The sequence below is a fragment of the Amycolatopsis iheyensis genome, assembly GCF_024703995.1.
GTDB classification, from domain to species: domain Bacteria; phylum Actinomycetota; class Actinomycetes; order Mycobacteriales; family Pseudonocardiaceae; genus Amycolatopsis; species Amycolatopsis iheyensis.
Genome location: NZ_JAMXQV010000020.1, coordinates 1 through 56,391 on the forward strand (window position 1 = coordinate 1; position 56,391 = coordinate 56,391).

Annotated in this window: 54 protein-coding genes (1 of these 54 only partly in view); 27 read left to right on the forward strand and 27 right to left on the reverse strand. The window is 73.1% G+C overall.

Going from position 1 to position 56,391, the window contains the following annotated elements:
• Window positions 1-113: 113 nt before the first annotated feature.
• The 9 genes from M8542_RS32490 to M8542_RS32530 all read right to left on the reverse strand — a co-directional run bounded on the left by M8542_RS32490 (window position 114) and on the right by M8542_RS32530 (window position 8,400).
• Window positions 114-1,175 (reverse strand): branched-chain amino acid ABC transporter permease, encoded by a 1,062-nt coding sequence (locus M8542_RS32490; protein WP_257924118.1) that lies wholly within the window; start codon window positions 1,173-1,175, stop codon window positions 114-116.
• Entirely contained in the window at window positions 1,172-2,023 is an 852-nt protein-coding gene (locus M8542_RS32495) for a branched-chain amino acid ABC transporter permease (protein ID WP_257924119.1), read from the reverse strand. The genes M8542_RS32490 and M8542_RS32495 overlap by 4 nt, the downstream gene beginning before the upstream one ends.
• 47 nt (window positions 2,024-2,070) lie before the next feature.
• Entirely contained in the window at window positions 2,071-2,778 is a 708-nt protein-coding gene (locus M8542_RS32500; protein WP_257924120.1) for an ABC transporter ATP-binding protein, read from the reverse strand.
• Window positions 2,771-3,577 (reverse strand): ABC transporter ATP-binding protein, encoded by an 807-nt coding sequence (locus M8542_RS32505; protein WP_257924121.1) that lies wholly within the window; start codon window positions 3,575-3,577, stop codon window positions 2,771-2,773. Before M8542_RS32505 ends, M8542_RS32500 begins: the two co-directional genes overlap by 8 nt.
• Before the next feature lie 222 nt (window positions 3,578-3,799).
• Window positions 3,800-4,774 (reverse strand): ABC transporter substrate-binding protein, encoded by a 975-nt coding sequence (locus tag M8542_RS32510; RefSeq protein WP_257924122.1) that lies wholly within the window; start codon window positions 4,772-4,774, stop codon window positions 3,800-3,802.
• Window positions 4,775-5,399: 625 nt separating this feature from the next.
• On the reverse strand, window positions 5,400-5,660 hold the full coding sequence (locus M8542_RS32515) for an SH3 domain-containing protein (RefSeq protein ID WP_257924123.1): 261 nt from the start codon (window positions 5,658-5,660) through the stop codon (window positions 5,400-5,402).
• Window positions 5,661-5,668: 8 nt separating this feature from the next.
• Window positions 5,669-6,004, reverse strand: a complete 336-nt coding sequence (locus M8542_RS32520) for a hypothetical protein (RefSeq protein WP_257924124.1) — start codon at window positions 6,002-6,004, stop codon at window positions 5,669-5,671.
• Window positions 6,005-6,128: 124 nt separating this feature from the next.
• A complete protein-coding gene (locus M8542_RS32525) occupies window positions 6,129-7,373 on the reverse strand; it encodes an MFS transporter (protein ID WP_257924125.1) in 1,245 nt (414 codons plus the stop codon).
• A gap of 40 nt (window positions 7,374-7,413) precedes the next feature.
• A complete protein-coding gene (locus tag M8542_RS32530) occupies window positions 7,414-8,400 on the reverse strand; it encodes a methyltransferase (protein ID WP_308210307.1) in 987 nt (328 codons plus the stop codon).
• A gap of 145 nt (window positions 8,401-8,545) precedes the next feature.
• Between M8542_RS32530 and M8542_RS32535 the strand changes: the two genes are divergently transcribed.
• A complete protein-coding gene (locus tag M8542_RS32535) occupies window positions 8,546-8,977 on the forward strand; it encodes a hypothetical protein (RefSeq protein ID WP_257924126.1) in 432 nt (143 codons plus the stop codon).
• Here the strand turns inward: M8542_RS32535 and M8542_RS32540 are convergent.
• Window positions 8,914-9,537, reverse strand: coding sequence for a thioesterase II family protein (locus tag M8542_RS32540; protein WP_257924127.1), 624 nt, complete (start codon window positions 9,535-9,537; stop codon window positions 8,914-8,916). The genes M8542_RS32535 and M8542_RS32540 overlap by 64 nt on opposite strands.
• Before the next feature lie 85 nt (window positions 9,538-9,622).
• Between M8542_RS32540 and M8542_RS32545 the strand changes: the two genes are divergently transcribed.
• The 3 genes from M8542_RS32545 (at window position 9,623) to M8542_RS32555 (ending at window position 14,697) form a co-directional block, all read left to right on the forward strand.
• Window positions 9,623-12,700, forward strand: a complete 3,078-nt coding sequence (locus tag M8542_RS32545) for an AfsR/SARP family transcriptional regulator (RefSeq protein WP_257924128.1) — start codon at window positions 9,623-9,625, stop codon at window positions 12,698-12,700.
• 449 nt (window positions 12,701-13,149) lie between these two features.
• Window positions 13,150-13,917 carry a GntR family transcriptional regulator gene (locus M8542_RS32550; RefSeq protein ID WP_257924129.1) on the forward strand — a complete coding sequence of 256 codons (768 nt, stop codon included), beginning with the start codon at window positions 13,150-13,152 and terminating at the stop codon, window positions 13,915-13,917.
• 57 nt (window positions 13,918-13,974) lie between these two features.
• Complete coding sequence (locus M8542_RS32555; protein ID WP_257924130.1) at window positions 13,975-14,697, forward strand: hypothetical protein; 723 nt, start codon at window positions 13,975-13,977, stop codon at window positions 14,695-14,697.
• Here M8542_RS32555 and M8542_RS32560 read toward each other — a convergent pair.
• From M8542_RS32560 to M8542_RS32575, 4 genes are read right to left on the reverse strand one after another with little or no spacing between them, the layout of a single operon-like run.
• Entirely contained in the window at window positions 14,673-15,986 is a 1,314-nt protein-coding gene (locus M8542_RS32560) for a hypothetical protein (protein ID WP_257924131.1), read from the reverse strand. The genes M8542_RS32555 and M8542_RS32560 overlap by 25 nt on opposite strands.
• Entirely contained in the window at window positions 15,983-16,381 is a 399-nt protein-coding gene (locus tag M8542_RS32565) for a PTS sugar transporter subunit IIA (protein ID WP_257924132.1), read from the reverse strand. Before M8542_RS32565 ends, M8542_RS32560 begins: the two co-directional genes overlap by 4 nt.
• A 13-nt stretch (window positions 16,382-16,394) precedes the next feature.
• Window positions 16,395-18,014, reverse strand: coding sequence for a PTS system mannose/fructose/sorbose family transporter subunit IID (locus M8542_RS32570; protein WP_257924133.1), 1,620 nt, complete (start codon window positions 18,012-18,014; stop codon window positions 16,395-16,397).
• An 8-nt stretch (window positions 18,015-18,022) separates the two neighbouring features.
• Window positions 18,023-18,499, reverse strand: coding sequence for a PTS sugar transporter subunit IIB (locus M8542_RS32575; protein WP_257924134.1), 477 nt, complete (start codon window positions 18,497-18,499; stop codon window positions 18,023-18,025).
• 408 nt (window positions 18,500-18,907) lie between these two features.
• Here M8542_RS32575 and M8542_RS32580 point away from each other — a divergent pair, with 408 nt between their 5' ends.
• Together M8542_RS32580 and M8542_RS32585 are read left to right on the forward strand one after the other, a co-directional pair.
• Entirely contained in the window at window positions 18,908-20,170 is a 1,263-nt protein-coding gene (locus M8542_RS32580) for an RICIN domain-containing protein (RefSeq protein ID WP_257924135.1), read from the forward strand.
• Between the two features lie 60 nt (window positions 20,171-20,230).
• Window positions 20,231-21,175, forward strand: a complete 945-nt coding sequence (locus M8542_RS32585; RefSeq protein ID WP_257924136.1) for an MBL fold metallo-hydrolase — start codon at window positions 20,231-20,233, stop codon at window positions 21,173-21,175.
• Here the strand turns inward: M8542_RS32585 and M8542_RS32590 are convergent.
• On the reverse strand, window positions 21,172-21,351 hold the full coding sequence (locus tag M8542_RS32590) for a hypothetical protein (RefSeq protein ID WP_257924137.1): 180 nt from the start codon (window positions 21,349-21,351) through the stop codon (window positions 21,172-21,174). The genes M8542_RS32585 and M8542_RS32590 overlap by 4 nt on opposite strands.
• Before the next feature lie 186 nt (window positions 21,352-21,537).
• Here M8542_RS32590 and M8542_RS32595 point away from each other — a divergent pair, with 186 nt between their 5' ends.
• Both M8542_RS32595 and M8542_RS32600 read left to right on the forward strand, forming a co-directional pair.
• Complete coding sequence (locus M8542_RS32595) at window positions 21,538-22,080, forward strand: RNA polymerase sigma factor (protein ID WP_257924138.1); 543 nt, start codon at window positions 21,538-21,540, stop codon at window positions 22,078-22,080.
• Window positions 22,077-22,520: a hypothetical protein gene (locus M8542_RS32600; RefSeq protein ID WP_257924139.1), complete on the forward strand. Its 444-nt coding sequence runs from the start codon at window positions 22,077-22,079 to the stop codon at window positions 22,518-22,520. The genes M8542_RS32595 and M8542_RS32600 overlap by 4 nt, the downstream gene beginning before the upstream one ends.
• Here the strand turns inward: M8542_RS32600 and M8542_RS32605 are convergent.
• Entirely contained in the window at window positions 22,517-23,632 is a 1,116-nt protein-coding gene (locus M8542_RS32605) for a S8 family peptidase (RefSeq protein ID WP_257924140.1), read from the reverse strand. The two genes, M8542_RS32600 and M8542_RS32605, sit on opposite strands and share 4 nt — an antisense overlap.
• Window positions 23,633-23,731: 99 nt before the next feature.
• On the opposite strand from M8542_RS32605, the gene M8542_RS32610 reads away from it, so the two are divergent.
• Together M8542_RS32610 and M8542_RS32615 are read left to right on the forward strand one after the other, a co-directional pair.
• Window positions 23,732-26,302 carry a CHAT domain-containing protein gene (locus M8542_RS32610; RefSeq protein ID WP_257924141.1) on the forward strand — a complete coding sequence of 857 codons (2,571 nt, stop codon included), beginning with the start codon at window positions 23,732-23,734 and terminating at the stop codon, window positions 26,300-26,302.
• Window positions 26,303-26,429: 127 nt separating this feature from the next.
• Window positions 26,430-27,233 carry an esterase/lipase family protein gene (locus M8542_RS32615; RefSeq protein ID WP_257924142.1) on the forward strand — a complete coding sequence of 268 codons (804 nt, stop codon included), beginning with the start codon at window positions 26,430-26,432 and terminating at the stop codon, window positions 27,231-27,233.
• On the opposite strand, the gene M8542_RS32620 is transcribed toward M8542_RS32615, so the two are convergent.
• The 3 genes from M8542_RS32620 to M8542_RS32630 are packed head-to-tail and all read right to left on the reverse strand — an operon-like array spanning window position 27,226 to window position 30,100.
• Window positions 27,226-28,068 carry an ABC transporter permease gene (locus tag M8542_RS32620; protein WP_257924143.1) on the reverse strand — a complete coding sequence of 281 codons (843 nt, stop codon included), beginning with the start codon at window positions 28,066-28,068 and terminating at the stop codon, window positions 27,226-27,228. The two genes, M8542_RS32615 and M8542_RS32620, sit on opposite strands and share 8 nt — an antisense overlap.
• Window positions 28,065-28,976 (reverse strand): ABC transporter ATP-binding protein, encoded by a 912-nt coding sequence (locus M8542_RS32625; protein WP_257924144.1) that lies wholly within the window; start codon window positions 28,974-28,976, stop codon window positions 28,065-28,067. The genes M8542_RS32620 and M8542_RS32625 overlap by 4 nt, the downstream gene beginning before the upstream one ends.
• Entirely contained in the window at window positions 28,973-30,100 is a 1,128-nt protein-coding gene (locus M8542_RS32630; RefSeq protein WP_257924145.1) for a hypothetical protein, read from the reverse strand. The genes M8542_RS32625 and M8542_RS32630 overlap by 4 nt, the downstream gene beginning before the upstream one ends.
• A gap of 176 nt (window positions 30,101-30,276) precedes the next feature.
• Here M8542_RS32630 and M8542_RS32635 point away from each other — a divergent pair, with 176 nt between their 5' ends.
• Window positions 30,277-31,338, forward strand: coding sequence for a methyltransferase (locus tag M8542_RS32635; protein WP_257924146.1), 1,062 nt, complete (start codon window positions 30,277-30,279; stop codon window positions 31,336-31,338).
• A 96-nt stretch (window positions 31,339-31,434) separates the two neighbouring features.
• Window positions 31,435-32,091 carry a rhomboid family intramembrane serine protease gene (locus M8542_RS32640; protein ID WP_257924147.1) on the forward strand — a complete coding sequence of 219 codons (657 nt, stop codon included), beginning with the start codon at window positions 31,435-31,437 and terminating at the stop codon, window positions 32,089-32,091.
• Here M8542_RS32640 and M8542_RS32645 read toward each other — a convergent pair.
• The gene (locus tag M8542_RS32645; RefSeq protein ID WP_257924148.1) at window positions 32,084-32,584 is read right to left on the reverse strand and encodes a YceI family protein; all 501 of its coding nucleotides are present in this window, start codon (window positions 32,582-32,584) and stop codon (window positions 32,084-32,086) included. The genes M8542_RS32640 and M8542_RS32645 overlap by 8 nt on opposite strands.
• Window positions 32,581-33,144, reverse strand: a complete 564-nt coding sequence (locus tag M8542_RS32650) for a hypothetical protein (protein WP_257924149.1) — start codon at window positions 33,142-33,144, stop codon at window positions 32,581-32,583. The genes M8542_RS32645 and M8542_RS32650 overlap by 4 nt, the downstream gene beginning before the upstream one ends.
• 120 nt (window positions 33,145-33,264) lie before the next feature.
• Between M8542_RS32650 and M8542_RS32655 the strand changes: the two genes are divergently transcribed.
• Complete coding sequence (locus tag M8542_RS32655) at window positions 33,265-35,997, forward strand: ATP-binding protein (protein ID WP_257924150.1); 2,733 nt, start codon at window positions 33,265-33,267, stop codon at window positions 35,995-35,997.
• Between the two features lie 245 nt (window positions 35,998-36,242).
• The gene (locus M8542_RS32660) at window positions 36,243-36,995 is read left to right on the forward strand and encodes a S1 family peptidase (RefSeq protein ID WP_257924151.1); all 753 of its coding nucleotides are present in this window, start codon (window positions 36,243-36,245) and stop codon (window positions 36,993-36,995) included.
• Window positions 36,996-37,054: 59 nt separating this feature from the next.
• Here M8542_RS32660 and M8542_RS32665 read toward each other — a convergent pair whose 3' ends face one another.
• Both M8542_RS32665 and M8542_RS32670 read right to left on the reverse strand, forming a co-directional pair.
• The gene (locus M8542_RS32665) at window positions 37,055-37,882 is read right to left on the reverse strand and encodes a DUF11 domain-containing protein (protein ID WP_257924152.1); all 828 of its coding nucleotides are present in this window, start codon (window positions 37,880-37,882) and stop codon (window positions 37,055-37,057) included.
• A 176-nt stretch (window positions 37,883-38,058) separates the two neighbouring features.
• Window positions 38,059-38,688, reverse strand: a complete 630-nt coding sequence (locus M8542_RS32670) for a TetR/AcrR family transcriptional regulator (RefSeq protein WP_257924153.1) — start codon at window positions 38,686-38,688, stop codon at window positions 38,059-38,061.
• Between the two features lie 87 nt (window positions 38,689-38,775).
• Between M8542_RS32670 and M8542_RS32675 the strand changes: the two genes are divergently transcribed.
• The 5 genes from M8542_RS32675 to M8542_RS32700 all read left to right on the forward strand — a co-directional run bounded on the left by M8542_RS32675 (window position 38,776) and on the right by M8542_RS32700 (window position 45,422).
• Window positions 38,776-40,473 carry a TIGR03086 family metal-binding protein gene (locus M8542_RS32675; protein ID WP_257924154.1) on the forward strand — a complete coding sequence of 566 codons (1,698 nt, stop codon included), beginning with the start codon at window positions 38,776-38,778 and terminating at the stop codon, window positions 40,471-40,473.
• Between the two features lie 1,419 nt (window positions 40,474-41,892).
• Complete coding sequence (locus M8542_RS32685; protein WP_257924155.1) at window positions 41,893-42,495, forward strand: TetR/AcrR family transcriptional regulator; 603 nt, start codon at window positions 41,893-41,895, stop codon at window positions 42,493-42,495.
• On the forward strand, window positions 42,492-43,655 hold the full coding sequence (locus tag M8542_RS32690; protein ID WP_257924156.1) for a Glu/Leu/Phe/Val dehydrogenase dimerization domain-containing protein: 1,164 nt from the start codon (window positions 42,492-42,494) through the stop codon (window positions 43,653-43,655). Before M8542_RS32685 ends, M8542_RS32690 begins: the two co-directional genes overlap by 4 nt.
• Window positions 43,656-43,776: 121 nt before the next feature.
• On the forward strand, window positions 43,777-44,148 hold the full coding sequence (locus M8542_RS32695) for an alpha/beta fold hydrolase (RefSeq protein WP_257924157.1): 372 nt from the start codon (window positions 43,777-43,779) through the stop codon (window positions 44,146-44,148).
• 245 nt (window positions 44,149-44,393) lie between these two features.
• A complete protein-coding gene (locus M8542_RS32700) occupies window positions 44,394-45,422 on the forward strand; it encodes an LLM class flavin-dependent oxidoreductase (RefSeq protein WP_276587425.1) in 1,029 nt (342 codons plus the stop codon).
• Here M8542_RS32700 and kstD read toward each other — a convergent pair.
• The gene (gene kstD / locus M8542_RS32705; RefSeq protein ID WP_257924159.1) at window positions 45,419-47,143 is read right to left on the reverse strand and encodes a 3-oxosteroid 1-dehydrogenase; all 1,725 of its coding nucleotides are present in this window, start codon (window positions 47,141-47,143) and stop codon (window positions 45,419-45,421) included. The genes M8542_RS32700 and kstD overlap by 4 nt on opposite strands.
• Before the next feature lie 179 nt (window positions 47,144-47,322).
• Between kstD and M8542_RS32710 the strand changes: the two genes are divergently transcribed.
• A complete protein-coding gene (locus M8542_RS32710; RefSeq protein WP_257924299.1) occupies window positions 47,323-48,018 on the forward strand; it encodes an SDR family NAD(P)-dependent oxidoreductase in 696 nt (231 codons plus the stop codon).
• Between the two features lie 10 nt (window positions 48,019-48,028).
• A complete protein-coding gene (locus M8542_RS32715; protein ID WP_257924160.1) occupies window positions 48,029-48,754 on the forward strand; it encodes a nucleotidyltransferase domain-containing protein in 726 nt (241 codons plus the stop codon).
• On the opposite strand, the gene M8542_RS32720 is transcribed toward M8542_RS32715, so the two are convergent.
• Both M8542_RS32720 and M8542_RS32725 read right to left on the reverse strand, forming a co-directional pair.
• Window positions 48,751-50,031, reverse strand: a complete 1,281-nt coding sequence (locus M8542_RS32720) for a 6-phospho-beta-glucosidase (protein WP_257924161.1) — start codon at window positions 50,029-50,031, stop codon at window positions 48,751-48,753. The two genes, M8542_RS32715 and M8542_RS32720, sit on opposite strands and share 4 nt — an antisense overlap.
• Window positions 50,028-50,771 carry a DeoR/GlpR family DNA-binding transcription regulator gene (locus M8542_RS32725; protein ID WP_257924162.1) on the reverse strand — a complete coding sequence of 248 codons (744 nt, stop codon included), beginning with the start codon at window positions 50,769-50,771 and terminating at the stop codon, window positions 50,028-50,030. The genes M8542_RS32720 and M8542_RS32725 overlap by 4 nt, the downstream gene beginning before the upstream one ends.
• A 113-nt stretch (window positions 50,772-50,884) precedes the next feature.
• Here M8542_RS32725 and M8542_RS32730 point away from each other — a divergent pair, with 113 nt between their 5' ends.
• The 6 genes from M8542_RS32730 to M8542_RS32755 all read left to right on the forward strand — a co-directional run bounded on the left by M8542_RS32730 (window position 50,885) and on the right by M8542_RS32755 (window position 55,109).
• The gene (locus M8542_RS32730; protein WP_257924163.1) at window positions 50,885-51,907 is read left to right on the forward strand and encodes a PfkB family carbohydrate kinase; all 1,023 of its coding nucleotides are present in this window, start codon (window positions 50,885-50,887) and stop codon (window positions 51,905-51,907) included.
• Window position 51,908: 1 nt separating this feature from the next.
• On the forward strand, window positions 51,909-52,613 hold the full coding sequence (locus tag M8542_RS32735; RefSeq protein ID WP_257924164.1) for a heavy metal-binding domain-containing protein: 705 nt from the start codon (window positions 51,909-51,911) through the stop codon (window positions 52,611-52,613).
• Window positions 52,614-52,848: 235 nt separating this feature from the next.
• Window positions 52,849-53,646: a heavy metal-binding domain-containing protein gene (locus M8542_RS32740; protein ID WP_257924165.1), complete on the forward strand. Its 798-nt coding sequence runs from the start codon at window positions 52,849-52,851 to the stop codon at window positions 53,644-53,646.
• Between the two features lie 9 nt (window positions 53,647-53,655).
• On the forward strand, window positions 53,656-54,474 hold the full coding sequence (locus M8542_RS32745) for a heavy metal-binding domain-containing protein (protein ID WP_257924166.1): 819 nt from the start codon (window positions 53,656-53,658) through the stop codon (window positions 54,472-54,474).
• A complete protein-coding gene (locus M8542_RS32750) occupies window positions 54,474-54,875 on the forward strand; it encodes a hypothetical protein (protein WP_257924167.1) in 402 nt (133 codons plus the stop codon). Before M8542_RS32745 ends, M8542_RS32750 begins: the two co-directional genes overlap by 1 nt.
• Window positions 54,876-54,899: 24 nt before the next feature.
• On the forward strand, window positions 54,900-55,109 hold the full coding sequence (locus M8542_RS32755) for a hypothetical protein (RefSeq protein ID WP_257924168.1): 210 nt from the start codon (window positions 54,900-54,902) through the stop codon (window positions 55,107-55,109).
• 439 nt (window positions 55,110-55,548) lie between these two features.
• On the opposite strand, the gene M8542_RS32760 is transcribed toward M8542_RS32755, so the two are convergent.
• On the reverse strand, window positions 55,549-56,391 hold the end of the coding sequence (locus tag M8542_RS32760) for a PQQ-dependent sugar dehydrogenase (protein ID WP_257924169.1). The gene runs 1,233 nt beyond the window's last position; the window shows 843 of its 2,076 coding nt (coding positions 1,234-2,076); the start codon falls outside the window, past its right edge; the stop codon is at window positions 55,549-55,551.

The window sequence follows — 56,391 nt, forward strand, 5'->3', positions numbered from 1 at the left end:
GCGTTGATCGCCCTGGCCCGCCGCCTGGTCGACGTCATCTGGGCACTGCTGCGCGACGGCCGTGAGTTCCATCCCTCACCACCGGTCACAGCCGCAGCTGGCGCTTGACACGATCATTGAAACTCCTTCTGTTCGGCGGGTCGACGGAGAAGCTTGCGCAGCTTTTGGACGCCGCCCTGGATCCCGCGGGGGAAGGCGAGCACGACGACGATGAGGATCACGCCGTACACCGCGAGCGGGAGGTTGTTGGCCACGTCGGTGTTCAGGTGCAGCGCGTCGGCGAGGTCTTCGGACCAGGCCTGGAAGTACACGAGCGCGACCGCACCCCACAGCGCGCCCCACAGGGAACCGAGCCCGCCGAGCACCACGGCCGCCAGCAGGCTCAGCGACAGCGCGGGTGTGAACGAGCCCGGCGCGGCGGTGCCGAGCAGGAACGCCTGCAGGCCACCGGCCAGGCCACCGCACACCGCGCTGATCAGGAACGCGAGGATCTTCGTGCGGCCGACGGCGATCCCGCTCAGCGCCGCGGCGACCTCGTCGTCGCGCACCGCGCGGAAGTTCCGGCCGAGCTTGCCGCGCACGACGTTGAGCACGAGCACCAGCGCGATGAGCACGCTGAGCCAGACGATCCAGGTCTGCCAGCGCAGCTCCGGCACGGCGATCCCGGCCGGTCTGCTGTGGACGGTGAAGCTGATCCCGTTGCTGCCGCCCAGGAAGTCGGTGAACCGGCGGGTCAGCGCGGGCAGGCCGACGGCGAGCGCGAGGGTCGCGCCGGCCAGGTACGGGCCCCGCAGCCGGGCCGCGGCGGCCCCGGCCAGCAAGCCCGCGAGCCCGCCCGCGGCCGCCGCGAGCAGCAGGTCGGCCCACAGCGGGAACGACGGGACGTGCGTCACCAGCAGCGCCACGGTGTAGGCGCCGATGAACATGAACGCGCCGTGTCCCAGGGAAACCTGGCCGGTGAGCCCGGTCAGCAGGGTCAGCCCGGCCACCGCGATCAAGTAGTAGCCGATCGTCGCGATGCGCAGGTTGGTGAACTCGTCGGTGACCAGGGTCAGGAGGACGACGAAGGCGAACGCGGCCAGCGCGAACAAGGTGTGGCGCAGCAACGGCGGCAGTGTCCGCTTCTTCGCCGTCGGCTCGACGCGGGTCTCGGGAAGGCTCGTCCGCACGGTCATACCCGCCTCACCTTCGCCCGGCCGAACAACCCGCTGGGCCGCACGATCAGCACGACCACCAGGATGGCCAGCGCGGCGATCGTCACCATCTCCGGTCCCAGGTAGCCGGACACGTAGGACAGTCCGACGCCGAGCACGAAGCCGCCGACGATGGTGCCGAGCGGGTTGTCCAGCCCGCCGAGCACGGCGGCGGTGAGGGCGTAGACGAAAACGCCGTCGAGGACGTTCGGGAAGAGGAACGGCGGAGTCGCCAGCAGCCCGGCGAGCGAGCCGACGGCCGCGGCCAGGCCCCAGCCGACGGTGAGCATCAGCCCGACCCGCACGCCGAGCGTGCGGGCCACGTCCGGGGCGAACGCGGCCGCCCGCATCCGCAGCCCCAGCGGCGTGTACTTGAACACCACCAGCACGAGCGCGGCGATGGCGAGCACGATCAGCACCACGAACAGGTCGTTGGCGGAGAACCGGCCGCGGAAGTCGAAGGCGTAGGGGAACGCCAGCGGTTCGTTGGACCAGATCATGCCCGCGATCGCCTGCAGGACGAGCAGGAGTCCCAGGGTGACGATGATCGAGCTCAGCTCGGAGCGGTGCCGCAACGGCCGGATCAGCAGCCGTTCGGTGGCGACGCCCAGCAGCGTCCCGGCGACGATCGCGACGGCGAAGCCGAGCCAGTAGCTGCCGGTCGCCTTCGTCACGGAGTACGCGAGGTACGTCGAGATCAGGGCGAGGGCGGGCTGGGCGAAGTTCACCACCCGGGTGGCCCGGTAGATGATGACCAGCGCGAGCCCCAGCGCGGCGTACACCGCGCCGGCGGAGATCCCGCCGAGGGTCAGGTCGAGGAAGTCCCGCATACCGGACCGTTCACCTCCATTTTGGACAGTCAGAAGCGGCAGAAGCGTCAGAAGCCGAGGTAGGCGTGGCGGAGGCCGTCGTCGGCCAGCAGCTCCGCCGCGGTGTCGACGGCCACGACGCTGCCGAGCGCGAGGACGTACCCGTTGTCGGCGATGGACAGCGCGCTGTGTGCGTTCTGCTCGACGAGCACCACGGTCAGCCCGGTCGAGGTCCGCAGGTCCCGCAGGATGCCCATGATCCGCGCGGTGATCAGCGGCGCGAGCCCGAGCGACGGCTCGTCGAGCAGCAGCAGGTCGGGCCGGCTCATCAGGGCGCGGCCGATGGCCAGCATCTGCCGCTCACCACCGGACAGCGTCGCGGCGGGTTTCGCCGAACGTTCTGCCAGCGGCGGGAAAAGCTCGTAAACCTCACGCTTGGCGGCCGCACGGTCGGCGCGGTCTCGTCGCCAGAGCGCGCCGAGCCGCAGGTTCTCCTCGACGGTCAGCTCGGTGATCACGCCGCCGCCCTCGGGCACGTGCGCGACCCCGCCACGGGCGATCCGGTCGGGGGCGCGGCCGGTGAGTTCCGTGCCGTCCCAGGCGATCCGGCCGCGCCGGGCCGGCTGCAGGCCACTGATGGTGCGCAGCAACGTCGTTTTCCCGGCACCGTTGGCACCGAGGACGGCGGTGATCCCACCGCGTTCGACGGTGATGCCGACACCGTCGAGCGCGCGGACGGCGCCGTAGGCCACGGACAGCTCTTCGATCTCAAGCACCGGGCGCCTCCTCGGCGGGGTCGCCGAGGTAGGCCTCGGCCACGCGGGGGTCGGCCTGGATCTCGGCGGGGCTGCCCGCCGCGATCACCTCGCCGAAGTTCAGCACCACCACCCGGTCGCAGACCTGCATGACCAGGTCCATGTGGTGCTCGACCAGCACGACCGCCATGTGCCGCCGCAGCGAGAGGATCAACGTCGAGAGCTCGACCAGCTCGGCGGCCGACAGCCCGCTCGCCGGTTCGTCGAGCAGCAGCAGGTCCGGCTCCGCCACCAGCGCCCGGGCCAGCGCCACGCGTTTCCGCACGCCGTAAGGCAGAACGCCGGGCAGCCGGTCGGCGAGGTCGGCGATCCCGAGCTCGCCCAGCGTCGCGCGGGCGCGGGTGGTCAGGTCGGACTCGTCGCGGGCCGAGCGGCCGGCGCCGACCAGCGCCGGGAGCATGCCGGTGCGGGCGTGGCGGCCCGCGCCGGCCAGCACGTTCTCCAGCACGGTCAACCCGGCGAACAGGCCGAGCCCCTGCAGGGTCCGCACGATCCCCAGCCGGGCGAGCTGTTCGGGGCGGTGGCGCACGAGCGGCTCGCCCCGCCACAGCACGCGGCCGGCCTGGGGCCGGACGAACCCGCAGATGACGTTGAACAGCGTGGTCTTCCCGGCGCCGTTGGGCCCGATGACCCCGACGACACTGCCGCCGTCGACGCTCATCCGGACGTCGTTGAGCGCGGTGAGCCCGCCGAAGCGCACGGTGAGACCGTCGACCACGAGCAGGTCTTCGCCGGGCGGGGCCTCACCGGGAAGTGTCATCGACGACTCTCCTGTCTCACCATGTGGACCTGGGCGTACCGCGCGGTCGGTATGAAGAGGGTGGGGTGCGAGGCCGGTCGTGTCAAGGTGCGAACCACCGATATCGGATCCCGCGCCGACGGTCCGAAAATTTCGGCATGCCGCCGCACCGCGGAAAGTCCTGGCACAGCAAAAGGGCGGGCGCGCCCCGCGGCGCGCCCGCCCTCCGGCGTCGATCTCCGCTCAGCCGGTGCTGGCCTGCGGCGCGATCATCGACGAGGCGTCGATCTTCGTCTGGACGACGCCCAGCTGCTGGAGCAGGTCGGGCACCCGCTGGATGCGGCGGGCGTCCAGGGTGGACCCGAAGGCGGGCATCACCATCAGGCTGGCGATGTCCTGGTCCACCTTGGCGTTGCGGACGACGAGCGGCTCGATCCGGGCGCGGTCGACCGCGGCGCGGGTGGCGTTGAGCATCGCCCGCTGGAAGGCGAGCATCGTCTTCGGGTGCCCCTGGACCCACTTCGCCGTCGCGCCGAAGCCCGTCAGCGGGAACGCCTCGGTGCTGCCGCTGGCCGCGTCGATGACCGGGAACGCGCCGGCGACCTTCGCGGACTGGGTCAGGAACGGCTCCGGCTGGTAGGCGACGTCGACGCGGCCCTGGGCCAGCGCGGTCCCCATCTCCGGCAACGGCATCGGGACCCACTTGACCTGGTCGAAGTCGACGCCGTGGTCGCGCATCACCGACCGGGTCAGCACGTCCGACGCGGCGTTCTTCGAGCTGATGGCGATCCGCTTGCCGTTCAGGTCCTGCACGGTCTTCACCGGCGAGTTCGGCACCGTGACGAGCTCGTTGCTGCGCGGGCTGGCCGACGTGGCGTCGGCGACCAGGCGTAGGTCGGACCCGTTGTTCTTGGCCAGGAAGAACAGCGTGTAGGTCGACAGCGCGAGGTCGTCCTGGCCGTTCACCATCTTGGTGAGCGCTTCCTGGCCGCTGGCGGTGACCTCGGCCTGCACGTCGAGGCCCTCGGCCTTGAAGTACCCGCCTTCCTGCGCCAGCCAGAAGGTGGCGAGGTCGACGGCGGCGAAGATGGCGACCTTGATCGACGGTTTTTCGACGGCGCCACCGGTCCCGGATCCGCTCCGCTGGCTGCACCCGGCGAGCAGGGTGAGCACCAGAGCGAGCACCGCGAGCCGGCGGGCCGAGGCGCGTGAGGGCATAGCACTCCTCGAAAAGAATCTTTCGTCCACGGAATCCGGCCTGTCCAGCCGTGATTCGCCGGACTGTAGATGACGATTTCGGCGTCCGCAAATACGTTGCCAAAAAATGATCAACGGCGGGTCCGCGCGAAAGAGTGACGGGACGGCCACTCGGGTAACCACCCACCACGGGATCCTGACCAGCGGAAACAAACCAACGAGATGGCGGCGGACGTCGTGGCGGGGTCCCATCGGCGAAATGACCATCGTCACACCACGGAATTGCGCGATCACCGACGCGCCGAAAAATGATCGTCCACAAAAGACCGGAAATTCACGGAATTGCGGCTCGGCAATACGCCGACGTGGACGAAGTCCGGCAGGGCCGGACGGGTGAAGCCGGTGCGGGCCAACCGGCCCAGCGGGCGGAAGCCGGTGGCAGGCACCTCACGAATTCGCCCCGGAATGGGAAAGGCCCCGGCGTGACAACGCGCGGCCGAATCGTCGGCGGCGGCGGCCGGCGCCCGGCCAGGACCCGGCGGCCCCACCACGGCACACCGGGTCCCGACGATCGACGGGAGCACCACCCTCTACGGCCGGCACATCACTGTGCCGGTCGTGCGCTCCCTCAAAGTGCCCCGACGGCTCAGCAGAACCAGCCGGCCTGGATCCAGCCTCTCTTGTTCACGTGCCCCATGGCGTACCCCTCCGCCCAGTCGCCGCTGGGCGAGTACCGGGACAGCTCGAAGTGGTCGCCGCGGTAGAGGGTGCCGATGATCACCCCGGCCGGCTGCGTGCGGACATACAGGTCCTGCGCGCAGATTTCGTGGACAGTGCCCGCCGAAGCGGCGGGCGCGAAGGTGAGCGTGGCGGCGACGGCGAGGGTCGCGGCGGCGATGGTCTTCATCGGGCTCCTCAGTTCAGGGCGAAGCAGTCGCGCAGCAGGAAGCCCCACTTGCTCGTGCCGTGCCAGAAGACGTCGGCCGAGTTGTGGTCGGCCGTGATGTAGCGGACGCCGATGTAGTTGCCCCGCACCAGCGTCGCGATCGGGTCGGAGTGCCCCTGCCCGGCCGTGTAGTTGCCGAAGAGCGTGGCGGTCTCGCACGTGATGTGCGCGGCCCGGGTCGGCACCCACGGGTCGCCGATCGTGCCGCTTCCACTTTGGACGGTCGCCGCGGCGGGCACGGCCGCGAGCCCGGCCGCCGTGCCGGCCAGCAGGGCCGCCACGCAAGCGCGTTTCAGGTTTCTCATCTTCGGTCCTTTCCCGACGGATTCGGTTCCGTCCCGGAAAAGAACTACCGGCCGGGTGCGCCGGAGCGGAAGAGCACGCGATGACCGTGCGTGCACACTTCGGGTCTCCCCGTGCACCCACCCGCTAGCCGGTCGCCGCCTTGGCGGGTGTCGCGAAGCGCCGCAGCCCGGGCGTTCCGACGCCGACCAGCACGACCGCCACCACGCACAGCAGCCCGCCGCTCACCAACGCGACCGTCCCGGACGCCACGCCCGCGACCAGGCCACCACGCAGGTTGCCGATGTCCGGACCGGCCTGCCCCACGATCTGCTCGGCCGCCGCCACCCGGCCCAGCAGCGCGTCCGGCGTGTTCAGCTGCACCAGCGCCCCACGCGAAACCACCGAAACCGTGTCCGCCGCACCCGCCAGCACCAGGCACCCGAGCCCCACCCACGGGTCGGGCGCCAGGCCGAACACCGTCAGCGCGCCACCCCAGACCACCGAGCCCACGAGCATCACCAGGCCCGGCCGGGACAGCCGCGTGAACGACCCGGAGAACACCGAAGCCGCGACCCCGCCGACCGCGATCGCCGACAGGAACAGGCCCAGCGTCCGCGGGTCGCCGGCGAAGCGTTCCGCGTTCACCAGCGGGAACAAGCTGACCGGCATCGACAGGACGGTCGCCGCCAGGTCGGTCAGCAGCGCGCCCCGCACCACCGGGGTCCGGACCAGGAACGCCAGCCCGTCCAGCACCCCGCGCAGCCCGGGCCGCGACGGCTCGCCGTCCGGCCGCATCGGCGGCAGACCCAGCACGCCGTAGAACGCCATGCCGAACGAAAGCGCGTCCACGAGGTAACACCCGCCGACGCCGAAGCGGCCGAGGACCAGCCCGCCCAGCGCCGGGCCGAGCAACATCGCGCCCTGGAACGCGATGCGGTTCAGCGCGAGCCCGGCCGGGAGCAGTTCCGGGGTCAGCAGCCGCGGGACGAACGTACGCGCGACCGGCCCGCCGCCCGCCACGAAGCACGACTGCGCGGCCACCAGCGCCAGCACCGCGAGCACCGGAACGCCGTCCAGAAACCCCTGCACGGCAAGGAAAACCGAGCAGACGGCCTGTCCGCTCGTCGTGACCAGCGCGAACTTCCGCCGGTCGACGCGGTCCACCAGCGATCCGGCGAACAACCCGAACACCACCACCGGCAACGCCTGGGCGAGCCCCACCGCGCCGGTCCACACGGTGCTCCCGGTCTGCTGCCAGACCTGGAACATCACGGCCACGACCGTCATCTGGGCGCCGAAACCGGAGAAGACGCGCCCCACCCACAACCGCCGGAACGCGGGGGAAACCCGCAGCGGGGTCAGGTCGGCCAGAGCACGGGTCAGCACCACCGCAAAATTGTAACAGTGCTTATATAGTTGCGGCGGAGGCTTATCCGTCTGCCCGGCGGAACTCCAGCAGGGACCGCTGCCCGGTCACGTCGGTCACCGCCTCGAGCACCAGCCCGTGTGCCGCCGCCAGGTCCTCGAACTCCCCGACCCGCCGCTCCCGCCCGCCGAAGATCACGAGCATGGCCAGGTCGATCTCGGTGCTCGCCCACCGATCGCCGACCGGCTCGACGACCAGCAGCCGCCCGTGCGCGGGCAGCGCCTCGACGCACCGGGCCAGGACGAGGTGGGCGTGCTCGTCGTCCCAGTCGTGCAGGATGTCGCACAGCACGTACGCGTCCGCGCCGGCCGGGAGCGGGTCGAAGAAGCTGCCCGCGACGACTTCGGCGCGGGCACCGAAACCACTCAACACGCGCGCGGCCTCGGCCGCCGTCGGCTCGAGGTCGACGAGCCACCCGCGCACGCCGGGCTGCGCGGTGAGGATCCCGGCGAGCAGCTCCCCCTGCCCGCCCCCGACGTCGACGACACTCGCGAACCGGCCCCAGTCGAAGCCGCCGACGAGCTGCGCGACCTCCCCGCGGAACCGCAGCGCCATCTGCCGGTCGAACGACTCTCGCAGCGGCGGCCGCTCGGCGAGGTCGGTCCAGAAGTCCTGCCCGTACCGGCGGGCGTAGCCGCCCTCACCGGTGGTGACACTGTGCAGGAGCTCGACGAACGCCAGCTCCGCGCGCCCGCCCGCGGCGTTCAGGTCGAGCAGGACACCGGTCAGGCCCGCGCGGATCTTGGCGCCGAACGCGGTGGTCCGGTAGCCGGCCGCCGTGCGCTCGAAGCACCCGAGCGTCGTGAGGTGGCTCAGCAGCAGCTCGAGCGCGACCGGCGAGACGCCGAGCTCGGCCGCGAGCGGTCCGGTGGCGCCGCCCTCGCCGTCGAGGTGGCCCGGCAGGTCCAGCGTGGCCGCGACGCGCAGCGCCATCGGCGTCGCCAGCCCGGCCATGCGGCGGATCGCGGCGGTGTCTTCGTCGTCTCCCACGGGGATCGACCCTGGCACAAGGTGATCGGCGGGGAAAGGCCACAAGGGACAGTCGGTGACCGGCCGGGCACTGCCCGCCAAGGGAAGCGCTTTGGAAGCCGGGTCCGGCACGATCGGCGGCAACCGAACGCAAGAGGAGTCGAACATGAGAGCCGGGGCTTTCCACGCCGTCATCGGCACGGCCTTCCTGGGGGTCGTCGTCCTCGCCCCCGCCGCACAGGCGTCCGCCACGGGCGCGCAGACGGTGTCGTCGCACTGCGCCGCGGGCCCCTTCCGCGGCACCTTCTCGATGACCTACCAGGCCGCCGGACCGACCGAGTACCACCCGTCGATCGTGACCATGGGCGGCGGGCCGTACATCGGCGACTCCGGGACCTTCGCGATGGACGTCTACTACGTCGACGCGGCGGGCGCCGCGAACTCCGTCTACTCCGGGGACTTCACCGGCACGGCGGGCACCAAGCTCAGCGTCCACCTCCCGGCCGGCGTCACGGTGCCGCAGGACCGGCTGAGCTACACCTCGGTCAGCTTCGACGGCGGCGCGGGCCCCTGCACGGCCAGCGCGGAGATCAGGTAGCCCGCGCGCAGGACGGCGTCGCGCAGCAACGCGGCGCTGTCCTGCGCCCGCGCCGGGGTGAGCACGAACCCCCCGGTCGTGTGCTCACCCCAGCCGGTCATCGCCTGCGGCTCGCCGAAGCCGCGGATCGGGCACGGCAGCGGCGGCGCCACGGGCAGGTGCGCGTCGCTGGTCAGCAGGCTGACGTCGGCGCGGCCGGCCTGGGCCGGCACCGCCCGCGCGGCCCGGTCCGGCGGCGCCTGGTGGGCGACGACGAGTGCCCGCGGGACCCCCAGTCCCGCGGCCACCCGCCGCTGCGCCAGCCGGTAAGCGACCAGCGCGCCGAGGCCCGCCCCGAACAGCACGTGCGGGCGGGCGAGCACCTCCGCCAGCTCCGCGGCCAGCGACTCCACGAGCAGCCACATGTCCCGGTACGGGTGCTCGTCCCTGCGCTCGCCGCGGCCCGGCAGCTCGACCACGTGCACGGTGATCCGCGGATCACGCCAGGCCCGGTAGCGGCCGGCTGCCTCTCCCGCGCCCGGGAAGCAGACGAACAACGTGCGCTCGACCTCGGTGTCCACCCGTGGCCCCCAATCCCTCGTGCCCCGAGCTAGTCTCGGATGCGGCACTTCCGTTCCGCTTCGGTCCGCCTTCTGGGGGCAACACGTGCGCTACCGCCTGCTCGGGCCGGTCGCGGTCCTCGGCGACACGGGCGCGTTCCGGCCCGGTGGCCAGAAACAGACGTCCGTGCTGGCCGCGCTGCTGCTCAGCCCGAACCGCGTGGTCACCGAAGACCGGCTCATCGACCTGACCTGGGGTGAGAACGCGCCGCCGAGCGTCCGCGGGCGGCTGCAGGTGCACATCTCGGAACTGCGGAAGCTGCTCGGCCGGGACGTCATCCTCCGGCGCGCGCCCGGCTACGTGATCGAGGTCGCGCCCGGTGAGCGGGACGTCGACGTGTTCGACGACCTGGTCGCGCAGGCACGGGCCACGTCCGGCCCGGCGGCCGTCGCGCACCTGCGCTCCGCGCTGGCGCTGTGGGACGGCCCGCTCGGCGGGGTCAGCGAAGCGCTGGCCGAGCACGAAGGCCCGGCGCTGGCCGAACGGCGGCTCGTCGCGCTCGAAGAGCTGTACGAGCAGGAGCTGGCGTCGGGACGGCACGGCGAGGTCGTCGGGGAGCTGCGGCAGCTCGTCGGCGAACACCCCTTCCGGGAGCGGCTGCGGGCCGCGCTGATGCTCGCGCTGCACCGCTGCGGCCGGACGCCGGAAGCCCTGGAGGCGTACTCGCGGGCGCACGAGCTGCTCGTGGACGAGCTCGGCATCGAACCCGGCCAGGCCCTGCAGGACCTGCGGCTGCGGATCCTGCGCGGCGAGGGCGAGCCGGCGCCGCCCGCCCCGGTCGCGCCGCGGCCCGCCGAGCTGCCGCTGGACGTCCGCGGGTTCGCCGGCCGGGCGCCCGAGCTGGCCGCGCTCGACGAGCCCGGCGACGTCTGGGTGATCACCGGGACCGCTGGCGTCGGCAAGACCGCGCTGGCCGTGCACTGGGCGCACACCGCGCGGGCGCGCTTCCCCGACGGCCAGCTGTACGTGAACTTGCGCGGCTTCGACGCCGACGACGAGCCGCTCACGCCGGCGGCCGCACTCGCGCAGCTGCTGCGCACCCTCGGCGTCGACCTGCGGGACGTGCCGCCGGGCCTCGACGACCAGAGCAAGCTCTACCGGTCGCTGCTGGCCGACCGGCAGGCGCTGGTGGTGCTCGACAACGCGCGTGACGTCGCCCAGGTGCTGCCGCTGCTGCCGTCGTCGGGGCGGGTGCTGGTGACCAGCCGCCACCGGCTCGACGAGCTCGTCGCCCGCACCGGCGCGCGCTCGCTCGGGCTGGGCCAGCTGCGCGAAGACGACTCGCGGGCGCTGCTGAGCGCCCTGCTCGGCGAGCGGACCGAGGCCGAGCCCGAGGCGGCGGCCGAGCTGGCCCGGCTCTGCGGGCACCACCCGCTCGCGCTGCGGATCGCCGCGGCCAACACCGGGACCGCGAGCATCGGCGAGCTCGTCGACGAGCTGCGTGGCGACCCGCTGGCCCAGCTCGGCTTCGACGGCGAAGGCGAAAGTGCCGTCGCGAAGGCGTTTTCGGTGTCCTACCAGGCCCTCACGCCCGCGTTGCGCCAGGCGTTCCGGCTGCTCGCGCTGGTGCCGGGGGCGGACTTCACGGCCGTCGACGCGGCGGCCCTGCTCGCGGTGCCGGCCCCCGAAGCGACCCGGCTGCTGCGTGGGCTGGCCGCGGCGAACCTCGTCGAGGCGCACGCCCCCCGGCGTTACCGCTTCCACGACCTCGCCCGGCGCTACGCCGAGCAGTGCGTCCGCGCCGAAGAGGACGAAGCCGCGCGGGAGAGCGCGTGGGAGCGGCTGTTCACCGGGTACTGCGCGGCCGCGGACGCGGCGGCGGCGCTGCTGGGCGCGCGGATCGTCGCGCTCCCCCGCGAGGACGCGCCGGTGGCGCGGAGCCCGATCGCGTTCACCGAAGCCGCCGAGGCCGTCGCGTGGCTCGACGTCGAGGTGCCGAACCTGTCGGCCGCCCTGCGCCAGGCCGCGACGCGCGGGCCGTACCCGGGCGCCTGGTACCTGGCCGACGCGCTGCGGCGGTTCTTCCACGACCACGGGCGCCGCGCGGAGTGGCTGGAGCTCGCGCCGATCGTGCTGCGTGCGGCGCGGGACCGCGGCGCCCAGCCGGCCGAGGCGCTGGTGCACCTGTCGGTCGGCGGCGCGTACTTCCGCGAAGGCCAGCACGAAGCGGGCATCCGGCACTCGGAGAAGGCGGTGCAGGCGAGCCGGGCCTGCGGCTGGCGCGAGTGCGAGGCGACGGCCGTCGCGAACCTGGGGTCGATGCTGGAGTGGACCGGCCGGCTCTCGGAGGCCGTCGAACACAGCCGGCGCGCGATCCAGCTGTTCCGCGAGCTGGCCAACTCCTCCGGCGAGGCGCTGGCGCTGAACTCGCTGAGCTGCCACTACCGGCAGCTGGGGCGGCTCGAGCAGGCCGAAGACTGCCTGTTCGAGGCGGTCGCGCTCTGCCGCAAGGAGGACCTGCCGTTCTGGGAGGCCGCCAACCTCGCCGACCTCGGCGGGGTGCTGCTGGCCGCCGGACGGCTCGACGAGACGGCCCGCGCCGCCGACCAATCGCTGGCGGAGTTCCGCCGGCTCGGCTCGAGCTTCGGCGAGGCGACCGCGTTGAACGTCCTGAGCGCGTTGCGCACCGCCCGCGGCGAGCACGCCGACGCGGTCCGGACGGCGGAGGAGGCACTGGCGAGCGTCCGCCGCGACGGCGACCGCCAGGTGGAAGCGGCGGCGCTGATCGCCCTCGGCCGGGCGGCCGAAGGCGCCGGTGACCTGGTCACCGCGGAGCGCGTCCTGCGGGAGGCGCTGGAGCTGACGGCGGAGTCGGGCCTGCGCGGCCAGCTGGCCGAGGCGTCGGCGACGCTGGCCTCGGTCCTGGCGGCGGCCGGCCGGGCACCGGAAGCGGGCGACCACGCCCGGGCGGCACTGGACACCGCCCGCGCGGGTGGCTACCGGCTGCTCGAGGCCGAGGCGCTGCTGGCGCTGGCGGCGGTCGAAGCGGCGGCCGGGCGGCCGACGCTGGCCGAAGGGACGGCCCGCGAGGCACGCGGGCTGTACCGCTCGGTGGCCCACGCGACCGGGGAGCGTGCCGCCGAGCGGTTCCTGGCAAGCCTCGCCCGGCGCGCGACCGGCTGATCTGCCGGACCGGCGCGAACACCGCACGCGGCACACGAGCGCCACCGCCACCCAGCCGCCCCCGACCCGCCCCACCCGCCGCGCGACCGGCGGACCGATCTGCCGGACCGGCGCGAAGACCGGCACCAAGCCAGTCCAGGCCCGCCCCCACCCGGCACACGCCACCGGCGCGGCGCGACAACCTCCACCCACCGCACCTCCGACACCCCAGCGCCACCGCCAAGCCACCCACCCAGCACACCACCGGCGGAACCAAAGCCACCCCGACCCGCCCCATCCAGCACACCACCGGCCGAACCACCCACCGCACCCCACCCAGCGCCACCACCAAGAGCCACCCCCGGCCCGCCACCCACCCGGCACACCACCGGCGGAACCACCCGCCGACGAGGCGCAATACCGGATGATCTGGTGTTACCTCCGCCGCGGCGGCGCGACATACTGAACCCATGCCCCGTCCGAAACACGTCCCCGCGAGCGATCTCCGGCTCCCGGACGCGCTGGAGCCGGGGCGGCCCAAGGGCGAGCAGCTCCGCGCGATCCTCGAGACCGTCGCGACGGAGGCGGGCGCCGGGCGGCTGATGCCGTCCGAGCGGTTCCTCGCCGAGCACTTCCAGGTCGCCCGCGGGACCGTGCGGCAGGAGGTCAACCGGCTGGTCGCGGACGGCGTCCTGTACCGCCAGCACGGCACCGCGACCTTCACGGCGAAACGCCAGGCCGCGCACATCGACATGCTGACGTCCTTCACCGAGGACATGAAGGCCCGCGGCGTCGTGCCCAAGACGAAGGTGCTGCACGCCGAGGTCGAGTCCGCGCTGCCGCGGCTCGCGGGCCGGCTGAACGTGCCGCCCGGCGCGCGTGTCTTCCGGCTGGAGCGGCTGCGGTACGTCGACGACGAGCCGTTCGCCGTCGAACGCACCAACCTCTCGGTGGACCGGTTCCCGGGCATCGAGCTGTTCGACTGGGAAACGCAGTCGCTGCACCGCACGCTGGAGGAGCGCTGGGGCGTCCACGCGGAGTGGAACGACACGGCGATCTCGGCGGTCCTGCCGAACAACCACGACGCGGCCCTGCTCGGCATCGACCCCAGCCGGCCGTGCCTGATCATCGAGGGCACGCTGCACGACCAGAGCGGCGGCGTCATCGAAGCGGGCCGGTCCCTGTACCGCGCGGACCGCTACACGGTCTTCACGCAGGCCCGCCGCAGCCCGGCCTGAGCCGGGCAACCCCGGCGTCCCCTCCTGCGTGTCCACGGCACGAGAGAGGGGCCGCCGTTGACCGCACGCCGAAGACTCGCACTCGCCGCCGTCCTGGGATCCTCCGCGGTGCTCGCCGCCCTGTCCGCCCGCCCGCCGCGCGACCACCGCCCGCCGCCACCCAGCCCGGTGCCCCCGAAGGCGCCGGAAACCCCGGCGCCCGAACCACCGCAGTTCCTGGCCAAGGTGTACCGGCAGCTGGTCTTGGCCGCTCTGCTGGTGGTGTCGGCGGCGGTCTCGGTCTTCGCGGCGCACGAGGAGCTGTCCGGTTCGGGCGACGGCATCACCACCACGGGCATCCTCGGGCTCATCGCGGCACTGGTGCTGCTCGGCTGGTGGCGAGGCACCTGGGACGTGCACTACGACACCGGCCTGCTGGCGTTCTGCGCCGTGGGCCTGATCCTCGTGCTCTGCGCCGGGCCGGCCGTGGTGACCGAGATGGTCCTGGCCCACCGCGGCACCCCGGTGACGGTCGAGGCCGTGCGCACGGGCGCCGACGACTACACGCTGGTCGTCCCGGGCGGCTCGACCCCGCTGCGCGGCCTGTTGCACACCTCGGGGCAGCTCCCCGCGACGTTCACCGCGCTGGTCGACCCCGAGGGGTTCGTCCGCCCGATGCGCGCCGCCGACGTGAGCCCGGCGTTCCCCGCGGCCGTCCTGCTCGGCGGCGCGGGTGTGCTCGGCGTCACCGTGCTCGGCTCGGGTTTCCCGCTCGGTCAGGGGCGGCGCCGGGTGGCGTGATGCGCCCGCAGCAGCTTCAGGCAGTGCTCCACCAGCACGTCCCCCGCGTCCGGACCGAACAACGTCACGTACGACTCGTAAACACCATCGCGATGCCCCTCGGCGTCCGGCAGGTACCCGAGGTACCCGTCGGAATACCCGATCACCCGCGTGTGCGGGAACGGGCTCCCCCGCCGGATCCGCAGCCCCAGCGAAGCGAACAGCTCGAACGGTGTGTGCAGCCAGACGATCTCGCCCAGCGACACCACGCTGACCGGGACCTCGGCGCACCCGGTCGGCCGGTCGGACGCCGCCATCGCGGCCAGCATCGCGCAGCCCTCGTAGCGGGTCTGGGCGATCCGGACCGCCGGGTGGTCCTCGCCGTGGCGGGCCAGCTCGTGCTGCCACTGGCCCTCCGCCGCCTCGCGCAGATCCAGGCTGTCTTCGATCGACGGCACCTCGCGGTAGGGCAGGTGCAGCGCCGAGCGGGACAGCCGGATCGGGCCGCTCTCCGCCGACGCCGAGGCGGCCGCCAGCGTGCGCGCGATCGACGTCGCGAGGTGGCCGCCCAGGGTGCGGACCTCCGCGTGGTCGCGGCCGCGGCGGACGAACCGGGAGCTCGCGTCGCCCGCCGCGCCCTGCAGGAACACCGCCACCGGCTGGCCGACCAGCGTGGCCAGCTCGCGGCGGGTCGCGCCCGGCCAGTCCGCCGACCAGCTCAGGTTGTCCGGCCCGAGGACCGTCGGGTGGCTGGCGTAGTCGAACAGCAGCGCCGCCGGGGAACCGTCGTCGCGGCTCAGCTCCAGGACGCCGAACGACGTGTCGTGCGGCCCGTCCGGCCGGTAGCGGTTGCTGCCGACGGCCTCGGTCGAGCCCGCGTGCCAGCGCGCCCGCACCCGGCCGCGGCAGGCACGCAGCCGCAGCGCGGCCCCGGTGACCTTCTCCGCCATGCGCCCGACCAGCCCTGCGTCGCGCTGCCCCGGCAGGCCCGGGTGCAGCGGGCCGGTCCAGCCCTCGGGCCCGGAATGCGTGTGCGACGCGCAGACGAGCACCCGGTCCGGGTCGATGCCGACCGCCGCGGCGACGGCGTCGGCCAGGGTGCGGGTGAGGCCGGCATCGACCGCCAGCGCGTCCAGCGCCACCCACAGCACCCCGGGATCGTCCTCTGTGGACAGCCAGATCAGCGACGCCTCGAGGTCGTCGTGCGTGCCGGTCGCGACGCCGTGCCGGGCCAGGTAGCCGCCCAGCGGGTGGCCGGGCCCCGGCGTGATCCGGACGTCTTGCGCGGCGAGCAGGAGCGCGGCGGTCACCAGGTCGATTCCAGGACGTCGACGACACCGTCGCGGCCGGCGGCGCGAGCCACCCCGGCGAGCTCGGTGACGTCGGAAGTGGTGTGCAGCAGGACTTCCAGCAGCATCGGCAGGTTCAGCCCGGACACCAGCTCGATGCGCGTCCGCGCGCCGGACGCGGCGGCGAACGCGCGCACGGCGTTGAACGGCGAGCCCCCGTGCAGGTCGGCGAGCACGAGCGCCTCGGTGGCCTCGCCGAGCAGCGTGATCAGCCGGACGCCGAACTCCTCCGGGCTGTCGTGCGGGCTCAGCTCGCAGACCTTCAGCCGCGACTGCGGGCCGAGGATCATCTCGGCGGCTTCCCCCACACCGGAGGGCAGCCGCCCGTGTCCGGCGAGCACGATCGGAACGGACATGGCGGTGTCTCCCCTAACTCTTCGCCGGGGCCGACGGCGCGAACCAGCCGAGCCACCCCAGGACGACCCCGGCGACGACGACGATGGCGATGATCCAGGCGGGCCGCAGCCGGGCCTTGGCGGTGAGCAGGTACACCCCCGCGGTGACGAGCACCGGCAGCAGGAACGGGACGAGCTCGTCGAGCCGGTCCTGGATCGCGACGGCCTGCGTGACCGGCTGCCCCTGGACCGTGGTGGTCTGGCGGTAGGTCAGCGTGGTGACGACCTTGACGATCGACGGGATGAACCCGCCGAGCACGACGAACCCGAGCACGGTGGCGCCCTGCGCGACCCGCGCGAGCGCACCCGCGGCGAGGTGGCCGGCCAGCCGCTTCCCTTCGCGGTAGGCGAACCCGAACTGCCAGCGGCGGATCAGCGCGTACGGCACGAGCACCATCACCGCGGCGAACGCGGGACCGAGCCAGTTGCCCTGCAGCGCCCACGACGCGCCCATGGTGAAGACGATGCTGTTGTACAGCGCGAAGACGACGGTGTCGCCGATGCCGGCCATCGGCCCCATCAGCGCGACCTTCGTGCTGGCGGCCGACTTCGGCGTGCCGGCTTCTTCCAGCGCGACACTCGAGCCGAGGATCAGCGGGCCGCCGACCAGCACCGAGGTGTTGAAGAACTGCAGGTGCCGCTGCAGCCCGGCGACGTAGTCGGCCTTCTCGGGGTAGAGCCGGCGCAGCACCGGCTCCATCGAGTACGCGAACCCGAGTGCCTGCATGCGCTCGTAGTTCCAGGAGATCTGGCTCGACCAGAAGTACCGGCGGAACACGCGGCGCAGGTCCTGCTTGGTCAGCCGCGGGTCCACAGTGGACTCTTCGACCGGGTTCTCGGGGACCACGATCGCCGGCTCGTCGCGCTTGAGCGTCACGAACAGCATGGCGACCGCGACGCCGATCAACGCGATGCCCAGCAACGGCACGTGCAGGTAGGCGAACGCGACGAACCCGATGAGCAGCAGGTACCAGTACCGCGACAGCTCCATCATGCCGAGCAGCAGCGCGAACCCGACGGCCGGCAGCAGCGACCCGGCGAGCGTCATGCCCTGCACGAACCCGGCCGGGATGCTCGCGGTGATGTCCTTGACCAGTCCCCCGGACGCGGCGAGGGCGGCGAGGAACGTCGGGATCGCGCGCACCGCGGCCCACGGCACGAGGCTGAGCCAGTGGATCATCGCGAGCCCACGCGCGTTGCCTTCGGCGGCGTAGCCGTCGGCGCGGTGGACCAGCGCGGTGGTGACGATCTTGCCGACCGGGTCGAGCGCGGCCAGCAGGATCGCGGCGGGCAGCCCGACGCCGATCCCGATCGCGGCCTGCGCGGCCGGTGCACCGGCGGCGCCCGCGGCCAGCGCGGTGCCGACGATCGCGCCGGTCTGGTAGTCCGGGATCGTCGCGCCGCCGTAGGTGTAGACACCGAGCGAGGCGAGCTCCAGCGTCGCGCCGACCAGCAGGCCGAGCAGCGGGTGCCCGACGATCAGCCCGGCCACCGAGCCGGCGATGAGCGGGCGCTGGGCGTAGATGAGGAACGGGCCGAGCCCGTCGTAGGTGCAGTAGATCGCCCAGACGGTCAGGGCCAGTGCGACGAGCATGCTCGGAGTCACAGCCCTTTCCGGTCGAGCAACGGGACGAACTCGGCCGCCTTGTCGTGCGGCATCAGCTGGGTGACCAGCGGGACGCCGGTCGCGGCCAGCTTGCGGTAGGCGTCGGCCTCGTCGGCGGTGACGGCGATCGAGCGGGTGACCATGGTGTAGCCGGTCCCGGGCCGCGGCGCGACGTTGCCGACGTTGACCCGGCCCGGCCGGAGCCCGCCTTCGACCAGGCGAAACGCGTCTTCGGGGTGCTTCGCGAGGATCATGACGCCGTCTTCGGTCTCCGCGGCGAGCGTCTCGGCGACGGTGAGGACGTCGGTGGGCAGCCCCCGCGCGGCCTGCGGCAGCAACATCCGCTGCAGCTCGTCGGCGGCGACCTCGTCGTTGCAGACGAGCAGCCGCCGCACGCCGAGCCGTCTGGTCCACGCGACGGTGACCTGCCCGTGGATCAGGCGGTTGTCGATCCGGATGTGTGCCCCCGCCATGCGTCTCCTCCCGGCCGGCAGGAGAACATCCTGGTTCGTACCAGTAGTTGTGTCAACACTGCCCGTGACGGGCGATTGCGGGAAACGGCTTCGCGCGGCCGACGGAAGGACCCCTCAGACCTTCCGTCGGCCCGCGAGCGCGAAGCCCCCCTCGGTTACCCCGGACCCTCCCATAAAGGTATATACCAGTATGGGCGTACGAGATCGACTGTCAAGCCCTGTGCCGCTGAGTGGTCCGAAGATCATTTTCAATCGTCCGACCGAAATCCGCTGCCGGGGTCCGTGGGTGATTCACCCCAAGCTGTCCGATCTTGTCAGTGACAGCCCGGTCACCCGCTGCCTATCATCCTCACTGGTCTAGACCGCACTTCTCGTCCCCTGTCGCACCGGGAAAGGCGGAACTCCCCGATGGCCAGCAGAACCTGGCGCCTCGCCGCGCTCAGCACCGCCCTCGTCTTCGCCACCGCTTTGCTGCCCTCGGCCGCCGCCGCGGGTGACGGCACCGAGCAGCTGCCCGACCACCTGCGGCACCAAGCCGCGGCCGCCGCGAAACCGATGTCCACCGTCTGCGACGGCGACGGCACCAGCGGCAAGCGCGTCCAAGCCCTCTACGTCCGCGGCAACACCCAGGCCGACCGCTACGCCCAGTTCGCCGGCCAGTTCCAGACCTTCGCGAGCCAGATCGACGACGGCTTCGTCGAGGCCGCCGGCCGGCTCGGCGGCGGCGTGCGGCACGTCCGGTACGTCACCGACTCGAGCTGCCGGGCCACCGTGAACAACGTTGTCATCGCCCAGGGCGACATGGCGACCGTCGACACGATCACCAACGCCATCAAGGCCCAGGGCTACAACCGCGCCGACCGCAAGTACATCGTCTGGTACGACAAGGACGGCTGCGGTCTCGCCTTCGGCAACGGCGGCAACGACAGCCCCGGCTCGGGCAACCCGTACAACGCCGGCCCGCACTACGCCACGGTCGGCACCGGCTGCTGGTCCTGGCAGGCCACCGGGCACGAGCTGCTGCACACCCTCGGCGCCGTCCAGGGCAGCGCGCCGCACTCCAGCGCCTTCGGTCACTGCTGGGACGACGAAGACATCATGTGCTACGACGACGGCGGCCTGCCGAACCCGCCGGGCACCCTGGTGAAGGTCTGCCCGGGCGCGCCGGAGAACCAGTTCGACTGCCTCGGCGACGACTACTTCAACACCAACCCGGCGCCGGGCAGCTACCTGGCGACGCACTGGAACGTCGCGAACAGCGCGTACCTGATCGCCAGTGGCAGCACCTACCCGGCCGGCCCGATCACCGGGATCGCGGGCAAGTGCGTCGACGTCAGCGCGTCGAACACCGCCAACGGCACCGCCGTGCAGCTCTGGACCTGCAACTCCACCGCCGCCCAGCGCTGGACCAGGCAGAACGGCACCGTGCGCGCCCTCGGCAAGTGCCTCGACGTCTCGAACAGCGGCACCGCGGACGGCACGCTCGTCCAGCTGTGGGACTGCAACGCCACCGGCGCGCAGACCTGGCAGGCCCGCGCCGACGGGACGCTGCTGAACCCGCAGTCGGGCAAGTGCCTCGACGCGCCGGGCGGGTCGACCGGTGACGGCACCCGCCTGCAGATCTGGACCTGCTCGGCGGCCGCGAACCAGAAGTGGGTTATCGCGGGGTAAACCCCCGCAACCTGCGCGCGCCCCCGTCGTTATCCGCTTCGTCAGTCCAGGGGAGGAACCATGCCGGCCGTCACCGCGAACATCGTCCCGCTCCGGCACGCACGCCCGGGCGTGGTGGCGTACGTGAAGAGCCCGGCCGAATGGTTCGTCTCCAACAGCGGCTGGATCCAGGGCAGCGAAGGCGTGCTGCTCGTCGACACGTGCGGCACCGAACAGGCGACGCTCGAGCTGATGCGCGACGTCCGCAAGTACGCGGGCGAGCAGGAGCTCACCGTCGTCGTCACGCACGCGCACGGCGAGCACCACAACGGCGTCGGGGTCGCGCTGCGCGAGGGCGGCACGGCGCTGACCGCGCACGGCAGCGTCGAACTGGTCAAGGCCGGCCCGCAGACCTACGGCAACGTCTTCACCTACACCCAGTGGGGCGTGCTCGAGCCGCCGGAGCCGGCCGCGGTCCGGCCGGTCACCGGCTGGCGCCGCCTCGACCTCGGCGACGCGGTCGCCGACGTCGTGGCGGTGCCGGGCATCGCGCACACCGCGGGCGACCTGGTGGTGTTCGAGCCGCGCTCGGGCACGCTGTTCACCGGTGACCTGGTGTTCATCGGCGACACACCGCTGGCGGTGCACGGCTCGGTGCCGGGCTGGCTCGACGCGCTCGACTGGCTCCAGGACACCTTCCGGCCGCGGACGCTGGTGCCCGGCCACGGCCCGGTGGCGACCCCGGGCCACAGCGCCGTGCACGCCATGCGCGTCTACCTCGAGTGGCTGCTCGAGGTGACCGAGCGCCAGAGCGACTTCACGAAGCTGGCGCACCAGGCGTCGCTGCGCTGGCCGTCGTGGCGCAACCCGGAACGGCACATCGGCAACCTGATGCGGGCCTACGCGGACCAGCACCACCGCAAGCTGGACGTCGACCTGGCGATCGACGCGGTCCTGGCCGCGGCGGGCGGCCGCATCGACCTGGACTGCCTGCTGGGCGGCGAGCCGGTCCGCCGCATCTCCTAAAGCTTGACGACGGCTCTGTCCGGCACCACCGGGGTGTCCCCCAGCCACGTGTCCGTCGGTTCCCCGGTGGGCACGGGCACCGCGGTGCCCACCTTCACGATGACGACCGGCTGCCCGCAGGCGGCCAGGTGCATGATCAGCAACGGTACGACGAGCAGCACTTTCCGGACGCGCATGATCCTCACCCCGGTTCTTCTCCACACTCCCACCGGGCACACGGCGGCCGGCGCACGCCGGTTCAGCGCGAACGGTGTATTTCCCGGCCCGTCACCGGATCGGCTGAGCGGGGGGAAAGACCGTGAAGGAGTACCCCCGTGGTGTACCGGATCCTGGCTAGGCTGAGCGGGTCAAGCGGAGGTGACGTGGACACCAGGGCGCTGCTCGAATCGGCCGCCGGCGGCGACCAGCCGGCCTGGGACGCCCTCGTCGACGAGTACTCGAGCCTGCTCTGGTCGATCGCCCGCGCCCACCGGCTCTCCGACGCCGACGCGGCCGACGTCGTCCAGACGACCTGGCTCAAGCTGGTCGAGCACCTCGGCCGGATCAAGGACCCGGACCGGCTGCCCGGCTGGCTGGCCACGACCGCGCGGCACGAATGCCTGCGCCAGATCCGCCGCGCGGCCCGCGAACGCCCGGTCGAAGGCGACTGGCCCGAGCAGGAGGCCCCCGGCACGGCGGTCGACGCGGCCCTGCTGCTCGACGAACGCGACGCCGCGTTGTGGCGGGCGCTGGCCACGTTGTCGGAGCAGTGCCGGCGGCTGCTGCGGGTCCTCATGGCGACACCGCCGCCGTCGTACGCGGAGGTCGCGGCGGCCCTGGACATGCCGATCGGCAGCATCGGCCCGACCCGCCAGCGCTGTTTGGGCCGGCTGCGGGAGCGCGTCGCCCGGGAGGACCTGCCATGACCGACGACGAGCTGATGGCCCGCCTGCGCCAGGTCGCGACCCAGGCCGACCCGGTACCGGACCTGGTCCTGCGCCAGGCCCGCGCCGCGCTGACGACGCGCGACCTCGACGCAGAGCTGGCCGAACTGTCCTTCGACTCGGCCCTGGCGGCATCGGGCACGGTCCGCGCGGCCGACGACGACGTCCGGCTGCTGTCGTTCGAGTCGGCCCGGGTGACGCTGGAGCTGCAGGTCGAGTACCAGGCGGGCGCGGTGGCACTGCGCGGCCTGGTGACCGGCGCGGCCGGCGACGCGGTGATCGAGGTGGCGGGCGAGCGGATCGTCCGCCCGATCGACGCGGAAGGCTGGTTCACGGCAACAGGGTTGCCGAGCGGCCCGACCCGGGTGAAGGTGACCGCCGCGGACGGCACGGCGGTCACCACCGGCTGGACGAGCCTCTAACCGCGCACGTACGGCACGTCCAGGCTGCCGTTCACGTCGTACACGGTGATCGGGTCTTCGGCCTTGAGCACTTCGGTGGCGGCGTCCCGGGCGGACTTGCCCGTCGCCATCACCGCCGCGATCCGGCCCGTGACGATCGCGGCCGAGAAGGACGTGCCGCTCCAGACCGCGTAGCCGTTGAACGGCGGCGCCTCCGGCGGCGGGCTCGGGTACCCCGGGTGGAAGTACGGGCCGAGCACCTCGACGCCGTCGGCGTACGCGGCGATCCACGGCCCGTAGTTGCTGAAGTCGGCGACCTTCCGCGTCCGGTCGGTGGACCCGATGGAGAGCACGCGAGCATGCCGGCCATCGTCCGGGTCGCCGTCGAACGTCCGCCCGAACCGGATCCCGGCCGGGTAGACCCGCTGCCGCAGCCCCCGGTTCCCGGCGGAGGCGACCACGACGGTTTCCGCGGGCAGCCGGCGCAGCGCGTCCTCGATCGCCTTCGGCGGCTCGTCCTCGAAGGTTTCGCCCGAGAACGACATGTTGATCAGCGTGACGCCCTCGGCGCCGAGGTCGTCGATGGCGTTGGCCACCGCCAGGTCCTCGGTCAGGCCACTCTGCTCGTCGATCACGCCCTTCATCCGGACGCCGACGTCGGCGGGCAGGTACTTCAGCACCACGCCCGCGACGAAGGTGCCGTGCCCGGCCGTGCCGACCGGGTCGCCGTGGTCGTCGCGGACGACCCGGGCGGTGTCCTCCGGCTCGTAGCGGACGCGATCGCCCAGGAACGGGTGCGGGCGCCCGTCGTGCAGCACGATGCCGGTGTCGATCACCCCGACGTACCGGCGGATGGCACCGGCGGGCACCGGGGTCAGCTCGTCGGTGGTCGGCATCGGGCGCAGCTGGTTCCAGATGATCCGGTCCGCGCCGAACACGTGGTTCGGCGCGACCAGGCGCGGCTCCCGCAGCCCCGCGAGCACCTCCGGCACCGGGCGGGTGCCGGTGAAGCGGCGGACCGGGCCGGCGGCCCCGTCCTGGTGATAGCCGAACCCTGCCAGTTCGGCGCGGATCGAGTCACAATCGTCGGCATGGACCAGCAGTTCGCCGTCGCGATGGCGGTATCGGGTCATCTGTCCCCCTCCGGGACCGATCATGGGTGAACGGGTCGGTGACCCGATCCCCGAACTCCCTCTCCTGATACACAGCGGACGAAGCGGGCACAAGACCCGATGACCGACGCGCTCGCCAAGGCCGTCGCCGCCGCCGACCTGGCCTTCACCGATCCCGCCCGGGCGCGGGCGCTGGCCGAAGCCGCCCGCGCCGAAGCTGACGGACAGGCCGAAGCCGCCGCGGTCGCCGAACACGCGCTCGGGCTCGCCGGGGTGTCCGTCGGCCGGCTCGCCGACGCCGAAACCCGGCTGCGCGCGGCCCTGCGGATCGCCGACGGCGCCGGGCTGCTGGAGCGGGCCGCTCAGACCCGCGGCGTCCTCGGCTACGTCCTGACCCTCACCGGACGCACCGCCGAGGCCCTGCGCGAGCTGGACCGGGCGATGCCGGAGCTGTCCGGGCCGCCGGCCGCGCGGCTGCGGATGCAACGCGCGGTCGTGCTCACCGAAATCAGCCGGTTCGGAGCCGCGGCCGAAGGGTTCGCCGACGCCCTCGACGTCCTGCGCGCGGCGGGCGGCGACCCGCTCATCGAGGCGACGATCCGCACCAATCGCAGCATCGCGCTGGCCCGCCTCGGCGACTGGCGGGGCGCCGAGGACGACCTGCGCCACGCCGAACGCGGGTTCACCGCGACCGGCCACCTCGGGCGGTCGGCGATGGTGTGGCAGAACCGCGGGCTCGCCGCGACCGTCCGCGGCGACATCCCGGCGGCGCTGGCCGCCTACGACGAAGCCGCGTCGCGGTACGAGGACGCCGGGACCGACCCCGGCCTGCTGCCGATCGAACGCGCCGAGGCGCTCCTCTCGGTGCGTCTGGTCGCCGAAGCGCGCGAAGCCGCTTTGGCCGCTGTCGCGGACTACGAGCGCCGGCGCAATGCCGTCGACCTCGTGCAGGCGCGGCTGGTGCTCGCGAAGGTCGCGCTGGTCGCCGGGGATCCCGCGACGGCCGTGCGCGAAGCCGCGCTGGCCCGGCGGTCGGCGACGCGGCAACGCCGTCCCGGCTGGGCGGCCCTCGGCGGCTACCTGTCGCTGCGGGCGCGGCGCGACAGCGGGCACCGGACGGCGGCGATGCTGCGGTCCGGCCGGCGGACGGTCGCCGCACTGGCCGACGCGGGGTGGGTCGTCGCGGCGCTGGACGCGCGGCTGATCGTCGCGTCGCTGGCGCTGGAGCTGGGGCAACCGGAGCTCGCCGAGGAAGAGCTGACGGCCATCGGCCGCGCCGGGCGTGGCGGGCCGGCCGAGGTGCGGGCCCGGGCCTGGCACGCGACGGCGTTGCTGCGGCTGGTCCACGGCGACCGGCGGGGCGCCGACGCCGCCCTGCGCGCCGGCGTCCGGGTGATCGACCGGTTTCGCGCCGGGCTCGGCGCGAGTGAGCTGCGTGCCCACGCGTCCGGGCACGCGAGCGAGCTGACCGGGCTCGGGCTGCGGCTCGCCGAGCGGCCCGAGGCCGTCTTCCGGTGGGCCGAGCGCGGGCACGCGGCCGCGCTCCGGCTGCGCCCGGCCCGGCCACCCGGCGACGAAGCCCTCGCCGCGGATCTGGCGGCGTTGCGGCAGGTCGCTGTCGACCTCGCCGAAGGGACGTCGGATCCGCGAGTGCTGCTGCGGCGCCAGGCCCGGCTCGAGAAGGCGGTCCGCGACCGGGCCCGGCACGCGACCGGAGTGTCTGCTTCGGACATCCGGCTGCCGTCCCGCCCGGAGCTGGCCGCCACGTTGGGGCCCGCGACCTTGGTGGAGTACCTGGACCTGGACGGCAGGCTGACGGCGATCATCGTGTCGGGCCACCGGATCCGGCGCTGTGCGCTGGGCCCGGCGGCGGAAGCGGCGGAACGGCTGGACGAACTGCGCTTCGCGCTGCGGCGGCTGGCTTTCGGCCTCGGCTCGGTCGCCGGGCTGGCTTCGCGCACGGCCCGCCGTCTGGACGATCTGCTGCTGGCGCCGCTGTCTCTCGGCGACGGCCCACTGGTGATCGTGCCGACCGGGCGGTTGCACGAGCTGCCGTGGCCGGTGCTGCCGAGCTGCCACGGACGCCCGGTGTCGCTGGCCCCCTCGGCAGCGCTCTGGCACCGCGCGGCGACGGGCGCCCCGAGCACCGCCGGCGACCACGTCGTCGTCGCCGGGCCCGGGCTGCCGCACGCCGCCGCCGAGGTGGCCGCCCTCGCCCGGCGCTACCCCGGCGCCCGGCGCTTCACCGGCCGGACCGCCCGGGTCGAGACGGTCCTCGACGCGCTCGACGGCGTCGCGCTCGGGCACATCGCCGCCCACGGGCGCTTCCGCACCGACAACCCGCTGTTCTCCTCGCTCCAGCTCGCCGACGGCCCGCTGACCGTCTACGACCTCGAACGCCTGACCCGCCCACCCCGGCACGTCGTGCTGTCGGGCTGCGACTCGGGCCGCTCCGCGGTCCACGCCGGCGACGAGCTGCTCGGCCTGGCCTCGGCGCTGCTGTCCCTGGGCACGACGAGCCTGGTCGCCACGGTCCTCCCCATCCCCGACGACGCCGGCCGCGCCCTGATGCTCCGCCACCACCGCCACCTGGCCACCGGCCTCCCACCGGCAACAGCCCTGGCCAAAGCCCAGGCCGAGCTCCTGGACTCACCAGTCGCGGCCAGCTACGTCTGCTACGGCGCGGGCTGACCCGTAACTCGCGTGATCCGGCCCGTAACGCCCCCAATCACGCGAGTTCCGGCTTCAATCACGCGAGTTCCGGATTCCGTCACGCGAGTTACGGCTTCCTTCACCTCCGGCCGGTCATCATGGAACGGTGCGGATCACGGCCTGGTGGCACGGCATCAGCCCGCGGCGACGCCTGATGCTCGGCGGCGTCGCCGTCGCGGTCGTGGCCGGGGTCGGCGCCACCGTTCTCGCCAGCTCGGCCACCAGCCCGGCCCCGCAGGCCGGGACACCAGACCAGAACCGGCCCGGACCCGTGCTGCTCGTGCCCGGGTACGGCGGTGGCCAGGGTGCCCTGAACGAGCTCGCCGCCCGGATCCGGCAGTCCACCGGCCGCCCGGCCGACGTCCTCACCCTGGCCGGCGACGGCACCGGTGACCTGCTGGAACAAGCCGCCGTCCTCGAAAACGCCGTCGAGCAGGCCTACGCGGACGGCGCGCCGTCGGTCGACGTCGTCGGCTACTCCGCCGGCGGTGTCGTGGCCCGGCTCTGGGTCAGCCGGCAGGGCGGGGCGCACCAGGCCCGCCGGGTCGTCACGCTCGGCGCGCCGATGCACGGCACCGGCCTGGCGGCGGCGGGTGGCGCGCTCGTCCCCGGCGCCTGCCCCACCGCGTGCGTGCAGCTGACCCCCGGCAGCGCCCTCCTCCAGGAGCTCGCGAAGGAGCCGATCCCGCCGTCGCTGCCGTGGCTTTCGGTCTGGACGGAGCTCGACGAGACGGTCACCCCACCCGACTCCGCCCGGCTCGACGGCGCCGTCAACGTCGCCCTCCAGCAGGTCTGCCCCGGCAACCAGGCCGCCCACGGCGACCTCCCCACCGACCCCGCGGTCACCGAGCTCGTCCTCCAGGCCCTCGGCACGACGCCGCTGGAAGCGCCCACGGACTGCCTCAGCTAGTGACGTCCTTCGTCGCGAAGTTCGCCCACGCGGCCCCGAAGAACACGACGATGTAGCCCGCCTGCAGCAGCAGCCCGTGGTCGATGTTGCGCCACAGCACGGGATCGCGGAAGAAGTCGATCCACGACAGCCAGTAGTGCGTCGGCAGGTAGGGCTTGACCGACGCGGCCGCGTCCAGCGTCTCCAGCACCGAGCTCGTGATCAGCACGGCCAGCCCGCCCAGCGCCGCCCCGAGCGCCGAATCGGTCACCGTGGACAGGAACACCGTGATCGCCGCGAACCCGAGCATCGACACCACGACGTAGGTCACCGCGCCCAGCAGCCGCAGGCCGAGCCCGGACGAGCTGAGCGACTGCCCCGACAACGACGTCACGCCGGCCGGCTGCTCACCCGGGCCGGCCACCCCGGGTGTGCCGCCGGTGCCGAACAGGATCACGCCGAGCACCAGGGACGTCAGCACGACGATCACGATCGCCGCTGTCACGTACACCGCCAGCGAAACCAGCTTCGCGCCCAGTAACCGCGTCCGCCCGACCGGCCGCACCAGCAGGTAGCGCAGGGTGCCGGTCGACGCCTCGCCCGCGATCGCGTCGCCCGCCGTGACGGCGACCGCGATCGGCAGGAACAACGGCAGCACCAGCGCGAGCGCGGCGGCCGGGAACAGCGCGCCGTCCGAAACGACCGCCGAGAGGAACGCCCCACCCTGCCCGGGCGGCGGCGCGAAGTCGGCCGTCGCCAGGAAGACGCCGACGATCGCGGGCAGCAGGCACAGCAGCAGCACGCTGACCCACACCCGCGGCCGCAGCGCGAGCTTCCGCAGTTCGACGCCGATCATCCGGCCTCCCCGAAGCGGTCCGACCCGGGCCCGGTGACGTCGAGGACGACTTGTTCGAGCGTCCGTCGTTCGGCGTGGATGGACGAGACGCGCACGCCCGCTTCGACGAGCAGCGCGTTCAGCGCCGCCGGGTCGCCGTGCCGGATGACCAGGCGGTCGCCGTCGCGGGACTCGAGCTGCCCGTCGAGGACCGCGACGGCGGCGGCCGCGTCCGGGGTGCCGACCAGCACCCGGCCGGTCGCCGCCCGCAGCGTCGCGAGGTCCTCCTCCAGCACGAGCCGCCCGCGGTCGACGACGCCGACGCGGGTGCACAGCTGCTCGACCTCGGCCAGCAGGTGGCTGGAGAGGAACACCGTGGTGCCGGCCGCGTTCAGCTCGACGAGCAGCTCGCGGATCTCCTTGATGCCCTGCGGGTCGAGCCCGTTGGTCGGCTCGTCGAGGATCAGCAGCCGCGGCTTCCGCAGCAGCGCGCCGGCGAGCCCCAGCCGCTGCCGCATGCCGAGCGAGTACGCCTTCACCGGCCGCTGGTCGACCCCGCCCAGCCCGACCTGCTCCAGCGCTTCGTCGATGCGACGCCGCCGGGTGCGCCGCCCGCCGCCGCGCCCGGCCGCGTCGAGCAGCGCCAGGTTCCGCCGGCCGGACAGGTGCGGGTACGCGGCCGGGCCTTCGACGAGCGCGCCGACGTCCGGCAGCACTTCGGCGACGCGCTTCGGCACCGGCTTGCCGAGCACCTCGATCTCGCCGCTGGTCGCGTAGACCAGGCCGAGCAGCATGCGGACCAGGGTGGTCTTGCCCGAGCCGTTCGGGCCGAGGAAGCCGTAGCGGTCGCCTTCGCGCACGGACAGGTCGACGGCGTCGACGGCCAGGGTGGTGCTGTACCGCTTGGTCAGCGCATGCGTGACGATCATCGGAAGCTCCGGCGCAGCCGGGACAGCTCGTCGGCGGCCGCCTTCAGCACGTCGGCCGTCACCGGCCCGGCCAGCAGGTACGAGCGGCGGGAGACGGCCGAGCGGGCGATCGCGAGCGACAGCGGCGTGATCGACAGCTGCACGACGGTCCCGGCGGCCAGCTTCACCTGCACCGCGCCGGCCTTCCCGGCGGCGTCGCTCGCCGCGTTGGCGACGTTGCGCGGCACGGCGACCACGGCGAAGGACGCCAGCCCGGTGCCGTAGAGCGCGGCGCCCTGCACCCCGCCGAAGTTCGACGACGACACCGGGCGCCCGGCGAGCGTCGCGGGCAGCGGCGCCTGGCTGAACGCGCCGAGGGTGTCCGAGACGTCCGGCGCGCTCGCCACGGTGAACCCGGACCCGAGCACCGGCCGCGGCGCGTCGACGACCGGCGTCGTCTGCTCCAGCTGCTGGAACTCGGTGACCAGGATCGGCGCGGCCTGCCCGCGGGCGGTCACCTCGACGCGTACCGCGAGCCCGGTCGCCGGGTCGGCCCAGAGGTCGACGCGCCCGATAGTCGTGGCCGGGTCGGCGGGGATCAGCCGCAGCCCGGACGCGGCGACCCCGGCGACGTTCCGCCCGGGCAGCGCGCTCACCGGGTCGGCCTCGGCGGCACGCAGGATCCACCGCCCGAGCTCCGGCGGCAGCAGATCGCCGGCCCGCGGCAGCCGGACGCCGGGCTCGCCGATCAGCTCGGTGAGGTTGTTGTCGCCGTAGTCCCAGGTGTACTCGCCGTCGGGCAGCCGGTAGACGTCGTGTTCGCCGGCGGTGCCGAGGATGTCGACGCGGTAGCGGTCCGGCGCGGCGTGCCACACGCGCATCGGCGTCCGCCCGGAGAACAGCGCGGTGACCGGCGCGAGGTTCGGCAGCTCGGGCAGGGCGAGCGAGCCGACGCTTTCGGCGTACCCCTGGTAGGGCCGGGCGGCCGAGGCGAGCACGAGCGCGCGCAGCTTGCCCGGGTCGGCCGGCGCCCCGCCGGGGGCGAGCGCGGCGACGACCGACGGCACGGCGACGAGCACCGCGGCCACGACGGCGACGACGGCCCACCGGCGCCGCTTTTCGTGCCGCACCACCGAGGGCGTCATCCGGCATCACCTCTGCGTCCTTTGTACGCCATGGCCGCCGGTCCGCCGCTATGGTCGAGGGGTGACGACACCCGTTCATGCTGCTGTCCTGAGCTAGTTCCCGCTCCGGCAACTCCCGCACACCCGCACCTCACGCGGGTTCTTCAGCGTGCCCGCAGCAAGAACGGAAACCCCCCGTGGCTCAGCTCGTCGTGCCCGGCGAACCCGATCGCCGGCTCTTCACACCCCCGTCCCGGACGGCCGTCCCCGCCGACGACCGCCTCTCCGCCTTCCGCGCGGTGTCCTCCGGCGCCGTCGTGCTCTGGCGCGGGGACTACCCCGCGGCCCGGCAGCTCCTGGACACCCTGTCCCGCCGGCTCTCCCCGCCCCCAGCCGACGACTACGCCCGCCACCGTGCGTACCGCGCGCGGCGGGCCCGGCTGCTTTCGCTGCTCTACGTGCCCCTGGACCCGGGCCATGTCGTCTCGTTGCGGCGCGCGCCCGACGTCCGCGCCGCGTGCACGGCGGTTTACGGCCCCCTCGACGTGCCCGCCGCGGTGCCGCTGCGGGAGCTGCTCGGCGTGCTCGGCGCCGCGCAATGGCGGCGGAAGGGTGTCCCGGTCGCCGCGCTCGGTGCGCGGATCCACCCGCACTACGGCGTTTTCGCACCGGTGCGGCAGGAGTACGTCGACCTGGTCGCCTCGGCGCCGTTGCCCACCCGGACCCTCGCGTTCGACATCGGCACCGGCACCGGCGTGCTCGCCGCTGTGCTGGCTCACCGGGGCGTCGAGCGAGTGGTGGCGACGGACGCCGATCCCCGCGCCGTCGCCTGCGCGGTGGACAACCTGACGCGGCTCGGGTTCGGCGAGCGCGCCGAGGTCGTGCGGACGGACTTGTATCCGCCCGGCCGGGCGCCGCTGGTGGTGGGCAATCCGCCATGGCTGCCGGGCCGGGTGCGCGGCCCGCTCGACCACGCGGTGTACGACCCGGGCAGCCGGATGCTCCGCGGCTTCCTCGACCGCGCGCGGCGGCACCTCACGCCGGAGGGTGAGGTGTGGCTCGTGCTCTCGGATCTGGCCGAGCACCTGGGGCTGCGCACCCGCGAGCAGCTCCTCGGCTGGATCGCCGCGGCGGGCCTGCGGGTCGTCGACCGGACGGAGACGCCGCCCCGGCACCCGCGTGCGCTCGACCCGGCGGATCCGCTGCACCGGGCCCGCGCGGCCGAGGTGACGTCACTCTGGCGGCTCAGTCCACAGTAGACATCCCGGCGACGGACCACGTCACAGGTCGGTCCGGAATCCCGCGCTCGCACCCGCTGTCCGGTTATCCTCGGCGCAGCGGGAGTGAGGGGACACATGAGCACGACCAGCGAAAGCACACCACGCGGCGACGCCGAGGCCATGATCGCCGAAGCCAAGAAAGCCCTGTGGGTGATAGTCGGCCTGCTGGCGCTGCTGTGGGTGATCCAGCTGGTCAACGCCCCCACCGGCTACGACCTGAGCGGCGAGTTCGGCATCGAAGCGCGTGACCCGGCGTCGCTGCCGGAGATCTTCAGCGCGCCGTTCCTGCACCAGAGCTGGGGCCACATCGAGGGCAACTCGGGGCCGCTGTTCGTGTTCGGCTTCCTCGCCGCCTACCGCGGGGTGAAGAAGTGGCTCGGCGTGAGCGTGCTGATCATCGTCGCCAGCGGGCTGGGTGTCTGGTTCATCTCGCCGTCGAACTCGGTCACCGTCGGCGCCAGCGGCCTGGTCTTCGGCTACTTCGGCTACATCATCGTGCGCGGGCTGTTCGACCGGCACCTGATCGACATCGTGCTCGGGCTGGTGATGGCGTTGTGCTTCGCCTACCAGTTCGCCTCGCTGCTGCCGGGCGAAGAAGGCGTCAGCTGGCAGGGGCACATGTTCGGCTTCGTCGGGGGCATCGTCGGCGGCTGGCTGTTCCGCGACAAGCGGCCCAAGGCGGTCGCCGCCCCCGATCCGGCGACCGCCCTGCTTCCCAAGGACCTCACCTAGGCGGCTCGAACCCCGCGTCGACGGTGATCCGGACGTGCCGCCCGATCACCACGCGCGGCACCCGCATGCCCAGCGGGGCCCGGTCGAACGTGCCGGTCGCGCGAACGCTTTCGCCGTCACGCGAGACGGTCAGCGTCAGCGGGCACGACGTGCCGCGCAGGCGCAGCTCGCCGGTCACCACCCAGCCGTCGCCTTCGCGCCGGACGCCGGTGGACTCGAACGTCATGCCGGGGCGGGCGCCGCTGTCGAGCAGGTTCGGTTTCCGCAGGTCGGCGTCGCGGCGCGGGTTCTTCGTGTCGAGCGCGCCGAGGTCGAGCTCGGCGCGGACCGCCGTCACCTCGCCGCCGGTCACCTCGACGCCGCCCGCGCGCACCGGGATCGTCCCGGCCACCCGGTTGACACCGAAGTTGCGGACCTCGAACGCCGCCGTCGTCCGTCCGCTCAGGACGGTCCAGGTGCCGGTGCGCAACGCGGGCGCGGTGCGCGGGCTCATCGCGCACCCGCCGGCGCCGGCAGGTCCGCGGACCGCACGCGGTGCAGGTCGACCCGGTCCGGGCCGGGCAGCAGCGCGGGGTCCTCGCCCGGCAGCAGCTCGGTGGCCGAGATCGCCCGCTGCGTCGCCTCGATCGCGTCGATCGACGCGGCGAAGGACACGACGACGAGGGCCCGGTCCTCGGCGAGCAGGACGTAGGTGGTCCCGATGCCGTCGAGGTCGCGGACGGCCGGCCAGACCCGCTCCCGGCCGGCACGCATCTCGGCGGCCGACTGGTCGGCGCTGCGCGGCCCGTCGAACCAGGTGATCTGGGCGAAGGCGGCCGCGTCCGACGCCGACTGGACCTCGGCGACGCGGTAGACGCCGACGTCGAGCCAGGTGGTCCCGGCCGGCCGGCGCGCGGCGGCTTCGGCCGCGCGGGCGGCGTCGGGCCAGAAGGTGAGGACGGCGCCGGTCAGCCCGGCGACCTGGGTGAGCGTGCCGGCGCCGACGGCGCCGTCGCCGAACTCGGCCCCGGCCGTCCCGAGCGGCAGCCGGAACTGGTGGAGAGTGGCGTGCATGTCGTGCTCCTTTTCGCTGGTCATCGCATTGAGAGCACTCTCGGCCGAACCGGCGCGCCGGCCATCAGTGCCAGTACGGAGAACGGCACTGAAACCCGGCGCGGAGGGGATACTGCTCGGGTGACGCGCAGCGAGCCGTTCGTCGGGCGGGCCGCCGCCGCGGCCGACCTGCGCGCGTGGCTCGCGGCGGCGGCCGCGGGCACCGGCGCGCTGGTGCTCGTCGGCGGGCCGGCCGGGATCGGCAAGACGCGGCTGGTCGAGACGGTCACCGGCCGCGCGGCCGTCTGGGGCCGGTGCGTCGACGACCCGGGCGCGCCGCCGCTGTGGCCGTGGCGGCGGGTGCTCCCGGCGGTCTCGCACGTCCTCGTCGACCTCGACGGCCACCACGGCGAAGACCTGGTCGCGGCCCGGTTCCGGGCGGTCGCGACGGCCGCCGACGCGCTGGTCGCCGCGGCCGAACCGGACGGTCTGGTGGTGGTCCTCGAAGACCTGCACTGGGCCGACGACGCGTCCCTGCGGCTGCTGCGGCACCTCGCCGGCGAGCTGCGCCGGTCGCGGCTCGCCGTGGTCGCCACGTACCGGGACACCGGCTCGGCCGGCCCGCTGTTCGACGCCCTGCCCGACCTGCTGGGCCGGCCGGGGACCGAGAGCCTGCGCCTGGACCCGCTGACCGAGACCGACGTCCGCGCCTACCTCACCGAGGTCGGCCGCACCGGCGTCGACGCCGCCGACGCGCTGCGGCGGTCCGGCGGGAATCCCCTGTACCTCAAGGCGGTCGCCCGTTCCTCGGAGACCGGCGGTGGCGCCGACGAGCTGCGTCACCTCGTCCGGACCGCGGTGTCCGGGCTCGATTCGGGCGCCCGCGAGCTGCTCGCGATCGCCTCGGTGCTCGGCGAGGAGGTCGACACGCACGTCGTCGCCGAGGTCGCCGAGCGGCCGGTGGCCGACGTCGTCGCGGCGCTCGACCGCGCGGTGCGGGCCGGAGTGCTGCTGCCCGCCGTCGCCGGGTCGCGGCGGTTCGCCCACGCGGTGGTGCGCGACGGGATCTACGCCGACCTCGACCAAGGCGTCCGCGAAGAGCTGCACGCGAGGACGGCGAAGGCGTTGGCCCACCGGCCCGACCCGGCGCTCGCCGGGGTGGTGGCGGGGCACTGGCTGCGGGCCACGGCGAGCCCGGACACCTTCTCCCGGGCCGCGGAGTGGGCCGAGGCCGCGGCGCGCGACGCGACCCGGACGTTCGCCTTCACCGAAGCCGCCCGCTTCCTGGCGCTCGCGCTCGACTGCCGCCGCCGCGCCGGCCACGACGGGCTGCCCACCCTGCTCGTCGAGCTGGCGACCGCGGAGTACCGGGCGGGGCGGTTCGCCCGCAGCTTCGAGCACGCGCGCGAGGCGGCCGCGCTGACGTCCGACCCGGCGCTGGTCGTCGCGGCGGCGCTGGTCGTCCGGGACACCGCCGCGCCGGACCTGCTGCCCGGGATGGCCGAGCTGACGACGTCGGCACTGGCCGCGCTCGGCCCGGACGCCGACCCCGCCGTCCGCGCGAAGCTGCTCGCGCAGTCGGCTTCGGTCGCGGCCGACTCCGGGAAGACGGCTGAGGCGGTCGAGATCGCCGACGAAGCCCTCGCCCTAGCCGAGCTGTCCGGCGACGAGGAAGCCCGCATCGACGCCGTCCGCGCGCGGCTGAAGATCCGCCCGACCGAGCTCGCGCTGGCCGACCGGCTGCGCCTGGGCGCCCTCGCCGTGTCACTCGGCGGCACCGGACGGCCGCTGGTGGCGTTGTGGGGGCACAAGTGGCGGGTGGACGCGGCGTTCGAGGTGGGCACGATCCCGGTGGTGGACGCCGAGCTGGGCGCGATCTCGGCCCTGGCCGGCACCACCCGGCTGCCCCTGGTCCGGTGGCACGAGCTGCGGCTGCGGGCGTCGGTGTCGGCCTACCGCGGCGCGTTCGCCGAGGCGCGGGAGTTCAACCGGCTCGCGGGTGAGGTCGCGGTGACCGAGCTGGCCGAAGACCGGTCCACGGTGGGTATGTCGTTCGCGTTCGCGCTCCAGCTGGCGTTGCTGGTCGGCGACCCGGGCGAGCTGCCGGAGGGGTACGACGAGCTGCTGGCCATCGCGCCGCCGTTGCCGATCACGATCGTCTCCCGGCCGTTGAGCGCCCTGGTCATGGGCCGGCGCGACGAGGCCCAGGCGGGCTACGACGCGCTGCGGCCGCGGCTGCGCGACCCGGACTTCATCGGCCACTCACCCGGGATCGGCCCGAATCTGCTGCCGTTGCTGGAGGCGTTCGAGGACCTGGAGACGGCGGCTTGGCTCGCGGACCAGCTGACCGGCGCACCCCCGATGGGCTCGGGCGGCGCGGGCACGTTCTGCAGCGACTGCTCCAGCAGCTGGTCGGCCCGCCTGGCCGCCCTCCTGGGCAAGCGGGAGGAAGCGGTCGGGTGGTACGAGGACGCAATCGCTTGCGACGCCCGGCTGGGCGCCCGGCCGTACGTCGTGCACAACCGCCTCGGCCTGGCGGCGTGCTGGGAGGCCCTCGGCGAGCCGCGGCGCGCGGAGCCGCTGGCCCGCCAGGCCGCCGAGGAGGCCCGGCGGCTCGGCATGCCGGGCCGGCTGCGCGACGCGACGACGTTGCTCGACCGCGTCCGCACCGCGGCCGACCCGCTGACCGGCCGCGAGCGCGAGATCGCGGCACTGGTGGCCGACGCGCTGAGCAACCGCCAGATCGCCCACCGGCTGGTGCTTTCCGAGCGGACGGTCGAAAGCCACGTCCGGAGCGTGCTGGCGAAGCTGGGGCTGGCGAACCGGACCGAAGTCGCGGCCTGGGTCCACCGGCGGGGGCTCACGCCTCGCTGAAGCCGGCCACCACCCGCACTCGCCCGGCTTCGGCCGCGGCGGCTCGTAGGCCAGGGGCCGGATGGCCGCGCCGGGCGACCGCTCGCGGACCGCGTTGCACCGGCGACCTCGAACCCGATGACCGCCCCGTCGGGCGAGCGCACCGAGCTCGTCACAAGGCCCGGCCATGACCCCGCCGGCGCTGTGAAGTCGCTGTGCATCGCCCTCGCCGCACTGCCATTCCGGCGACGTTGTGGTGATCTGGGGTGGTGGCGATCAAGTTCCTCCGGCGCGCGGCGCTGACCGCGGCGACCCTGCTGGTGCTCGGCGCCGGCCTGGCCGCGGGCGCGGACACGACCGCCGACGACGCCTACGCGGCCGGCTCGGTCGGCGCGGTTCCGGCCGGTCCCGCGCCCGCCGCCACCCCGGCGAAAACCACTTCCCCGATCGGCGCGTTGTTCGCGAACGGAAGCCATTTCTGCACCGCGAGCGTCGTGCACTCCACCACCGGCGATCTCGTGCTGACCGCCGCGCACTGCGTCAAGGACGGAATGGCGTTCGTGCCGGGTTATCACGACGGTGTCGCGCCGCTGGGAATGTGGACGGTCACCGATGTCGCCGTCGCGGCCGGCTGGACTTCGGCCGCCGATCCGGATCTGGATTTCGCGTTCCTGACCGTTCAGCAGGCCGGGACCACCGCTTCACTGGAAAGCCTCACCGGCGCGAACGTGCTCGGCGTCGACCGCGGATTCACGAACCGGATCACCCTGACGGGCTACCCCGACACGAGCGATTCCCCGGTGGTCTGCGAAGGGACCACAACGCGTTCGGACACGTTCCAGCAACGCGTCGCCTGCCCCGGTTTTCCCGACGGCACCAGCGGCGGCCCGTGGGTGACCGGCGGCGCGGTCGTCGGGGTCATCGGCGGCTACCAGCTCGGCGGCGACACCCCGGACGTGTCCTACAGCGCCTACTTCGACGACGACATCGCGAAGCTGTACGCCTCGGTCACCGGCTGACGCGAACCGGGCCCGTGTCCCTGGCGGAGGACACGAGCCCGGTTCACCTCTCACGACCTTCAGCAGGTCACGATGAGCCCGGTGAGCGCCGAGCACGTCTTCGACGCGCTGTTGTTGGCACTGTTGGGATCCGCCGGCGAGCTGGCCGCCAGCTGCGCGGTCGCGGTGTACGAGCCGAGCGCCAGCAGGCCGCCGTTGGCCGAGAACTTCGCCGTCGCCGAAGTACCCGAGGCCAGCGAAGCGACGTCACAGTTCAGCGTCCGGGTGCTGCCCACGCGGGCGCAGCCGGTGGCGCCGCCGAACGACAGGCCCGACGGATACGTGGCCACGACCCGGATCCCGGACGCCGCGGACGGGCCGGTGTTGGTCACGGTCAACGTGTAGTCGATGCGCGCGCTCAGCCCGCCGTGGCCGGTCGCGGCCAGCGAAACCTTGACGTCGGCGATGTTCGACGGGTTGCCGACCGTGATGACCGGGCCGTCGAGGGTGTCGAACGCGTAGTTGTCGCCGACGAACTGGTGCTGGAGCGTGAAGGACCCCGGCGCCGCGGTGTCCTTGACACGCAGCGTCCACACCGTGGTCTTCGTGCCGCCCGCTTCGAGGTCGCCGAACGCGGCGCGGTAGCTGCTGCCGGCCTGGAAGCAGCCGACCGCCGTGGTGTTGGTGCAGGACACGACGTCGACGACGTCGACGATCGCGGTCGGGGTGCCGTAAATGGCGCCCTTCGCGAAAGTCACCGTGAAATCGCGGTCGTTGTGAATGGTTTGCGAGATGGTGAACGTCTGTCCCGGCAGCACCGTGGAGGTGCTGACTTCGACGGCGCTCGAGGGCGTTTCCGCCTGCGCGGCGGGCGCCAGCGCGAGGAACGCCGTGGCCAGTGCGGCCACCGAGGACAGGATCGTGGTCCGTCGCCAGCTTCTGTGCATAGTCGTGGTCTCGCTGTTCCGGTCCGGGGAATGCCGCTCTGACAGATACTGCGTGGTATTCGTGGACTCCCGACGCTGATCAGTCGTCGCACTCCCGGAATTCGTTACCGCCATCCGGACGCGCCGCGGCACGGCCGTCAGGACGGGTGCCAGCGGCCGTTCATCTCACCCGGGCGCGGCGGCGGACCGGGCAGATCCGGGCCGTTTCCCGCTTTCAGGCCCTCGATCAGCAGCGCCAGGTACCGGCGGCGCAGCTCGGCGGTGCGCTCCCGGTCGTCGACGCGGATCGCCGAGCAGCACTCGAGGATCATGCCGAGGTCTTCGACGACGGCGTCTTCACGCAGCCGCCCCGTCTCGCGCGCCCGCGCGAAGAGCTCCGTGGTCAGCTCGTTGGCCCGCCGCGCGTCGGCGCCCATCTGCTCGGTCGGGGTGAACGTGCCGGCGAGGTGGACGGTCAGCGAGTGCACGTCGGCGTCGACCACCCGGCCGAGGAACCCGGTCAGCGCCTTCCAGCCGTCGGGCTCGTCGGCGGCGAACTCGGCCTCGCCGATGTACTCGAGCAGGCCGTCGTGGCAGATCGTGCAGAGCAGGACCTCCTTGCTCGGGTAGCGCCGGTAGAGGGCGCTGATGCCGACGCCGGCGCGCTCGGCGACCTGCGCGATCGGGGCTTTCGGGTCCTGGATGAAGACGTGCCGGGCGGCGTCGAGGATGACCAGGTTGTTGCGGGCGGCCTGGCCGCGGCGGCCGGGCAGGGCGGTCTCTGGCATGTGTCGCAGATTAGCACTGGAACGGACCGTTCCGCTCTGCTAGAGTCGTGGAACGAACCATTCCGTTCCAGTCTTGAGGAGCTAGCCATGCCGGTCCCCGCCCTTCGCCCCTTCCGCGTCGAGGTCCCCGAGTCCGCCCTGGAAGACCTGCGCGGCCGCCTCCAGCGGGCGCTCTGGCCGGCCGACCTGCCCGCCGAGTACGGCGTCACGAACGAGCGCGTCCGCGCGCTGGCCGAGCACTGGCTGGCGAAGTTCGACTGGCGCGCGTTCGAGGCGCGGCTGAACGCGTACCCGCAGTTCGTCACGGAGATCGACGGCGAGGAGATCCACTTCCTGCACGTCCGGTCGTCGCGGGCGGACGCGACCCCGCTGGTGCTCACGCACGGCTGGCCGGGCTCGGTCGTCGAGTACCTCGACGTCATCGGCCCGCTGACCGAGCCGGAGTCGGCCGAGGCGCCGGCGTTCCACCTGGTGATCCCGTCGTTGCCGGGCTTCGGCTTCTCGGGCCCCACGCGGTCGGCGGGCTGGGACCGCTACCGCACGGCGCGGGCGTGGACGGAGCTGATGAGCCGCCTGGGCTACGAGAGGTACGGTGCGGTGGGCAACGACGGCGGGTCGATGATCTCGCCGGAGATCGGCAGGCTGGCGCCGGAGAAGGTCGTCGGGGTGCACGTCACGCAGCTGTTCTCGTTCCCGTCCGGCGACCCGGCGGAGCTGGCGGACCTGAGCGAGGCCGACCAGGCCGGGCTAGCGCACCTGCAGTGGTTCTACGAGAACATGTTCTCCTTCAACCAGCTGCACAGCCAGCAGCCGCACACGCTGGCGTTCGCCCTCGCCGACTCGCCGCTCGCGCTGCTGGCGTGGAACGCGCAGCTGTTCGGCGAACACCTCGACGCGGACTTCGTCATCGCGAACGTGGCGCTGTACTGGCTGACGGGCACGGGCGGCTCGTCGATCCGCTTCTACTACGAGGAAGCGCACACGACGTCGCACCCGGCGGCCCCGACGACGGTCCCGACGGCCCTGGCAATGTTCGCGGGCGACTTCCAGTCGATCCGCCGTTTCGCCGACCGCGACCACGCGAACATCGTGAGCTGGAACGCGTACGACACCAGCTCGGCCGACGGCGGCCCCCGAGACGCCGCGGGCCATTACGCGGCCCACGAAGCAACGGACGTCCTGGTGGGCGACATCCGCAGGTTCTTCGCCGGTCTGTCGTCCCCGTGGCCCCTGCTGACGGCGGCCCACAAGGCCCTGCGCGAGGCGGTGGCGGGCGTCACGGACTGGTCGGCACGGACGCCGTGCGCGGAGTGGAACGTGACACAGGTGGCCCACCACGCGGCGGGAGACCAGCAGGGCTACGCGGCTTTCATCACGGGCGAGCCGGGCCCGGCCTTCAACCCGTTCGAGCCGTCACCGAAGCTGAAGAACGTGGCGGCGTTCTTGGAGCCAACCTTGGCAGCCTCGGCGGCGGCGTTCGCAACGGTCTCCCCGTCGGCGACCGCGGTCCCGACGCCCTTGCCGCAGGGCGCCCTCCCGGCCCCGGTGGCGGTAGGAGCGGCGGCGCTGGACGCGGCGGTCCACGCATGGGACATCGCGGTGGCAACGGGCCAGGAGTCCCCGCTGACGGAGGAGATGGCGGAAGCACTGCTGCCGGTGGCAAAGGAGTTGGCAGAGCCGCTGCGCGGCTTCGCGTACGCCCCGGCGTTGGACGGCGTGGCCGGGGAGGACGTGGTGTCGCAGCTGCTGCGGTACTTGGGCCGCGATCCGAAGTGGACGGCCTGAGGCCTCGGCCTCGGTCGCTGGGGGCCGGAGCTCGGAGGGGCCGGGGCCGGGGAGGGCCGGAGGACCCAGGAGGGCCGGAGGGCCGGAGGGCCCGGGGGCCCGGGGGCCGGAGGGCCCGGAGGGCCCGGGGGGGCCGGAGGGCCCGGGGGCCGGAGGGCCCGGAGGGCCCGGGGGGGCCGGAGGGCCCGGGGGCCGGAGGGCCCGGAGGGCCCGGGGGGGCCGGAGGGCCCGGGGGGCCGGAGGGCCTGGAAGGGCCGACGGTCCGGAGGGCCTGGAAGGGCCGACGGTCCGGAGGGCCTGGGGCCTGGGGGCCTGCTGGCTGGGAGGCCGGAGGCCCCGGAGCGCCGGCGGGCCGGGAGCCTGGGAGGGGCCGGCGATCCCGGGGGCCGACAGGGCCGGCGGCCCGAAGGGGCAGGCAGGCCCGCAGGGCCGGCGGCCCGGAGAGCCAGGCAAGCCCACAGGGCCGGCGGCCCGGAGAGCCAGGCAAGCCCACAGGGCCGGCGGCCCGGAGAGCCAGGCAAGCCCACAGGGCCGGCGGCCCGGAGAGCCAGGCAAGCCCACAGGGCCGGCGGCCCGGAGGACTGGGGTCCTGCCGGCTGGGAGGCCGGAGGTCCCGGAGGGCCGGAAGGGCCGGAGGCGAGGATCCGAGGGCCGGCGGTCCAGAGGGCCCGGAGAGCCGGGGGCCGGAGGGCCGCGGGCCTGGAGTCCCAGGTCGGAGTGAGGGTTGGGGAAGCACTCGATAACTTCTTCCCGCCCAACCAGGCGACCGAGCCAACCACGGCCGCCCACCACAGAATTCGTCCCCGGCCACCAGTTCCCGGCCACCGCAACACCCGGCCCCACCTCCTCGCCAAGGCCCCATTCCCTCGCCCGGCTGATCAAGCGAGCTGCTCGAAAATCCCAGCGACCAATCCAGCGACCAGCCGACCAGCCCCGCCCGCCCCAGGACTCACCCGGCCAATCAGCCCCGCCCGCCGCAGGACTCACCCGGCCACCAGACCCCGCCCACCACAACACAAACCGCGCCCGGCCGACTCCAGCCACTCAGCCGAGATGCGCGAAACTCTCGCTCAACAATCCCGTCCATACCCACAATCGCGTGGGCCAACGCCGCCTACGCGCCTCACCCCACCGGCGGCCGACCTCCCACCTCGTCCGCAACGAGACCGCCAAGCCCGCATCACAACCAGCCCACCACCAAAGCCCCATCCCCCGCGGCCGACCTCCCACCTCGTCCGCGACGAGACCACCAGGCCCGCACCACAACCAGCACCCCACCAAAGTCCCATCCGCCCTCGCAGCCAGCCTCCCGCCCCTGCGCAGCAAGACCGGCCCCACCAGACGACCGCCCGGAAGCGCCCACCAAGCCCCAAGCCACTTGCGCAGCCGACCACCCACCCCCCTCGGTACGGTGACGACATGAGGCGCAAGGCGGTGGCAGTAAGGCGAGAGGAAATCGTGCTCGCCGCGCTCGAACAGATCCGCACTCAAGGCATCGCCGGCGTGAGGGCCGCCGACATCGCCCGGGTTCTCGGGGTCAGCACCGCCCTGATCTTCTACCACTTCGGGACCCTCGAGACCCTCATCATCGAGGCCTTCCGCCAAGCCGCCGAGCGGAACCTCGCCGTTCTGCGGGCCGAGCTGAACCGGGCCGGACCCGTTCGGGCTCGGCTGACCGCCGTGCTCGCCCTCTACGGGCCCACCGAACCCACCGCCGGCTGGCAGCTGTGGATCGAGGCCGGTGCCGCCGCCTTGCGGGACGCCGAACTGCGCGACGTCGTCCAGCGGCTCGACCTGCGGTGGCGGGATGCCGTCGTCTCGCTCATCGCCGAAGGTGTCGCCGCCGGGGACTTTCGGTGTTCCGATCCGCGGGGGGCCGCCTGGCGGCTCACCGCTCTTCTCGATGGGCTCGCCGTGCAGTTCGTCGCCCGTCAGGACACCGTCTCCGCCGCCGACTGCGCCCAGTGGGTCGAACAGGCACTCGCCCACGAGCTCGGCGAAACCGCGCCGGCCCTCCGATGACCGCGCTGCTCGAAGTCGCCTGGACCGACCCCGTCACCGGCTGCCGCGGCTACCTCGTGATCGACCGGCTCGTCCGCGGGGTCGCCAGCGGCGGCCTGCGCATGCGCCGCGGCTGCACCCTCTTCGAAGTCCGCGGCCTGGCCCGCGGCATGACGCTCAAGGAAGGCCTCAACTACGACCCCACCGGCCGGTACGTCCCGCTCGGCGGCGCCAAGGGCGGCATCGACTTCGACCCGCACGACGAACGCGCCCGCGACGTCGTCGCCCGCTACCTGCACGCCATGCGCCCGCTCATCGAGCGTTACTGGACCATGGGCGAGGACCTCGGCCTGCGCCAGGACGTCATCGACGACGTCATCGCGGAAATCGGGCTGCTCAGCCCGGTCCAGGCCGTCTACCCGCTGCTCGAAGACCGCGAAGCGGCGACCCGCCGCCTGGCCGACGCCTTCCGCATCGAGGTCGGCGGGCTCGGGCTTGACGAGCTGGTCGGCGGCCTCGGCGTCGCCGAAGCCACCCTCACCGGTCTCGCCATGCTCGGGCTCGACGGCCCGAACCGCGCCGTCGTCCAGGGGTTCGGCTCGATGGGCGGCGCCACCGCGCGGTTCCTCGCCGAGGCCGGCCTGCGCGTCGTCGGTGTCTCGGACGTCCGGGGCGTCGTCGTCAACCCGGCCGGGCTCGACGTCGAGCGCCTGCTCCGGCACCGTGACCGCTTCGGCGGCCTGGACCGCGACCACCTCGGCCCCGGCGACGAGCTCCTCCCACCCGAAGCCTGGCTCGACGTGCCGGCCGAGGTGCTCGTCCCGGCCGCCATCTCCTACTGCGTCGACAGCGACAACCAGGCGAAGATCACCGCGAAGCTCGTCGTCGAAGCCGCGAACATGCCGGTCACCGCCGACGCCGAGGAAGTGCTCGCCGCCCGCGGCATCCGGGTGCTGCCGGATTTCGTCGCCAACTCGGCCACCAACTCCTGGTGGTGGTGGACGCTCTTCGGCGACGTCGGCGCCGACGCCGGCGAAGCCTTCGACAAGGTCCGCAGCCGGATGCGCGAGCTGGTCACCGGCATGTTCGAGCGTGCGACGAGCGAAGGCGTCAGCCTCCGCACCGCCGCACTGCGGCTTTCGGAGAAGAACCTCGAGGCGATCCAAGCCCGCTTCGGCTGACGCAGGTGTCCCGTCGCGCGGACCCCGGACCTGGACATCGGCTACGAGGTCGACGGGCCGCCGAACGGACGGCCCCTGGTCGCGGTCCACGGCTGGCCGGACGACCCGCACTGCTGTCCGGGTGTTCCGCCCGTACCTGCGCGGCTTCGGCCCGACGACGTTCCGCGACCCGGACCAGCCCCGCGACGCCCCGCTCGGCCGGGACCTGCGGGACTTCCTCGACGCGCTCGACCTCACCGACGTCGTCGTCGCGGGGCACGACTGGGGCGCGCGGGCCGGGTACGCCGTCGGCTCGCGGTTCCCCGAGCGCGTCTCGCACCTGGTCGCGATGTCGGCAGGCCACGGCTCGGCCGGTCCCCCGCTGGACCACGACGCGCTGGACGGCGGCCGCCGCGCCAACGCGCGGCACCTGTGGACGACCTGGTCGCCGGGCTGGGAGTTCGCCGACGACACCTTCGACCGGACCGCGGCCGCGTGGGACAACGACGACTGACCCGCGGTCTCCACCGCTCAGGCGACGAAGAAAGCGAGGTCCGCGTCCCGGGCGCGCGGGACGCCGGCCACCCGCCGTCGGCGAGCGAGGGCAAGAACCACCTCTTCGCCGAGCGGTACGAGCGGGTGGTGTTCGATGACGTCGGACACTTCCCGCCCCGGGAGGCCCCGGTCCGGACGGCCCGCCGGGTGGGCGCGGCCCTGACCGGCGGGAACGAATCCGGCCGCCAGATAGTTGAACGCTCTATGAAACTCGGCATCTACAGCTTCGGTGACCGCGCGCCGGACCCGCGCACCGGCGAACAGCTGTCCGTGGCGCAGACGCTGGCCAACACCCTCGAGCGGATCAAGCTCGCCGACGAGCTGGGCCTCGGCTTCTACGGCCTCGGCGAGCACCACCTCGACCAGTACGCCATCTCCAGCCCGGGCACGGTGCTGGCCGCCGCGGCGAGCAGCACGAACCAGATCACCCTCAGCTCGGCGGTGACCGTGCTGAGCACCGAGGACCCGGTCCGCGTCTACCAGCAGTTCACGACGCTCGACCAGCTCAGCCACGGCCGCGCCGAGCTGCTCGCCGGCCGCGGGTCGTTCACCGAGTCGTTCCCGCTGTTCGGCCATGACCTCGGCGACTACGACGAGCTGTTCGACGAGAAGCTCGCCCTCCTGCTGCACATCGACCGCGACGACCCGCTGACCTGGTCCGGCAAGTTCCGGCCGCCGCTGGAGGACGCGCGGATCCTGCCGCGCCCGTACGGCCGGCGCCTGCGCATCTCGATCGGCACCGGTGGCAACCCCGAGTCGTCGATCCGCGCCGGGCTGCTCGGCCTGCCGGTGGTGTACGCCGTGATCGGCGGCCGCCCCGAACGCTTCGCCCCGCTCGTCGACCTCTACCGCCAAGCCGCCGAAGCGGGCAACCAGGCGAAGGAAGACCTGCACGTCACCATGGGCGCCATCGGCTTCATCGCCGAGAAGTCCCAGGACGCCAAGGAAACCTTCTACCCGTACTGGCTCGAGACGATGAAGTACGGCGCGCAGGCCCGCGGCTGGGCGGTCCCGACCCGCGCCGAGTACGACGCCTACACCCAGGACGCGCAGGCGTTGTTCGTCGGCAGCCCGCAGGAGATCGCCGGGCGGATCATCGAGATCGGCAAGCTCACCGGCGCCGACCGCTACGCAATGCAGATGGACTGGTCCGGCGTGCCGCACAAGGACGTCATGCGGGCCATCGAGCTGCTCGGCACCGAGGTCCTCCCGGTGGTGGAAAAGGAGTTCTAGACGTCGTTCCCGGCGACGAAGCCGAACGTCATCGCCGGGCCGATGGTCGAGCCGGCGCCCGCGTAGCTGTGCCCCATCACCGCCGCGCTCGCGTTGCCGGCCGCGTACAGACCGGGGATCACCGAGCCGTCCGGGCGGAGCACGCGCGCCCGGGCGTCGGTGCGCATGCCGCCCTTCGTGCCCAGGTCGCCGGGCACGATCTTGAAGGCGTAGAACGGCGGCGCCCACAGCGGCGCGAGGCAGGAGTTCGGCAGCACCAGCGGGTCGGTGTAGTAGTGGTCGTACGCGCTGGCGCCACGCCGGAAGTCACCGTCCACCCCGGACCACGCGAAACCGTTGAATCGGTCCACAGTGGACTTCAACGCGGCGGGCGGCACACCGATCGCCGAGCCGAGCGCCTGGATGCTCGATGCCTTGACGACCGCGCCGGCCGCGTACCAGGCGTCCGGCAACGGCAGCAGCGGCAGCGTGTCGCGGAACAGGTACTTGTTGCGGTAGCTCTGGTCGACGACCAGCCACGCCGGGATGTCGGGCGCGGTCGGGTTCTTGTCGTACATCACGTGCACGACGTCGCTGTAGGGCGCGGCTTCGTTGACGAACCGCTTACCGGCCTGGTTGACGATCAGCCCGCCGGGCAGGGTCCGCTCCGCCAGGCAGAAGTACGGGTCACCGGGGATCGGGATGGCCGGGCCCCACCACGCGTCCTCCATCAGGTCGAGCGCGGCGCCCGCCCGCTGTCCCGCGCGGTGGCCGTCACCGGTGTTCTCCTTGGCCCCGACGGTCCAGTCGGTGCCGATCGGCTGCCGCTGGTACTGCGCGCGCATCGCCGCGTTGTGCTCGAACCCTCCGGAGCCAACGATCACGCCGCGCCGCGCCCGCACCAGCCCGGTCGGCGTCACAACCCCGGTCACCGCACCGTTTTCGACGTTCAGGTCGAGCAACGGCGTGTTCAGCAGCACCGGGACGTTCGCCCGCAGCAGCCCGACGCGCAGGCCGGCGGCGAGCGACTGGCCCATGGTGAGCGGCTTCTGCCCGGCGAGCGCGGCGGCCGTGCCGCGGGCGAGGCACGCGGCGGCGACCGCGGCGCCCTTCGCGTTCACCGCGGCCAGGTTGAGCCACTTGTAGTCGGCGCTGAACACGACCAGCCCGGGCGGCGTCGCGAGGTACGCCGGGTTGAGGTTGGCCAGCTCCGCGCCGAGGAGGTTCCCGTCGAACTGGTCCGGCTCGATCGAGCGGCCGTTCGGCAACCCGCCCGGCAGCTCCGGGTAGTAGTCGCTGTAGCCCTCCATCCAGCGGAAGCGCAGCGGGCTGTTCGCCATGACGAACGCGATCATCTCCGGCCCGTTGCGCAAGAACGCGTTCTGCCGCTCGGCCGGCACGTCCGGCCCGACGACCGCGGCGAGGTACTGCGCGGCCTTCGCCGGGGTGTCCGGCACGCCGGCGGCCAGCAGCACCGGGTTATTCGGGATCCAGATCCCGGCGCCCGATCGCGCCGCGGATCCGCCGAACGTCGGCGCCTTTTCGAGCACGACGACACTCAATCCGCGCTTGGCCGCGGTCAACGCGGCGGTCATGCCCGCCGCGCCGGAGCCGACCACGACGACGTCGTACTCCCCCACGGTCGAAGCGTTCGCGGCGTTCGCGAGCCCGGACGTCACGGCGAGGCCCACGCCCGCCGCGGTGCCGCGCAGGAGCTGGCGGCGGGTCAGGTCGGCATCCATGGCGCACATCGTGTCGGCAGGCTCGCGAAACTGGAACATGTTCTACCCGCTTGGAGCAGCCCGGTAGGCCACTGGTCCGAACCCATGACGACATTCGCCGCACCAAGTTGACGAGACCCTCATGTTCTGGCTAACTTGAGCTGAGTCTCAAGTTAACTGAAGGAGGACCATTGTCCGAAGTGATCGCCGTCCTGGGGGTCGGGCCGGGGCTGGGCCTGTCGATCGCCCAGCGCTTCGCCCGCGAAGGCTTCACGACCGCGCTCGTGTCGCGCACCGACACCCGCCACGCGCGCTACCGGGAGTCCCTGCCGGAGGGCACCGCGCACACCTACACCGCCGACCTGACCGACCCCGCCCAGCTCGACGCGGTCCTCGACCGCATCACGGCCGAAGCCGGCGAGATCGACACGGTCTACTTCGGCCCGGCCGTCGCGGTGAACCTCAAGCCGCTGCCCGAGTCCGGCGCCGGGGACCTGCTCGCCCCGTTCGAAGCCGCCGTGCTCCCGGCCGCCCGGCTCGTCGAAGCCGTGCTGCCGGGCATGCTCGAGCGCGGTTCCGGCACGCTGCTGTTCGCCGGCGGGTTGAGCGGCAAGCACCCGATGCCGGTGCTCGGGAGCCTCGCCCCGGCCTCGGCGGCACTGCGCATGTACGTCCTGACGCTCGACGCGGCCCTGCGCGAAACCGGTGTCCACGCGGGGATCCTGACCGTCGGCGGCCTCATCGAGCGCGGTGACATCCACCGGGACTTCACCACCCGGGACCTCGGGTTCACGGTGGGCACGCTGAACCCGGACGACATCGCCGACCAGGCGTGGTCGATGTACGTCGAGCGCGGCGAGGCGGAAGCGGAGTTCAACGCGATGGCGGCGGTCTAGCCTGGGGATCATGTACACCCCGGGGGAACGGCAAGCACTTCGCGAAGCCCTGGTCGAGGCGGCCCGGTCGGACGAGCGCGTCACCGGCGCCGCGCTCACCGGCTCGGCCGCGCTCGACGCCGAGGACGCGTGGTCGGACATCGATCTCGCGTTCGCCGTCGCCGGTGAGCCGGCGGCGGTGCTCGCGGACTTCACCACACGGATGTACGGCGAGCACGGCGCCGTGCACCACATGGACGTCGTGTTCGAGCGGACGGTGTTCCGCGTCTTCCTGCTGGCGAACACGCTCCAGGTGGACCTGGCGTTCTGGCCGGCGGCGGACTTCGGCGCGACGACGCCGAAGTTCCGGCTGCTGTTCGGCACGGCCCAGGACCGGCCGCGGACGCCGCCGCCCGAGCCGCGGCGGCTGATCGACCTGGCCTGGCTGCACGCGTTGCACGCGCGCTCGAGCATCGAACGCGGTCGCGGCTGGCAGGCCGAGTACATGATCGGCCGGGTCCGGGAGCACGCGCTGGCGCTGGCTTGCCTGCGGCACGGGCTGCCCGCGGTCGAGGGGCGCGGGCTCGACCGGCTGCCCGCGTCGGTGACCGCGCCGTACGAAGCGACGCTGGTGCGTGGCCTCGAAGACGCCGCACGGGCCTTCCACGCCGTCACCGAGCTGTTCATCGGGGAGATCGAGCACGTCGACGGCGACCTGGCGAGGCGCTTGGCGCCGTTGCTGCGCGAGCTTTCCTAAGCCAGGTAAGCGAGTTCCGGGTGCGCGGCGGCATAGGCGTCGAGCAGCCGACGCGCCACTGGCACCGAGCCGACCAGCGGGTGCAGCGCGAACGCCCGCAGCGCCGCCGCGCGTGACCCGGTCGTCGCGGCTTCGATCGTCGCCCGCTCGACGGCCTTGACCGCGGTCACCAGGCCCAGCGCGTGGTCCGGCAGCGGATCGGCGGCGAGCGGGCGGGCGCCGTTCGCGTCGACGACGCACGGCACTTCGACGACCGCGTCGGCCGGCACGCCGGGCAGCGCGGATCCGTTGCGGACGTTGAGGATCAACGTCGTGCGTTCGCCGTACGCGACCGCGCGCATGAGCGCCAGGGCGACCTTCTCGTAGCCGCCACCCTCGAGATCGTCACGCTCTCCTTCGCGCGTTTCGGCCATGTACGTCGCTTCGCGCTCCAGACGCGTGCGTTCCCACGACGCCAACGAAGGCTCCGCGTAGAAGCCGTGTTGCTGCTCCAGTAGTTGCGCGCCACGCGAGTGCTCCCCCACGGCCTCGCGCGCGAAGTAGTAATAGTGCAGGTATTCGTTGGGCAGCGCGCCGAGGACGCGCAGCCAGTCCGCGCCGAAGAGCTTGCCCTCCTCGAAGGACTCCAGCGCGACGGTGTCGGCGAGCAGCTCCGGCAGGACGTCTTCCCCGCCGACGCGCACCGCGCGCAACCAGCCGAGGTGGTTGAGGCCCGCGTAGTCGAACCACGCCGTCGCCGGGTCGGCCCCGAGCGCCCGCGCGACCCGGCGGCACAGCCCCACCGGCGAGTCGCAGATGCCGATGACACGGCCGCCGAGGTGCGCGCCCATGGCTTCGGTGACCATCCCGGCGGGGTTGGTGAAGTTGATGACCCAGGCACGCGGCGCCAGCTCGTTGATCGCGCACGCCAGCTCGACGGCCACCGGGACCGTCCGCAGCCCGTAGGCGATCCCGCCCGCGCCGACGGTTTCCTGCCCCAGCACGCCTTCCGCGTGCGCGAGCTGCTCGTCGAGCCGGCGCCCACGCAGGCCGCCGACGCGAATCGCGGAGAACACGAAGTCCACATCGGACAGTGCGGTGGCCAGGTCGGTGGTGGTGCGCACGCGCGGCGCGGCTGCCACTCCGGCGGCCTGTTCGGCGAGGACCCGCTCGATCGCGGCGAGCCGCCCGGCGTCGACGTCGTGCAGGACCAGCTCGGTGACGCCGCTGCCGCCCAGCAGCGCGCCGTGCACGAGCGGCACGCGAAACCCGCCGCCACCGAGGATCGCGAGCTTCACCGCAGCACCTCGACCCCGGCTTCGGCCAAGACCGCGCACGTCGGCTCGTCGGCGCCCGCGCTGGTGACGACCATGTCGAGCGCGTCGGGCCCGCAGACCCGGGCCAGCCCGGTGCCGGGGAACTTGCCGGCGTCGGCGAGCAGCACCACGCGGTCTCCCGCGGCGACCATCGCGCGCTTGACCGGCACTTCGACACCGGTCGAGTCCATCACCTGGCCGTCGCCGCGGACGCCGCTGGCGCCGAGGAAGACAGTGTCGGCGTGCACCTGGCGCAGCGCGTCCTCCGTCAGGAATCCCACCATCGAGTGATAGCTGCGCCGGACCACGCCGCCGAGCAGGACGAGCCGGACGTCTTCGGCGTCCTTGAGCTCTTCGTAGACGGTGAGGCTGCTGGTGAGCACGGTCAGCGCGCGGTCACGCAGGTGCCGCGCGAGCCGGTGCGCGGTGGTGCCGATGTCGAGGAGCACGGTGTCGCCGTCGGCGACCAGGTCCGCCGCGCGCCGGGCGACGGCTTCCTTCTCGTCGGCCCGCTCGGCGGCCACTCGCGGGATCGGCTCCTCGCCGGCCGCCATCGCCCCGCCGTAGACGCGGGTCAGCCGGCCTTCGCGGCCGAGCTGCCCGAGGTCGCGGCGCACCGTGGCCTGGCTGACGCCGAGCCGCTCGGCCAGCACCCCGACCGGCGCCGGGCCCTCCGCGCGGAGAGCCCGCAGGATCAGCTCGTGGCGACGCTGGGGCAGCATGCGGGGACGATAGCAGTCAAACCCGCTCAGCCGGCGATCGAGTTTGCGCGTCTCTTGCGCATTCCGCGCGGCTGAAGCACGCTCGTGCGCATCCTCGATCGCTGGAGGCGCCCGTGCCGGCCGAGCCCGCACCCGACATCGATGTCTTCCTGTCCGGCCTGCTGTTCTTCGACCTGGTGTTCACCGGGCTCGAACCTCCGGCGCCGGGCACGGAGGTGTGGACGGGCGGCATGGGCTCCGGCCCGGGCGGGATCGCGAACTTCGCCGTCGCGCTCAGCCGGCTCGGCCTGCGGACGTCGCTGGCGGCCGCGTTCGGCGCCGACGTCTACGGGAACTACTGCTGGGACGTGCTTTCGCGGCAAGAGCACATCGACCTGTCGCGGTCGCGGCAGTTCCCGGAGTGGCATTCGCCGGTCACGGTTTCGCTGGCCTACGCGGGTGACCGGGCGATGGTCACGCACGGGCACCCGCCGCCCGTCCCGGTGGCGGAGCTGGCCGGTTCGCCGCCACCGAGCCTCGCGACCGTCGCGCACATCGGCCTCGACACCGCCGAGTGGGTCCACACGGCACACCAGTCGGGCAGCCTGGTCTTCGCCGACGTCGGCTGGGACCCGTCGGAGGCGTGGTCGGCGGCGCTGCTCGACCAGCTGGGGTGCTGCCACGCGTTCCTGCCCAACGACGTCGAAGCGATGGCGTACACGCGCACGGACACGGCCGAAGCGGCGCTGGCGAAGCTCGCCGACCTCGTCCCGATCGCGGTGATCACCCGCGGCGGCGCGGGTGTGCTCGCGGTGGACGGCACCACGGGCGAGACGGCGGACGTCCCGGCGCTCCCGGTCGACGTGCTGGACGCGACGGGCGCGGGCGACGTCTTCGGCGCCGGGTTCGTCGCGGCCACCCTGACCGGCTGGCCGCTGGCCGAACGGCTGCGGTTCGCGTGCCTGACGGCGGCGTTGTCGGTCCAGCACTTCGGCGGCGCGCTGGCGGCGCCGGGCTGGCACGAGATCGCGCAGTGGCACACCCGCACCCGGTCGCGGGAGTACGCGTTCCTCGACGACGTCCTGCCGTCGGAGACGGTGGCGGACATCCGCCGGGGCCCGGTGACCCTCGGTTTCGGCGACGACAGCTGGCGCTGAGGTGCACCCGCGGGCGGGCCGGTACGCGGAGTCCGGGCTGCGGACGTCGTTGTTGTCGGCGCCGGGCGCGGTGGGCGCGGAGGCGGTGGGCCTGCGTCCGATCGGCGAGGTGATGGGCTGCGTGGTGGCGCGTTCCGAGGAGCTGACTTCGGGCCTGCGCCACGGCTACGCGACGGCGTTGGACCGCTTGCGCGCGGAGGCATCGGCCCTCGGCGCGGACGGCGTGCTGGCGATCGCCTGCACGGTGACGCGGGTGAGTGCGACGGTCCGCGAGTTCACGGTCTTGGGCACGGCAGTCCGGGCGGAGCGCGGCGTCCGCCCGGCGCGGCCGTTCACGACGGGGTTGCCGGGCCCGGACGTGGCGAAGCTGCTGTACGCGGGCTGGGTCCCGGTGACGGTGGCGATCGGCATCGACGGCGGGACGACGTACGACATCGCGATGAGGGACCGGCCGGGCGAGGAGGTGCGGGCGCCGACGGAGCTGGTGACGCGGGTGCGGGCGGGCGCGCGGGCGGAGTTCACGGGGGCGGTGGCGGCGTCGGGAGCGGACGGCGGGTTGGTGACGTCGACGACGTTGCGGGCGTGGCGCCTGGGGCCGACAGGAGTGGGGGCGGTGACGAGCGTGTTCGGCACGGCGGTGGCTCAGGTGGGTGCTGGTGCGAGGCGTGGGGTGGCGGGCGCGGTGCTGCCGCTGTCGGATGAGTGATCTGGTCGGGGTTTCGCGCGTTCGGCGGTCGACATCGCAGCCTGGCCCCCCCAACCCGCGCCCACGCATCCCGGCCCCATGCTCTGTTCCCGCGCCCCGCGCCGCCGCTCCCCCCGCCCCTGTCGCCACCTCGACCGGACCTTCCGGACATACCCGTTGATCGGCCGCACCCACCGCCCGCCGCCGGGGATTCGTGCCACGATGGAGGCGAGATCCGGCCTAAGGAGGTCCGCCAGTGCCCGAGTGGGACGGTCGCGGCCTGCCGCCGGTCGCGCAGGCGCGCGTCGACCGCTTCGGCCGGTCCGGGCTGAAGACCTCGCTGCTGAGCGTGCCGGGCGCGGTCGGCGCCGAGGTGGCCGGCTTCACCGCCGTCGGCGAGGTCATGGGCTGCGTGGTGCAGCAGATCGGCTTCGGCGCCCTGGCCCAGTGGGCCGGTGACCAGGTCCGGCAGACGGCGGACATGCTCCGCGACGGCTACGCGACCGCGCTCGACCGGCTGTCGCAGGAAGCGACCGGGCTGGGCGCCGACGGCGTGCTCGGCATCGAGTTCACGATCACCTCGCTCGACGGCGTGCTGCAGGAGCTCGTCGCGCTCGGCACCGCTGTCCGCGCCGAGACCACGCAACGCCCGCGGCGGCTGTTCACCACCGACCTGCCGGGCCAGGACGTCGGCAAGCTGATGCAGGCGGGCTGGGTGCCGGTGCGGGTCGCGGTCGGTGTCGCCGCCCGCGCCGAATACGACTACTCCATGCAGTACCAGACCAGCACGTGGGCGGGGAACGCCGAAGTCGACGCCCCGACGAAGGTCGTCAACGAAGTCCGGGCCGCGGCCCGCGCGGAGTTCGCCCGCGCCATCCGCGACAGCGGCGCCGACGGCGGCATCGTCTCCGACCTGCGGCTGCGGACGTGGCCGGTGCAGGAACGCGCGGTGGTCGGCATCGCCAGCGTGACCGGCACCGCGATCGCCCAGTTCCACACCGGCCGCGCGGCGCCGACCAGCGCGCTCAAGATCCTGCCGTTGAACCGTTCCTGAGGAGGCTTCGTGACCACCGCGGACCCCGCCGCGCAGCACATCCCCGAGGATGCGATGCGCCGGCTCGCCGAGATGAAACCGGGCCAGAAGACCAGCCTGTTCACCTCGGACCTGAGCGTCAACGAGTTCCTCCTCGTGCGCGAAGCCGGGTTCCGCCCGCTGGGGCTGGTGCTCGGCTCGAGCATCTACCACGTCGGTTTCCAGATGGGCCGCTGGAGCAAGAACCAGGAGATGGACCGGCTTTCCCAGGCGATGTACCACGCCCGCGAGCTGGCGATGTCGCGCATGGAGGCCGAGGCGGACATCCTGGGCGCGGACGGCATCGTCGCGGTCCGGCTCGAGATCGAGTTCAAGGAGTTCGGCAGCGACCTGGCCGAGTTCATCGCCGTCGGCACCGCGGTCAAGGCCGACGAACCCGGCGAATGGCGCAACAACACGGGAAAGCCGTTCACCTCGGACCTGTCCGGACAGGACTTCTGGACGCTGGTGCAGGCCGGCTACGCCCCGCTGGGCATGGTGATGGGCACGTGCGTCTACCACATCGCGCACCAGCGGTTCCGGCAGATGATGGGCAACATCGGCCAGAACGTCGAGATCCCGCAGTACACCGAAGCGCTGTACGACGCGCGTGAACTGGCGATGTCCCGCATGCAGGCCGAGGCCGAGCAGCTGGAGGCGGAAGGCATCGTCGGGGTGCAGCTGCTGTCGCTGCCGCACCGCTGGGGCGGGCACACGACGGAGTTCTTCGCGATCGGCACCGCGGTGAAGCCGCTGCGCGCCGACCACCACATCGCCAAGCCGCAGCTCGTGCTGCCCCTCACCGACTGATGGCCGGCGAGCTGGACTTCCACCTGGTGGCCGCGGCGCTGCGCACCGACCGCGCGGACGTCGAGTCCTACCACCGGGTCCTGTCCGACACGCTGGGCAGCGCTCTACCGCCAGGCATGGTCGAGGTCGACCGGCGGCGCACGTTCGCCGACCGCGTCGCGGGCCGCGACGGCCAGGCGGTCGCGGTGCGGGTGACCACCCCGGACCGGGTGCTGGTGCTGAGCGCGGGCAAGCACGGCGGAGTGGCCGCGGAGATCCACCAGGTGGTGCGCGGCGTGGTGATCAGCCGCAAGGAAGCCGCGGTCGACGACTGGCTCGCGGCACTGGCGCAGGAGCTGACGACGTTGGCGTCGAAGGACGCGAAAGCACGCGACGCGCTCTCGCGGCTGCTCGGCGGCTGAGAAGTCCTTGCGGGACAAAGGCGGGTGACCACCCCGGACCGGGTACTGGTGCTGAGCACGGGCAAGCACGGCGGAGTGGCCGCGGAGATCCACCAGGTGGTGCGCGGCGTGGTGATCAGCCGCAAGGAAGCCGCAGTCGACGACTGGCTCGCGGCGCTCGCGCAGGAACTGACGACGCTGGCGTCGAAAGACGCGAAAGCACGCGACGCGCTCTCGCGGCTGCTCGGCGGCTGAGAAGTCCTTGCGGGACAAGGACTGTGCATCGGGGGCCGGATCGAGTGGCCCCCGAATGCACAGTCTAGGGCGTGGGTTACAGGCGAGATGTGGACGCAGGTGCCCTCGATGATCGGCAAGGCTCCGTCGTGGCCGGCCCAGGCGCTGCGGTGGGTCAGCCGTGGGTGCAGCCGATCCCGGGCCCGGATCAGCGCGGGACCGCAGAGCCTGGTCGTGGTGTCGATGGTGACATCCGGCTCGTCCCAGGTGTTCGGGTCACCGAAGGCAAACTAGTCGCCGTGGCGGCGGGGCCTGCCCAGCGTGCCGGGCGGCGGCGGACCGACCGGGCAGTGCAGAACCCGGTCGGTGCGCATCCACACCAGCACGATGATCGACAGGGGCCGGCCGGCACCGCCCGAACGTCAAAGCTCAGTCTAGGGCGTGGGTACGACGGTTTCCCTCAGCCGACCGTCACCCGCAGGATCTTGTTGTGGCTGTTGTGCGGTGTGTTGTCCTTGTCGCCGTCGACGCTGGTCGCCAGCCACATCTGGCCGTCCGGGGCCGGCTCCACCGTGCGGAGCCTGCCGTACGTGCCGTTGAAGAATGTCTGGAAGTTCGTCAGCGAGCTGCCGCTGATCACCGCTCGGTAGAGGCGCGCCCCGCGCTGGCACGCCACGTACAGCGCGTCGCGGATGATCGTGATTCCGCTGCACGAACCCTGCGCCACCGGGTACGTCTTCTTCGGCGCGATGAAGCCCGCCGTGCCGCACGAACCCGACGTTCCTTCGCACGACGGCCAGCCGTAGTTGCCGCCCTTCACGATCAGGTTCGTCTCGTCCATGACGCTGTTGCCGAACTCCTGCTCCCACAACCGGCCCTGCGAGTCGAACGCCAGGCCTTGGACGTTCCGGTGCCCGTAGCTCCACACGGCGTTGTGGAACGGGTTGTCCGCGGGGATCGTGCCGTCGGGGGCGATCCGCAGCACCTTTCCGTTGAGGCTGCTGGTGTTCGACGCGTTGTCGCCGTTCTGCGCGTCGCCGGTGCCGGCGAACAGGTAGCGGCCGTCCGGGCTGAAGCGCAGCCGGCCGCCGTTGTGGAACTTGTTGCGGGCGATGCCGGTCACCAGGATCTGCTCGGTGCTCGTGGTCAGCGAGTCGGCGGCGGGGTCGTACTTGATCCGCACGATCCGGTTGTCGTTCGGCGAGGTGTGCATGATGTAGAGCCAGTGGTCGGAGCCGAACGACGCCGGGTTGATCTCCAGGCCGGTCAGACCGCCTTCGCCGTCGGTGCTCTGCACGTTCGG

Coding starts and splice junctions, on each gene's coding strand:
- M8542_RS32490 (WP_257924118.1), bottom strand. CDS start 1,175: ATGACCGTGCGGACGAGCCTTCCCGAGACCCGCGTCGAGCCGACGGCG.
- M8542_RS32495 (WP_257924119.1), bottom strand. CDS start 2,023: ATGCGGGACTTCCTCGACCTGACCCTCGGCGGGATCTCCGCCGGCGCG.
- M8542_RS32505 (WP_257924121.1), bottom strand. CDS start 3,577: ATGACACTTCCCGGTGAGGCCCCGCCCGGCGAAGACCTGCTCGTGGTC.
- M8542_RS32510 (WP_257924122.1), bottom strand. CDS start 4,774: ATGCCCTCACGCGCCTCGGCCCGCCGGCTCGCGGTGCTCGCTCTGGTG.
- M8542_RS32515 (WP_257924123.1), bottom strand. CDS start 5,660: ATGAAGACCATCGCCGCCGCGACCCTCGCCGTCGCCGCCACGCTCACC.
- M8542_RS32520 (WP_257924124.1), bottom strand. CDS start 6,004: ATGAGAAACCTGAAACGCGCTTGCGTGGCGGCCCTGCTGGCCGGCACG.
- M8542_RS32535 (WP_257924126.1), top strand. CDS start 8,546: ATGAGAGCCGGGGCTTTCCACGCCGTCATCGGCACGGCCTTCCTGGGG.
- M8542_RS32550 (WP_257924129.1), top strand. CDS start 13,150: ATGCCCCGTCCGAAACACGTCCCCGCGAGCGATCTCCGGCTCCCGGAC.
- M8542_RS32565 (WP_257924132.1), bottom strand. CDS start 16,381: ATGTCCGTTCCGATCGTGCTCGCCGGACACGGGCGGCTGCCCTCCGGT.
- M8542_RS32570 (WP_257924133.1), bottom strand. CDS start 18,014: ATGCTCGTCGCACTGGCCCTGACCGTCTGGGCGATCTACTGCACCTAC.
- M8542_RS32575 (WP_257924134.1), bottom strand. CDS start 18,499: ATGGCGGGGGCACACATCCGGATCGACAACCGCCTGATCCACGGGCAG.
- M8542_RS32580 (WP_257924135.1), top strand. CDS start 18,908: ATGGCCAGCAGAACCTGGCGCCTCGCCGCGCTCAGCACCGCCCTCGTC.
- M8542_RS32585 (WP_257924136.1), top strand. CDS start 20,231: ATGCCGGCCGTCACCGCGAACATCGTCCCGCTCCGGCACGCACGCCCG.
- M8542_RS32590 (WP_257924137.1), bottom strand. CDS start 21,351: ATGCGCGTCCGGAAAGTGCTGCTCGTCGTACCGTTGCTGATCATGCAC.
- M8542_RS32600 (WP_257924139.1), top strand. CDS start 22,077: ATGACCGACGACGAGCTGATGGCCCGCCTGCGCCAGGTCGCGACCCAG.
- M8542_RS32605 (WP_257924140.1), bottom strand. CDS start 23,632: ATGACCCGATACCGCCATCGCGACGGCGAACTGCTGGTCCATGCCGAC.
- M8542_RS32610 (WP_257924141.1), top strand. CDS start 23,732: ATGACCGACGCGCTCGCCAAGGCCGTCGCCGCCGCCGACCTGGCCTTC.
- M8542_RS32620 (WP_257924143.1), bottom strand. CDS start 28,068: ATGATCGGCGTCGAACTGCGGAAGCTCGCGCTGCGGCCGCGGGTGTGG.
- M8542_RS32625 (WP_257924144.1), bottom strand. CDS start 28,976: ATGATCGTCACGCATGCGCTGACCAAGCGGTACAGCACCACCCTGGCC.
- M8542_RS32630 (WP_257924145.1), bottom strand. CDS start 30,100: ATGACGCCCTCGGTGGTGCGGCACGAAAAGCGGCGCCGGTGGGCCGTC.
- M8542_RS32640 (WP_257924147.1), top strand. CDS start 31,435: ATGAGCACGACCAGCGAAAGCACACCACGCGGCGACGCCGAGGCCATG.
- M8542_RS32645 (WP_257924148.1), bottom strand. CDS start 32,584: ATGAGCCCGCGCACCGCGCCCGCGTTGCGCACCGGCACCTGGACCGTC.
- M8542_RS32650 (WP_257924149.1), bottom strand. CDS start 33,144: ATGCACGCCACTCTCCACCAGTTCCGGCTGCCGCTCGGGACGGCCGGG.
- M8542_RS32670 (WP_257924153.1), bottom strand. CDS start 38,688: ATGCCAGAGACCGCCCTGCCCGGCCGCCGCGGCCAGGCCGCCCGCAAC.
- M8542_RS32675 (WP_257924154.1), top strand. CDS start 38,776: ATGCCGGTCCCCGCCCTTCGCCCCTTCCGCGTCGAGGTCCCCGAGTCC.
- M8542_RS32685 (WP_257924155.1), top strand. CDS start 41,893: ATGAGGCGCAAGGCGGTGGCAGTAAGGCGAGAGGAAATCGTGCTCGCC.
- M8542_RS32690 (WP_257924156.1), top strand. CDS start 42,492: ATGACCGCGCTGCTCGAAGTCGCCTGGACCGACCCCGTCACCGGCTGC.
- M8542_RS32700 (WP_276587425.1), top strand. CDS start 44,394: ATGAAACTCGGCATCTACAGCTTCGGTGACCGCGCGCCGGACCCGCGC.
- kstD (WP_257924159.1), bottom strand. CDS start 47,143: ATGGATGCCGACCTGACCCGCCGCCAGCTCCTGCGCGGCACCGCGGCG.
- M8542_RS32715 (WP_257924160.1), top strand. CDS start 48,029: ATGTACACCCCGGGGGAACGGCAAGCACTTCGCGAAGCCCTGGTCGAG.
- M8542_RS32725 (WP_257924162.1), bottom strand. CDS start 50,771: ATGCTGCCCCAGCGTCGCCACGAGCTGATCCTGCGGGCTCTCCGCGCG.
- M8542_RS32750 (WP_257924167.1), top strand. CDS start 54,474: ATGGCCGGCGAGCTGGACTTCCACCTGGTGGCCGCGGCGCTGCGCACC.